The 47,379-nt window shown below is 40.1% G+C and carries 42 protein-coding genes and 1 pseudogene; 11 read left to right on the top strand and 32 right to left on the bottom strand.

Going from position 1 to position 47,379, the window contains the following annotated elements; translation table 11 throughout:
• Positions 1 to 83: 83 nt before the first annotated feature.
• The 17 genes from AM629_RS13470 to AM629_RS13390 form a co-directional block, all read right to left on the bottom strand.
• Positions 84 to 983, bottom strand: coding sequence for a cycle-inhibiting factor (locus tag AM629_RS13470; protein WP_054479774.1), 900 nt, complete (start codon positions 981 to 983; stop codon positions 84 to 86).
• A 99-nt stretch (positions 984 to 1,082) separates the two neighbouring features.
• Positions 1,083 to 1,994 (bottom strand): Pvc16 family protein, encoded by a 912-nt coding sequence (locus tag AM629_RS13465; protein ID WP_054479771.1) that lies wholly within the window; start codon positions 1,992 to 1,994, stop codon positions 1,083 to 1,085.
• 24 nt (positions 1,995 to 2,018) lie between these two features.
• On the bottom strand, positions 2,019 to 4,103 hold the full coding sequence (locus AM629_RS13460; protein WP_054479769.1) for an ATP-binding protein: 2,085 nt from the start codon (positions 4,101 to 4,103) through the stop codon (positions 2,019 to 2,021).
• Positions 4,104 to 4,112: 9 nt separating this feature from the next.
• On the bottom strand, positions 4,113 to 6,008 hold the full coding sequence (locus AM629_RS13455) for a contractile injection system tape measure protein (RefSeq protein WP_054479767.1): 1,896 nt from the start codon (positions 6,006 to 6,008) through the stop codon (positions 4,113 to 4,115).
• Positions 6,009 to 6,103: 95 nt separating this feature from the next.
• The gene (locus AM629_RS13450) at positions 6,104 to 6,946 is read right to left on the bottom strand and encodes a phage tail protein (protein WP_054479765.1); all 843 of its coding nucleotides are present in this window, start codon (positions 6,944 to 6,946) and stop codon (positions 6,104 to 6,106) included.
• A gap of 262 nt (positions 6,947 to 7,208) precedes the next feature.
• Positions 7,209 to 10,181 (bottom strand): baseplate wedge protein, encoded by a 2,973-nt coding sequence (locus tag AM629_RS13445; RefSeq protein ID WP_054479762.1) that lies wholly within the window; start codon positions 10,179 to 10,181, stop codon positions 7,209 to 7,211.
• The gene (locus tag AM629_RS13440) at positions 10,174 to 12,921 is read right to left on the bottom strand and encodes a baseplate J/gp47 family protein (RefSeq protein WP_054479760.1); all 2,748 of its coding nucleotides are present in this window, start codon (positions 12,919 to 12,921) and stop codon (positions 10,174 to 10,176) included. Before AM629_RS13440 ends, AM629_RS13445 begins: the two co-directional genes overlap by 8 nt.
• Positions 12,922 to 13,004: 83 nt before the next feature.
• The gene (locus AM629_RS13435) at positions 13,005 to 13,418 is read right to left on the bottom strand and encodes a contractile injection system spike tip protein (protein WP_054479758.1); all 414 of its coding nucleotides are present in this window, start codon (positions 13,416 to 13,418) and stop codon (positions 13,005 to 13,007) included.
• Positions 13,415 to 13,858 (bottom strand): GPW/gp25 family protein, encoded by a 444-nt coding sequence (locus AM629_RS13430; protein ID WP_054479756.1) that lies wholly within the window; start codon positions 13,856 to 13,858, stop codon positions 13,415 to 13,417. The genes AM629_RS13435 and AM629_RS13430 overlap by 4 nt, the downstream gene beginning before the upstream one ends.
• Before the next feature lie 12 nt (positions 13,859 to 13,870).
• Entirely contained in the window at positions 13,871 to 15,472 is a 1,602-nt protein-coding gene (locus AM629_RS13425) for a phage baseplate assembly protein V (RefSeq protein WP_054479753.1), read from the bottom strand.
• A complete protein-coding gene (locus tag AM629_RS13420; RefSeq protein WP_054479751.1) occupies positions 15,469 to 16,152 on the bottom strand; it encodes a CIS tube protein in 684 nt (227 codons plus the stop codon). Before AM629_RS13420 ends, AM629_RS13425 begins: the two co-directional genes overlap by 4 nt.
• Positions 16,139 to 16,318, bottom strand: coding sequence for a DUF5908 family protein (locus AM629_RS13415; RefSeq protein ID WP_054479748.1), 180 nt, complete (start codon positions 16,316 to 16,318; stop codon positions 16,139 to 16,141). Before AM629_RS13415 ends, AM629_RS13420 begins: the two co-directional genes overlap by 14 nt.
• Positions 16,315 to 16,773 carry a phage tail protein gene (locus AM629_RS13410; RefSeq protein ID WP_054479746.1) on the bottom strand — a complete coding sequence of 153 codons (459 nt, stop codon included), beginning with the start codon at positions 16,771 to 16,773 and terminating at the stop codon, positions 16,315 to 16,317. Before AM629_RS13410 ends, AM629_RS13415 begins: the two co-directional genes overlap by 4 nt.
• Before the next feature lie 13 nt (positions 16,774 to 16,786).
• Positions 16,787 to 17,986, bottom strand: coding sequence for a phage tail sheath family protein (locus AM629_RS13405; protein ID WP_054479744.1), 1,200 nt, complete (start codon positions 17,984 to 17,986; stop codon positions 16,787 to 16,789).
• Positions 17,987 to 18,039: 53 nt separating this feature from the next.
• Positions 18,040 to 19,530 carry a phage tail sheath family protein gene (locus tag AM629_RS13400; RefSeq protein WP_054479742.1) on the bottom strand — a complete coding sequence of 497 codons (1,491 nt, stop codon included), beginning with the start codon at positions 19,528 to 19,530 and terminating at the stop codon, positions 18,040 to 18,042.
• Positions 19,531 to 19,560: 30 nt separating this feature from the next.
• The gene (locus AM629_RS13395) at positions 19,561 to 20,658 is read right to left on the bottom strand and encodes a phage tail sheath family protein (protein ID WP_054479740.1); all 1,098 of its coding nucleotides are present in this window, start codon (positions 20,656 to 20,658) and stop codon (positions 19,561 to 19,563) included.
• Positions 20,659 to 20,721: 63 nt separating this feature from the next.
• Positions 20,722 to 21,171, bottom strand: a complete 450-nt coding sequence (locus AM629_RS13390; protein WP_015834130.1) for a phage tail protein — start codon at positions 21,169 to 21,171, stop codon at positions 20,722 to 20,724.
• 771 nt (positions 21,172 to 21,942) lie between these two features.
• Here AM629_RS13390 and AM629_RS13385 point away from each other — a divergent pair.
• Positions 21,943 to 22,353, top strand: coding sequence for a winged helix-turn-helix domain-containing protein (locus AM629_RS13385; protein WP_235525477.1), 411 nt, complete (start codon positions 21,943 to 21,945; stop codon positions 22,351 to 22,353).
• A gap of 215 nt (positions 22,354 to 22,568) precedes the next feature.
• On the opposite strand, the gene catA is transcribed toward AM629_RS13385, so the two are convergent.
• The 3 genes from catA to AM629_RS13375 form a co-directional block, all read right to left on the bottom strand.
• Positions 22,569 to 23,207: a type A chloramphenicol O-acetyltransferase gene (gene catA / locus AM629_RS13380; RefSeq protein WP_054479738.1), complete on the bottom strand. Its 639-nt coding sequence runs from the start codon at positions 23,205 to 23,207 to the stop codon at positions 22,569 to 22,571.
• 249 nt (positions 23,208 to 23,456) lie between these two features.
• Complete coding sequence (locus AM629_RS25135) at positions 23,457 to 23,567, bottom strand: lysis system i-spanin subunit Rz (RefSeq protein WP_338049390.1); 111 nt, start codon at positions 23,565 to 23,567, stop codon at positions 23,457 to 23,459.
• 194 nt (positions 23,568 to 23,761) lie between these two features.
• On the bottom strand, positions 23,762 to 23,950 hold the full coding sequence (locus tag AM629_RS13375) for a hypothetical protein (protein WP_054479736.1): 189 nt from the start codon (positions 23,948 to 23,950) through the stop codon (positions 23,762 to 23,764).
• A 464-nt stretch (positions 23,951 to 24,414) separates the two neighbouring features.
• On the opposite strand from AM629_RS13375, the pseudogene AM629_RS23475 reads away from it, so the two are divergent.
• Together AM629_RS23475 and AM629_RS22270 are read left to right on the top strand one after the other, a co-directional pair.
• Positions 24,415 to 24,588 (top strand): annotated as a pseudogene (locus AM629_RS23475) (IS30 family transposase); the annotation flags it as partial.
• Between the two features lie 26 nt (positions 24,589 to 24,614).
• Positions 24,615 to 25,067 (top strand): BAR domain-containing protein, encoded by a 453-nt coding sequence (locus AM629_RS22270; RefSeq protein WP_072161889.1) that lies wholly within the window; start codon positions 24,615 to 24,617, stop codon positions 25,065 to 25,067.
• A gap of 1,005 nt (positions 25,068 to 26,072) precedes the next feature.
• On the opposite strand, the gene AM629_RS13365 is transcribed toward AM629_RS22270, so the two are convergent.
• Positions 26,073 to 26,936, bottom strand: a complete 864-nt coding sequence (locus tag AM629_RS13365) for a helix-turn-helix domain-containing protein (protein WP_054479734.1) — start codon at positions 26,934 to 26,936, stop codon at positions 26,073 to 26,075.
• 502 nt (positions 26,937 to 27,438) lie between these two features.
• On the opposite strand from AM629_RS13365, the gene xthA reads away from it, so the two are divergent.
• Positions 27,439 to 28,245 carry an exodeoxyribonuclease III gene (gene xthA, locus AM629_RS13360; protein ID WP_054479732.1) on the top strand — a complete coding sequence of 269 codons (807 nt, stop codon included), beginning with the start codon at positions 27,439 to 27,441 and terminating at the stop codon, positions 28,243 to 28,245.
• A 58-nt stretch (positions 28,246 to 28,303) separates the two neighbouring features.
• Here the strand turns inward: xthA and AM629_RS13355 are convergent, their stop codons facing one another.
• From AM629_RS13355 to AM629_RS13345, 3 genes are read right to left on the bottom strand one after another with little or no spacing between them, the layout of a single operon-like run.
• Entirely contained in the window at positions 28,304 to 30,232 is a 1,929-nt protein-coding gene (locus tag AM629_RS13355) for a DNA topoisomerase III (protein ID WP_054479730.1), read from the bottom strand.
• A gap of 5 nt (positions 30,233 to 30,237) precedes the next feature.
• The gene (selD, locus tag AM629_RS13350) at positions 30,238 to 31,281 is read right to left on the bottom strand and encodes a selenide, water dikinase SelD (RefSeq protein ID WP_054479727.1); all 1,044 of its coding nucleotides are present in this window, start codon (positions 31,279 to 31,281) and stop codon (positions 30,238 to 30,240) included.
• A gap of 12 nt (positions 31,282 to 31,293) precedes the next feature.
• Positions 31,294 to 31,845 carry an NAD(P)H nitroreductase gene (locus tag AM629_RS13345; protein WP_054479725.1) on the bottom strand — a complete coding sequence of 184 codons (552 nt, stop codon included), beginning with the start codon at positions 31,843 to 31,845 and terminating at the stop codon, positions 31,294 to 31,296.
• Between the two features lie 170 nt (positions 31,846 to 32,015).
• Here AM629_RS13345 and sppA point away from each other — a divergent pair, with 170 nt between their 5' ends.
• From sppA to pncA, 3 genes are all read left to right on the top strand, one after another.
• Positions 32,016 to 33,872 (top strand): signal peptide peptidase SppA, encoded by a 1,857-nt coding sequence (gene sppA / locus AM629_RS13340; RefSeq protein WP_054479722.1) that lies wholly within the window; start codon positions 32,016 to 32,018, stop codon positions 33,870 to 33,872.
• A gap of 166 nt (positions 33,873 to 34,038) precedes the next feature.
• Entirely contained in the window at positions 34,039 to 35,058 is a 1,020-nt protein-coding gene (gene ansA / locus AM629_RS13335; protein ID WP_054479720.1) for an asparaginase, read from the top strand.
• A gap of 12 nt (positions 35,059 to 35,070) precedes the next feature.
• Positions 35,071 to 35,709, top strand: coding sequence for a bifunctional nicotinamidase/pyrazinamidase (gene pncA, locus AM629_RS13330; RefSeq protein WP_054479718.1), 639 nt, complete (start codon positions 35,071 to 35,073; stop codon positions 35,707 to 35,709).
• Between the two features lie 64 nt (positions 35,710 to 35,773).
• Here the strand turns inward: pncA and AM629_RS13325 are convergent, their stop codons facing one another.
• Both AM629_RS13325 and msrB read right to left on the bottom strand, forming a co-directional pair.
• Positions 35,774 to 36,043, bottom strand: coding sequence for a YeaC family protein (locus AM629_RS13325; RefSeq protein ID WP_054479715.1), 270 nt, complete (start codon positions 36,041 to 36,043; stop codon positions 35,774 to 35,776).
• A gap of 84 nt (positions 36,044 to 36,127) precedes the next feature.
• Positions 36,128 to 36,538 carry a peptide-methionine (R)-S-oxide reductase MsrB gene (gene msrB, locus AM629_RS13320; protein ID WP_054479713.1) on the bottom strand — a complete coding sequence of 137 codons (411 nt, stop codon included), beginning with the start codon at positions 36,536 to 36,538 and terminating at the stop codon, positions 36,128 to 36,130.
• Between the two features lie 346 nt (positions 36,539 to 36,884).
• On the opposite strand from msrB, the gene gapA reads away from it, so the two are divergent.
• Together gapA and AM629_RS13310 are read left to right on the top strand one after the other, a co-directional pair.
• Positions 36,885 to 37,880, top strand: a complete 996-nt coding sequence (gene gapA, locus AM629_RS13315; RefSeq protein ID WP_054479710.1) for a glyceraldehyde-3-phosphate dehydrogenase — start codon at positions 36,885 to 36,887, stop codon at positions 37,878 to 37,880.
• A 128-nt stretch (positions 37,881 to 38,008) separates the two neighbouring features.
• Positions 38,009 to 38,887, top strand: coding sequence for a D-hexose-6-phosphate mutarotase (locus AM629_RS13310; RefSeq protein ID WP_054479708.1), 879 nt, complete (start codon positions 38,009 to 38,011; stop codon positions 38,885 to 38,887).
• 76 nt (positions 38,888 to 38,963) lie between these two features.
• Here AM629_RS13310 and AM629_RS13305 read toward each other — a convergent pair whose 3' ends face one another.
• The 4 genes from AM629_RS13305 to fadR all read right to left on the bottom strand — a co-directional run bounded on the left by AM629_RS13305 (position 38,964) and on the right by fadR (position 43,737).
• On the bottom strand, positions 38,964 to 39,716 hold the full coding sequence (locus tag AM629_RS13305) for a MipA/OmpV family protein (RefSeq protein ID WP_054479706.1): 753 nt from the start codon (positions 39,714 to 39,716) through the stop codon (positions 38,964 to 38,966).
• A gap of 392 nt (positions 39,717 to 40,108) precedes the next feature.
• Positions 40,109 to 41,182 carry an alanine racemase gene (gene alr, locus AM629_RS13300; protein WP_054479705.1) on the bottom strand — a complete coding sequence of 358 codons (1,074 nt, stop codon included), beginning with the start codon at positions 41,180 to 41,182 and terminating at the stop codon, positions 40,109 to 40,111.
• A gap of 1 nt (position 41,183) precedes the next feature.
• Positions 41,184 to 42,494: a D-amino acid dehydrogenase gene (locus AM629_RS13295; protein ID WP_054479704.1), complete on the bottom strand. Its 1,311-nt coding sequence runs from the start codon at positions 42,492 to 42,494 to the stop codon at positions 41,184 to 41,186.
• Positions 42,495 to 43,017: 523 nt separating this feature from the next.
• Positions 43,018 to 43,737: a fatty acid metabolism transcriptional regulator FadR gene (fadR, locus tag AM629_RS13290; protein WP_054479702.1), complete on the bottom strand. Its 720-nt coding sequence runs from the start codon at positions 43,735 to 43,737 to the stop codon at positions 43,018 to 43,020.
• 222 nt (positions 43,738 to 43,959) lie between these two features.
• Between fadR and nhaB the strand changes: the two genes are divergently transcribed.
• Positions 43,960 to 45,501: a sodium/proton antiporter NhaB gene (nhaB, locus tag AM629_RS13285; protein WP_054479699.1), complete on the top strand. Its 1,542-nt coding sequence runs from the start codon at positions 43,960 to 43,962 to the stop codon at positions 45,499 to 45,501.
• A 159-nt stretch (positions 45,502 to 45,660) separates the two neighbouring features.
• Positions 45,661 to 46,170, top strand: coding sequence for a disulfide bond formation protein DsbB (dsbB, locus tag AM629_RS13280; protein ID WP_054479697.1), 510 nt, complete (start codon positions 45,661 to 45,663; stop codon positions 46,168 to 46,170).
• A gap of 145 nt (positions 46,171 to 46,315) precedes the next feature.
• Here dsbB and AM629_RS13275 read toward each other — a convergent pair whose 3' ends face one another.
• Together AM629_RS13275 and AM629_RS13270 are read right to left on the bottom strand one after the other, a co-directional pair.
• Positions 46,316 to 46,615: a putative hemolysin gene (locus AM629_RS13275; protein WP_054479694.1), complete on the bottom strand. Its 300-nt coding sequence runs from the start codon at positions 46,613 to 46,615 to the stop codon at positions 46,316 to 46,318.
• A 48-nt stretch (positions 46,616 to 46,663) separates the two neighbouring features.
• Positions 46,664 to 46,996 carry a DMT family transporter gene (locus AM629_RS13270; protein WP_054479692.1) on the bottom strand — a complete coding sequence of 111 codons (333 nt, stop codon included), beginning with the start codon at positions 46,994 to 46,996 and terminating at the stop codon, positions 46,664 to 46,666.
• Positions 46,997 to 47,379: the final 383 nt, after the last annotated feature.

The raw sequence follows: 47,379 nt of genomic DNA, 5'->3' as shown, positions 1-47,379 counted from the left end.
CTTTTAAATATCATAAAAAATTATATATTATTGTTAATATAGTAAATTTAAATATTTTCAAGCTTCCATAAATAACAGATAAATTAAGTTAGTTTAGTTTTTAATTTTTCAATATTGCTAATGAAATCATTGATATCATATTCTCTTAAATAAATATCCACCACTTTATCTTTTTTAACTTCACCTAACTTCACATTGGATATATCTTTATTTAGATCAAGAAGTTCAGCTATTAACTCTCTTTGTTCATTCTCAGGTAGCATAATGAATTCATTACTTAAAAATTTCTTTAATTTATTCAAGTCAATCGATTCTTTTCCTCTGGAATTTAACCAATCTGCTATTTTAAGGGCGGGTAATGCACCATCTCCCAAATCTGACTGATAGATATATCCTACTCTTTCCCGATTCATTGATGGAATATCAATTAAGAACATATGTCCAAGTCGGTGGTCATTAATTAATGCAATATAATTATTTGAGTCATTGAGCTGTTCCAGTTTTTCAGCAAATTCATTACCGTTTATTTTTCCTGTTTGCGCCATTTTTACCGGGTCAACAGCATGTTCTCCTTCAGTCATTAATTTAAATATATTTTGTGCAGAATAACCACAAACTGGCTCCGTAGGATCATAAGGATTTTCTCCAACTATATCTTTATAACTTTCAAGCCCACCAAAGGAAGAAACCATTTCGTCAATTGTTTTAAACATGTTTTCCAGATCCCTATCGATGATTTTATCTTGCCAATTATCATTCCAGAGTAATTTGTTTCCTTTGGGATCATTATGTATTTTTATAATATCATCTATTAACTTTTCGGAGTTTAATCTAGGATCTTTTTGCTCTGGCATACCATTTAGATTAACTAAACAAGTGAGATAATCTATGTCCAGATAGTTATCTTCCTTTGCATTTTCAGATTTTACTAAATTTGTTTTTTCTTTTACACAATCATCTTCGCTACTATATTCTCGCATCATATTACCACCTATTACATTTATTAAAAAATATATCAAAAAGGAACAATACATTAATTAATAAATTATTTACATTCCATTTTTAATTAATGGGTAATAAATTCAAAATTTATTATCTTGTATTTCAATTAATTCTTCAGAATATTCCTCAATAATAATACCGGTATCACTTACATTCACAATGGCACTATGACTATTTTTCCAAGTTGAAAGAATATATCTTATTTTTGATAAATAATTCGAATAGGTAATACCAGAAACATTAAGAATAACGTTTTTATTTTCCCGATTTTCATTATTCTTTACGGTGAATTCAGTTTTTAGATTCACTTTAGTAAGGGCAAAACGTGCATCTTCTGTGCCACCCAAATCTAAATACAATTTCTCTGCCAGAACCTGATTTATTTGTGAACTGTCCAGACCCGATTTTTGATTTACAGAAGAGAAAATTTGGCTAACGGGTTTTATAGCATCCATATTTAACAGTTTTACCGGGGCAGTGACTGAATACAACAAAGAAAGTCGAGGGCGATTGCTGAGAGCTTGCCAAAAATTACCCAGGCTATTTAGGTTTTCTTGCGGCGGGATCACTCTGGTATATGCCCCAGGAATTGTAGGTAATTGCCGGTTATTAACCAATGCGTTCAAAACACATGTCATGACTTTCGCAGCTTGATTATTAGGCTGGCTATCAGGATTGGCGCTATCTCCTGATGGCTTATTTGAATGCCAATAAGTAATTAAGTAGTTGTAATTAATATTTACCCATCCCGGCAATAATGTACTGGAGGCAGGACAATAACTCCTGGGTTCGGCAGAACGTAGTTGTAGGTCTTCATGTATATCATAAAGAAATACACTAACTGTAGGACATGATGGAATTGATTCCATTTCAGGTAGATCAAAACGGATATCAATTTTCTGACCATAAATATTTAAATACTGAGATAAGATTGCATTTAATGCATTATTAACCTCAACGATTGCATTATCAGGTTCAATTATATTTATCATATTAACTCCAATTCTATTAAATGTTTAAAAAATCAATCGACCCGTTTTATTTAATTCGAGCATCACGGCCCGTTCTATATATTTATTTTCAATTTTAACGCTATGATTTTCGGCTGCTAATATCGATGCTAATAAAGCAACGTTTCTAATATTGGCTCCGGTTAGATCTGCCCGTTTAGCCAAATGTTCAAAATTAATCTCATCCGATAATCTAACTTGTTCAGGCCAAATGGTCTGCCACATTTTTTTACGCAATATTTCATCAGGATAAGTGAAACGAGTAATAAAGGTAAAGCGGCGATTAAATGCACTGTCCAGATGGCTGCGGTTATTAGTGGCTAAAATGACTAATCCCGGATAATCCTCCAATCGTTGTAAAAGATAAGAAACTTCAATATTAGCGTGTCTATCATGAGCATCTTTAGTTTCACTGCGCTTGCCAAATAATGCATCGGCTTCGTCAAAAAACAGGACCCCGGAATCAGCTTCCGCCAGGTCAAAAATACGGGCAATATTCTTCTCAGTTTCACCGATATATTTATTCACAACAGTAGAAAGATCCACTTTAATCAGATCAACACCAAGATACCCAGCAATAACCTCTGCCGCCATGGTTTTTCCCGTCCCTGATTCACCATAGAATAAAGCACTAATACCGGTACCATAGCTTATTTTATCCTGAAAGCCAGAACTCAGAATCTGGTCACGATAATTAATTGCCGCGATAATTTCTTTTAATTGTTGGACCAATTCATCCGAAATCACTAAATCATTAAAGTGGCGTTTTGGGGTAACTCTCTGGGCTAATTTACCGAAATTCTGTTGAGCGCGGAAACTTAATGCCTTGTACAAATCTATTTCTTCTAATTGACCTTGTGGTTGCCGGAGTATTTGGTATTGGCAAGCCTCTTTAAGAATTAAGGGTAATGTTTCGGCTGTAAATGAAAAACGCTGACATAATTTAGCGATATTAATCTCATCTGAAGAATTACTCGGTAAACTTGTTTTTAACATGATTCCTTTTTCTGTCAATGTTGCCATAGGCATATTAATTTGCACCATGGACAGATGTTTAATCCACATTAATGATTCTCTTGATTCTACTAAACAAACTACGCGTAATTTTGGTTGGTTCAGCAAAATAGATAATTCACTATTTAATATTTTCTTTTCTGCGGTAAGCAAAGAAAAATTGCGGATTAATAAACAGGCATCGTGTAACCGGGCTTCCCGTACTGCGTTTTTTAACAAGTCAGATATTGTGGTTGAGTTTTCTTCATTTGGCAGGCGAGCTAAATCAAGGGTTAACGTATTAATGCCATGAGACACCATGATATTACTCACCGCTAATTCTCTGGCGCTGGCCTGTTTTCCTCTGAGTATTACCAGTGGATACACCTCGTCTGCTTCATTCAATAATATTTTTTCAAGTTGACGATAAAGCGTTGGCGGATACCAAATGTGTAATGCAGGAGTACACCAGTAAGCACAGGTTATTAAAGGAGGTAAAATAACTCGCTGATCAAATAAAAAATGCCAAATTGCACTGTGAGTTAAAAATTGCGTTTGTAACCAGATAGACTCCTCGTCATTATTGAGTAGTAATAAATGATGACTAATTAATGGCGTGGGTGGTAAGAAGCAGTTTTGCAGTAATTGTTGATCACTTTGACGTTCACTAAATAATTCAATCGCTAAAGCAAAACTGGGCCATTGTCTTTTGCTATTACCATGCAGAGCAGCAAACAGCGCATGATAGCGGCTGTCAAAATGTGGCAATAAACCTAACAGTAAAACATCACATTCAAATTCAGTGAGTTCAAAACGTTCGACCAATAGTAACAAAGCATTAGAGGCAAGGTGCTTTTCAGTTTCTGGGTAGCTAACAATATTACTTTCCTCAGATAACCAATGAGGAATGCCCTGCGGTTGTACCAAATATTGATCTACCTTATCTTCGTCAAGTAAAAAACTTTCTGGCAAAGAGTCGTATTTATCTCTCTTTTGATAATAGTAATGCTGCAATAATAGATCAATACGTTCCAAATGAGGATAAATCCAACGTAACTCAGCCATCATATAATGGTTATTTTTGAGTAAAGAATTCATATAAACCTTTTAAATATTTTGCCAGTCTATGGATAAAGGCTGATTCAGCCAGGGAAGTTTTGCGATATGTAACGGCCATGGCCAGTCATTTAATAGCAGATCAAATGTCTGACGTTGGATTATGATTTTGATTTCCTGTTCACCAATGAGCAACTTACCTGGCCGTTGTAAAAACAGTTGCCGGACGTCATTACGGCTTAAGTTTTTCCAGCCAAGAAGTTGGGCGATAACGGCATCCAGCCATTGCTCTGTTATCAACCGTTTTTCTGGCTCAAGAAAAATTGATTCATTATCTTCATTGACCATTAAGCCACACAATACGTTATTCAATGTCTTTCGTTCTATTTGCCCCTCTTCGTCTCCCCAAATCAGGTAGTCCAATAAATCAACTGCACTAAACTGAGCCTGATGATGAATAAATTGTTGTGTTTCAAGCAAACCAAAATGATTAAATAATGTAGCCAACATCGGCCATAGAATTAATATTCCAGCATTATTTACTTGATATAAAGGAGTTTGTTCAGTCAATAAATCCGGCCAAATGCGTGGTCTGTTAATAGTTTGCAATTGACTACAGTGATTATCTTTAATACATAGGTTATCTGGTGCTAATAATATTGAATGATCTTGAGAGATTAATTTTCGATCCGCATTATTTGATATAAAGCGTTGCGAAAGATGTTGATATTGTTCAGCAGAAAGATGTTTTTTGCCGAGCTGTGAAACAGGAGTCAATTGCCATAATGGCGCTAACCATGCTGTACCTGCTTTGTTATATAACGCCGGATGTTGCAATAGCTGGAGAATATTTTCTGTTTTGACCTCCCCTGTTTGAATCGCTGTAGCTATTAATGAAAGTTGATGCTGATTTAATGGTGGTAAATCTTGCTGAGGCTCCATTGCTAATATCTGTAATAACTGAGCCAATAGAAGATTAACTTCCGTTGTTTTACGGAAAGCATGTTCTCTGAAAGTTTGCTCTTGATCACTAAAACGATTAACTAAAGTTTCATATTGCTGAATAGAGAGGTGTTTTTTGCAAAGTTGCGGAATGAGATCTGTTTGCCAAAGTTGCACCAGCCACTCATGTAATAACGAATGATTAGTCACGATAACTTGACGAAATAACGTAAGAATAGGTACAACATTAAGCGTCCCTTGATTGAGGTCAACGATAATACGTGATATCACTTGCGTATCTGGCTTGATTATTTCTTGTATATTATGCCACTGCATATATCCCAGCGCATTCAATATCAGTTGACCAGCGGAAACTAATTCTTCCTGATGCTGTGATATATTTATATCCTCTAATAATTTGCAATTAATGGCAGTTAATAAAGCCGGTTGATTGATAGACAAAAGTCGTTGCAAACGATATTCAGATAAACAGCTTTTTGCTAATAATAATGTTAAATGACTTTCCATTCTCGTTAATTGATTAATTAACTGTTTGACATTGATATTATCTAGCATTACTTTTTTTGAATTTAATTTAAAATCTTTTTGAGATAAATAATGAATAAACTCCTCTATATTAATTAAACGATTATCCTTAAGTGAAGGAGGCTTATTGGTATTTTTTAATATAATTGGATCTTCCTGAAAGATTTTTTCTTCATTATTATCCTTATAACATTGGCTAAATACTCTATTTAGCGCAGCATTAAGCCTAATCGGAAACAATGAATTAAAATCATGCAAGCTTATTGTACCAAGATCCAATGATAATTTTTCCAAACAAATATCTTGATTGATAGTATATTCATTAAAATATAAGTTAAATAGCTGATATATATTGACTTTATTTAGTAGAGAACCATGCAATACTTTTTTAGCCTCCTGTTGATTATCAGCGTCAATATTAATGGTAATCTGATCCAGCTGATTTTTCTCAGAAATCATATAAATATTTCCTTTCTAATTAATAAGAATATACCCTTCATCTTTCAAGCTGCTGCTGGGTATAGATGACATGAATCTGCCAGTGTGGAATAAAATTAAAGTTTTATAATAAAGGCTAATAAATAGTAAGGCGGAACCACGTCAACTTTATGGCTATGTGGAGAAGACGATCCTGTTGCTGGGTGATTATGTCCTTTTCCCTCCCCAACTTCTGATGTATGTGGATGCAGATCATCATAATTACTATTTTTATCTTTGTGCCAAAGTGACGAATTAGGTGTATTATCTATTCGGTATGGTGTTTTCCCCCAATTAACATGGGAATATCCAAATCCTCCATCACTATGATAAGGAAGACATTGAATATGTTTATGCTTAGGTATTTGTGAGATATCCAGTATAGTATCTTCTACTTTAACGTTGACAGAAACTGTAATTGATTCTGTATCTTTGAAGGAGTTTTTCTTATCTCCACTACCACTGGCTTTACTACTTTCGCCTTTTTCAGAAAGGGTTTCACCGCACATAATAAAACGGTTTCTTAAATCTGGGGTTTTGTTATCACCATTACAAAAAGCCCAACCTGGTGGGATTTCATTCTCTGAACCTGAAAACATCACAATCATTCCTTTAGGGAATACTTGGTTTGGATTAATACTAATGCCATCTGAATCAACAGTGATACCATTCCCAGTCTTGATTTTAACCACTAATCTACCATGCTCATCCAGTTTCAGCGCTGAATTTGGATTATCGGCTTGTCCAGGCGCTTGCCCGGTTGCTTTGCGGCCAATATCAGCCATATCAATTAAATATTCATAATCAGTCTGTAATGGAATACTGCCGGCTTTAAAACGATCTTTTAAATATTTTACTGAGAGATTTTTTGATTCACTCTTAGTATCTTCCGCTTTTGGTAGATTATGTTCTTTTTCCATTTTTATTACCTCATATAGTATCGAATTATTTTAAATACCCATGTGGATATTACTACTCAATAATATACCCGTCATCTTTCAAGTTGCTTCTTTGTTGGCTGCACTCACTCACCCCGGTCACAGTGTTATCTATGCTCCCGGGGATTCGCTCCCTTGCCGCCGCGATGCATCTTGAAATCCATAGGGTATAAAAGATAATTAATTTAATAGTAAAATAAATGGTTCCTATTATGATGACACATTACCCCTTCTCATATGTAAATTAATCTTTGTTTTTATCATTTTCAGACTGAGATTGAGAATGTTCAGATAATGTATTTTTATCACTATCTTCATTAATCTCCGTATTTATCTGAACTCCTGGTACATATAACAGTTGGTCACTCTCAATCATCTTAGCACGCAATTCATCATTAGGTTCTTTGATGACTTCATTTTTCTGTTTTTCAGTCGCAATGCGCAAATTTCCCGTACCGGTTAATGCCGAAGGCAAACGACCCAAGGTTAACATTTCTAATATATGATAGGCTTCATCCCCTAAAGGAGCACCATTATTTTGCCAACGCTTATAAGTGCTGGCAAAATTTTTAAAACGTTCTGGTGACAACCAATGAATAATCATAGAAATATGCGCCGGGAATTCAGCTAAAATCTCAGTTTTTATCCAAGATTCCAGTTTGTGAGGATCAACATGACTATTATTCCCAATTAACTGGCGATTAATCACTACACTGACGACAAATGAAAAACGATCGGTATAAGCATATTTTTCACTGGAAAAATACCAACGATAACGCCACGCTTCTTCTTCTGGTGGAAAATTATGTTTCTGATTTGCCATTTTTTCGAGTTTTATCCAACCCTCAATACGATCAAAGTCCATTATCTTGGCTTTTAGCTCATAATCTGATGGAGAATCTGAACCCATCGACGTATTTCTTGGTGATACATGAGATGTAATGACATATTTCAGGGTGATTTCATCACCTTTATTGATCATTGCAGGGAAAGGGCTGTAGGCATTAGAGACAATCCATCGTTCATCTTTTCCACTACTTTCATGTAATTTATCGTCATAAACCAGTTGATAATCCATATCTTCTAACCACACCGGACTATCACACCAGAATAAATTATTATTATCAAATGCCTGCCGGACTTCTTTCAGTCTGTGTTCCAAAACCACACTGTTATGGGTATCAAGATAAAATGATTTTTCCGTAATTTTAGTAATTATTTGCCCCCGCAATGTGAATCCATTATCGCCTTTAATAATCAGGTCAATCATTTGCCCACGCAGTAACTGCCCTACCACTTCTTTTTTCTGGGTAATAATTAAATGATGGCTTTTAGAACTAGGGTTATCCTTAATATCCAGAGCATCAGGCTCTTGCTCCTTGTCGAATTTCGCATTAGATTTTACGGGTAAAAGCCGACGATGCTCAATCAAGTAAAAAGGAAGGTCTGCCAGATCTGGTGGTTCATTGAAACATTTTTTCCCCAAACCCAGCCGAGCTGCAATCCGTTTTTGCAGTGCCGACACCTTATCAATACGAATATTATTACGGTGATAGGCCAATTCTGGTTGTTGAGCTAAGTAACCGCGCTGGGTAGATAGAAAATCCTGTCGGCTAAGTATCAGAGGTCTGGCTGCACGATGAGCACCAAAATAGCCTAATAGGTAATCCAGAATTTCCAATTCCTTAGAATAACTTCCGTCATTACTGTCGATTTGCGCATCATCATTTAGCTTCTTAATTAAGTCAGGCATTATTTCCTGATGCACTTTTTGACTCATCGTATTCGTTTTAAAAGGCCATTGCACACCGTATACCGCATTTCCTCGCTGTTTAAAAGCCAATAGTTTTGGCAATAAAGCAAGTTCAGCGCAGCCATTAGCCAACATTTGTTCAAAAGGCAGCATAAATTGATGCAATTGTTTTTGTTGTTGAGTATTAGCGTCAGTCTGCAATCCATAACAGGCAGGTAATTTATTGCTCACCGGATAGTAATCCCGGACTTTACGATGTTTTCCCCAGTTTAATAATTCTGCCCGTGTATCAATCAGCGGTTCTGTAATGAGCTTTTTCTCTATATCTTCTTTAGAAACCGAAACTTTCACACCACCTTTAGCAATAATAGTCAGCGGGCCGTTTGGTGAGGTAATCAATGCTAAGGGATCTTGGCCCCATAGTCTGGGATAATAATGTTCTTTAACAATTTTCCAGGACCAATTATCGCCCGATAGCGGAGAAATAAGGTGAGTATCATATTCGCCTAATTCCAGCCGGGTGACACTTTGAACACCTTTAATCGTCAATAATCGGTTAACCAGAGGACTTAGCTTTAATACCATCGAGCCGTCGTAATTTTTAATCGGCGGTAATTGAGGTATCCAACCGTGATGTAAATAAGGCCCATCAAAAATTTCTTCATTACTGTAATCCTGTTCCTTCATTGCCTCAGTGGTATAGCGTAATGGCTTTTCAATCACTATTTCTTCCGCTGTCATATAAATTTTAGCCAATATGTCAGCGATATCTTTGACATCATCATTTAGCTGAATATCAATCTGTAATGGTAGATCGACGGGTTCCAGCCAAATAATTTTACTGACAAACTCTCCCAGGTTACGGTTGTTCCGCAAGAAGTCTTTCAGGATTTCCTCAGCCTGAGTTTTATTGGTTTCAGTTTCCCGGCTGGGGAGTAAATAAAGCCAGTAGTTTCCTCTTAGGGTTAATTGGCTATCTGTTCCAGAATTTTTAAATCTATATTCACGTTTCTCTTTGTTATACCAGTATTCATAGCGTTGGCCTTTAGGCTCACATACCAGCAGCACATCATTAAATAAAAAATAACCATTAACTGTGTCGTCACTATGTAAAGTGTCGCCACTGTGCAAATCCAACAAGGCCCGGCGATAATCCTCCGCCGTAATGGGGCCACAAGTCAGCATTTGTTGCGGACTAAATTCTTGTGGAAAAATACCATCACCGGATGTCCGTTCTTCTGGTTTAGGGGTAAGGAGATCCCGAAGTGGTAATGAATGGCGATAGGCTAAATCGGACGCACCATAACAACAGGCTTCTAATAGCGTAATACCGGGATCATTTTCCCCCATATCACTCCAGTATTGCCCGGATTGTTGCTTAATAATCGCTTTTGCTTGAGTGAGTAAGGTATCAAAGGCAATATCGTCTTTAACGATGGAAAACAATGCATCCTGATTATTCATTGTTAACTCCTTGATTTGATGAATTCTTTTCAGGCCAAACTAAAATCAGTACTTCATTATCGTCAGCTTCAATACTTTTACCTTTATCACCTACACTCTGGCTGCCTTTTTGCAAAGTTAAGCCAGTGACCCGCTCAACCAAAGGTGATCGCTGAATCGTGGCTAACAACTGGTAATAATCAATGTGACTCCCGATTGCGACACCGATAACAGGATTTTCCCCCCATGGCATATATTGCCGACTCAATTCTCGTTGTAGTTGATCATAGCCATAGTCGGAATTAATACCGTCAACAAATGCCAGGTGATAACGGATCAGGACGTCAACATAAGTAGGATTGCTAATTTCAATGTCTACCCAAGGGCTACTTAATCGACCTAACCACTCAATCATCTCTTTCAATCGAGCCGCGTTCAATTTCGGGCGTAGCGCATCATCGTTATCTTTGTAACGGTTGTCCGGGATCACGATCAATTGTTGCTTTTCTGGTGCCGGAATAGTGGTTAATTTACTGCCAGAATGGTGTCTGACATCAAATAAGCTAATAAAATGATCTTTTAGTAATGTCACCATATTCCCCCAACTCAACGCTCGGTTACGATGAGATAGCCGGGTAGGAATCCGTTTCAAAAAGGCTTGCTCAGTTTCTGGCGGGTGACCATTCCAGGATGCCCAAGGTTGGGTAATACCATTGATCGCAACGGATGCCGTGACCAGTTGTTTAATACTGTCGGCGGCCAATCCATTGATAAAATGATCCCGCTCAACCGTTTCTGGATTAATTAAGGTGGCGATTGTAGCGTTATACAGCAGGCCCTTAATACGTGGATAATCTTGAGGTTTAATCTGATTGGTTATCTCTGCTTTCAGCCAGTACCGGCCCGTCGGCATCAGAGCGACTTGATTTGCCGCGTCCTCTGGTAATAAGGCACGCCAGATACCCCGATCAAACAGATTACGCGTTTGATCGTGAACTCGTTTATCCAATGGACTCCAGATGTTGTGTTTGTTGAGATAAAACCAGGATAAATTAAGCGCTTTAAGACCTTCTAACTGCCAATATAAGGATAGCGTTTGCCCTGGCAGTACACCGGTAAATCCCAAATAAAATGCTTCATGGGTGAATGCTGACGTTTCCGCTGCTGCCTCGCCACGGCCAAAAGGTGCCAGAGGATAAACGGCAAATTGTTCAGGTTTGGCTTTAGCGCTGAATTGAACCTGTAACGCACTGATTTGTGGCGTATAGGGTAAATTCTTATCTTTGGGATTTTTCCAGTATTGGGGGTGCATAAAATCTTGCTTGGCCAGTTCTATCCGCACCGATGCAGGCCAATCATTAGGTTCTGGACTGTCTGCAAGAGGGTAATCCATTGCCGGTAAGGTAAACGTTAGACTTTGCCCTTGGGGTTCATTAGCTCCACCGAATAACGACTGGAGTCCATTAATCGACTTTTTTTCCTTATTAGGAGTAACTAAATAACCCTGAACCTCAAATGCCTTATTATCGGGTTTAGTATCATATGCTGCATACCATTGTGAAAAATTTTGTTGCGGCAAGCCAACCCATTGAGGCGTAATCGTCAATGTTGCGTTTTCAGAGCCATACCATTCCGGGGCAACCAAATTAAAACCGGAGCCTAACGACGGCAATTGACCAAAGGGAAAACTGGTTGTATCCGTTTGTTCAATACCGCCATCAGAGGCATAGTACACACTGCGGTTACCATTAACATTGACTTCGATCTCGGTAATTTTAGGTAGAGTAGAGCCTTGAGTGGTACCTAGCTTTAACACCGGTACATCAAACGTCATATTATCCAAACCATCAGGCGGAGTGATGGGATCATGGTTAGCTGACAAGTAAAATGTAAGGCAATGGACGTCAGTATTTTCTTTTACTTCGGTATTCTCTTTTACTTCTGTTGTTACAGAAGGTTTCGGCAGTGAAAGCCAATGATCTCCCGAACTGATCTGAGCAATGATGTGATCACGATTACCTTCCCACTTGTTCGCCAGTGTCACTTTAATACTGCGTTTTCCTGCTGACATGGTAAATAGAGGCGAAGTAATCAGATAGCCTGAAAGCACTGAAACATCATTAGATGTTGGGCTAAAAAGCCGGATATCGTTTTCTGGTAATTTAATGCTCTCTGCAAGATTCAATAGTATTGCCGATTGCCAGCCATCACCCTCTTTTCGATACCAACGCAAATCGGTTAATGCCCCCTGATTCGCTAATAAATCGGATTCGGTCACATACTGTAACGGATTTCCCGCCCTATCATGCCCGGCATCAAAAAGTGTTCCTTTTGGAATAAGATATTCGGCACAATCAGCATTCAGGGTAATACCTATTGCAACCTGATCCGCCCGCGCATTTCTGGGTTTCAAACCCAATAACTCCCGGTAATAAAGATTACGATGCCGTGCCGGGAAGGTATTGAATAATATTTTAGTTGTTTCTAATAGTTTTAAAAAAGCCAGTAAAAATGCCTGATGGGCGGGTAAAAGGCCATTTGCTTTATGCACATTTTGGTAAATATCCACTAATTGCTGAGGATGATTTTCCTGAATAAAGTAGAAACTATCCCAGAATTTCTTTTTCTCCTGATCAAAGGGAATTTTTTCCGCATATGTTTTAAGCCAATTTAAAATATCCAACATACTTCTTTCATCAAGTTTAAAATTGGTATCCGGTACGATAGCGGTAAGTTTATTATTTAATCCGGTCTGTTCCATATTTACGCCACCTGTTATTTGAATATAACCTTAATATGTTTTCAGGAGATCATGATTATTTGAAAATAAGATTAAACTGTTATCTACCCGGCACTAACGGCATATTGACTGGCAATAAAACGGCCTTTTCCCATACTGGGTGCTGTCACATCTGGGCCAGCCTGACTAGTTGCTGGTTGTGACGGCGTAAAACGGGCAGTAAATTGTTGCCCAACAATAATCACCGTGACAGGGCTGCGACAAAAGTTTACCTGCTGGCTGGCATCTAACTGAGCAATGGTGACCATGCCCATACCGGGTATCGGGTGGCTGGGGGTAATATATTGCGCTTGAAACTGTACTTTTTTTTCGTCCCCCACAATAACGATCTTTTTCCCCCGGATTTGCGCGTGCCCGCTGCCTCTGATGGTTGCCGGCCCCAAAATGATGACCTGCCGGTTACCAAACAACGGTTCGAATAGCAGGATGTCGCCATCAACAACCAGTTGTTTACTCATACGATCACCTGTATCGGCCCTTCGCCAATCTCAAGAATACCTTCAATTTGCTGGCTAATTTCGCTACCTCTCAGGGCATAAGTCACCTGAACATGTAAGGTATTAGGCAAATCGGTTCTCTGGCTCCCCTGAATTTCCGTCACTTCTGCACGGGGTTCATAACGTAATACTCGCTCTTCAATGCGCGTTTGAATTCGTGCTATTAGTTCATCACTGATATTTTCAAACATATAATCATTCAGGCCACAACCATAATCTTCACGCATAATCCGCTCGCCAGGTTCCGTTAAAAAAAGGATTTTCATACTCTGGCGAACATGCTCGGCTCCTTCCGCCATTTTTACGCCAGATTGTGTTTCAGGAATATTTTCATCAATAAAAAACTGTGGCGGAAATGCCCAGCCCCGACCATAAATATCAGCCAATATTTTGTTTGTCATTTTACTGTCCTATTATTGGGTTAAATTAATTTTCGCCCCTTTAATCTCTACCCCAGACTTTCCAGCGGCTGACAGGGATTTTTCAGCCTGAATATGAATTTCCTGTGCATGCGCTATTATATTTTTAGCAGAACTCATCGTGATATCTTTATCCTGTTGCAGAGATAACGTATTTTTGCCACTATTAAAAGCGAGCGTTTTATCTTCATTATCGAATAGCAATGCCTGCTGGTTATCCCCCTGTTTAATCACTAACGTTTTCACCAAATTTTTTTCACTGGGTTTTAACGGCGATTTATTTTTAGGGTTGTGCATGGAGCCTAATATCACCGGGAAACGGGGATCGCATTCAAAGAAACCGATAATCACCTCATCCCCCGGCTCTGGATAGAAGCAGAATCCACTTTCATGACTGGCATAAGGTTTACCCAGCCGGGCAAAAAGTACACCGTTGGTCAAGTTAAAAGCGGGGATTTTAACCGGGATACGCTCCAGTGACTGGCTGTCTTGTTGGTATTTCTCCACGATACCGATATGTAACTCTTTAACTTGCGGTACAGCCTGTTCTGCGTCTGATTGCATGCCTAAAGTTAACCGGGTACGCCAACCTTGTCGCTGAGTGATTGTCTGACTGACACCGGTGATTATCGCCTGACCATCCATCCCCTGACCAAAGCCGTTTAATGCCAGAATATGACCCGGTTGATAGCGATCATTACCTTCAACTTCAAAACTGCCGGATATGTTATGACTTCTCCGGTTGTCCATGATGCCTTGAGCAACACGTTGAGTTTGTTCATTATCCAACGGATAGCTGAAAATCCATTGCCATTCCTGGTCAGTCAATGATTTCAGATTGTCTATAGCAAGTTGGTTTTGACCCAGTCCACTATTTTTTACTTGAATGGCCTTCGATAGTTTTTGTTGGCTAATATCCCAAGATTGCACACTGACCATTTTAGGACTACGCTGATTATCCCATTGCAGATTAGCTTCAAATAACACAACGTCCTGATGACTACCACGCTGACGAAGAGTATGCACGGTTGAATGATTAAGTGACTCCGGTGTGACCAACGTAATAGCATCGTGACCGGGTAACAACCAAGTATGAGTGGCATTAAGCCGACTTTTTAAGAATGCCCAGTCATTACAGCGAAACTGAACCATTTGCTCATGAACCGTTTTCAGCTGAGGGGCCTGTTTTATTGTCACAGATAGGCCCGCTTGACTGAATAGCTTCCTGATAATCGCCTCATCACTCTGTTTACTAAATAGCTGCGAGTGGAAACTGTGCGTTAATTTTTGCAGCGGATGTTTTGCCGTCAGCATAATCATGCTGTCCTGACCTTTAAGCCCCAGTGCCTGCCGAACGATGACACCTTTAAATAACACTTTTTTTTGGACCTGCACGATAAGCTCATGATTCGGGCGGCAATTTGTCAATTCAGCCTGAGCCTTTGCCTCGAATATATGACTCACATCACCAACGATACCCAAAGTCATGTTAGCCGAAGGAATACCATTAATATGGTGGTTGATTGTCAGACTGATAACCGTAAATTGGCTGAGCGTTTTGCCATCTATCTTAATGGCTATCTCGGGTATATTCATGCCTTCCTCCGTGCTTGCAGCGTTTGTCCTGGCGTGAAATCATCCAGATTATCCAAACCGTTTTGCCAAGCCAGAGAGAGATAATCGATACCGCCTGCCAGAGAAGCGCCGGCACCCAGTGCGATCAAAGGTAGAGAGAGCATATCGGTTACACTGACCGCAGTAACCGGTGGCGATTTTAATTGTTGCTCGGTAGCTTGAATAACAAAACTTTCATCTGCCACCACAGATAAGGTGGCAGTTGCCCGCAACGGCGTAGCATCCCGGTCAAATAAGGTGTAATGAATATTGAGGCCGTTGGCCCGACAAGCAAAATAACCTTTATTTTCCCAGCGCATTTTGCCCCATTTGATTTTAAGGTAATGGGGGGCTTTAGTGCCAGCATCAACGGCACAGAGGGTTTTCAGGATCGCCAGCTGGGTTTCGATCGGCGTATTGTTGCCGGGCATAGAGGCATCAAACAACAGATTTAATGACAAGCCAGCAGGCTGAGACGATACATATTGGTTGCTTTGGTAGGTACCGGTAACGCTTTCTTCCTTTTTATAACTGGCCTGATAATTGAACTGGATTGCATCCGGGTTATACATGACCTGTAAACTGCCCACCAAGATTTTACCTTCCCGATCTTTAAAAGCAGTCAGCGTGAGTTTGGACAGACTACGTTCAATTAAGCTCATAATGACCTCCTGCTTCACGTAATGCCTCTAGCACCTCTCGCTTCACCCTTTCAATCAAGCGGGCATTATCTAACTCTTCCTGAACTAATGTTCGTGGAGATGATGAATCACTCATGGAATCAGTGACTTTGGCCCGAATAATCAGTTCTTTAATTTCTACCGTCATACTGTCACTCCTAACCAGAGCATATCCTGATAACGTAATTCCAAAGAGTTCACCAAAACAGCATTGCTTTTGGCATCAAAGTCACCGGTAGACCAACGAACCGGTAAGGCGTTACTCACTGTCCAGCTTGCCACGGGTAAATAATTTTCATTCAGCAACATAATGACCACATCCGCATAAATCGCTTTTTCCCCACGCAGGACATGATCAAATACCAGAGTGAGCGGCGTCACCGTCATCACACCACGCTCCAACACCAAACTGCCATGTTGGATCTTATCGGCCAGCCAAACATTTCTAGCATTTTCTCCACCCTGGCTGTGTTGGGTGGTTTGCAGTTCACGGCTCAGACCCGAGATCCGCTGAAAGGCAATATCAAGTGGACTGGGAATATTGTTAAACAAAAAACTGGCGATAAAACGGTGTGATACTGACGGGGTGTAGAAGTTTTGCATATTTTGCCCCTGTTTAACTTAACCTGGTTGTACCGGTACGCGTATCAAACGTCAGACTCAGCTCAATAAATTCTGACGGAATTAACAGCGCTAGCCTGATTTTCATGATCATTTTCCCGGCCCGCATATCCGCTTCACTCATTGACTCATCAACACCGAGTAAGATGTCAAATGCCCGTTCTTCCTCAGTCCCCCGCAGTCCACCTTTTAACCACAGCTGATGTAGCCAGTTATAAGTTTGGCCTTTAAGTTTCATCCAAGTAATCGGGTTATTTGGCTCGAAAACGAAAGCATGGCCGAGTCGGGTCATATGAGCTTCAATATAGGAAACCAGACGGCGAATTTGAATATAGCGCCAGGGAGAGTCGGGTGTGTTGTCCAGAGTGCGACATCCCCAGATTTTTATCCCTTTGCCGGGAAAACTGCGAATCAGATTCAACGGGGTGTCATCATCCCGATTAAAGAAGGCATTAGCTTCAATAAAAGAGCGTATCGGACTCACCACTTTGGCTAAAGCCACATTAGCGGGAGCAGTCCATATGCCTTTCCGTTTATCGTTACTCTGAATGACAGCAGCAACCGCAGCCGTAGGCGAAAGCACGATAGTATTTTGCCTTTCGTCCTGGTAAGCACTGTTCAGTGCTGGCCAATATACCGCGCCCCATTGCCGATCACTTGAGGAAAACTGCTCTAAACATTTAGCCGCCAGTGCTAGGTCATCAGGGGCATCCAACAATCCTATAATGCCACGCCGGCTCTTACAAAGATCGAGCACTGACTGCCAAAACTGCAACCAAAGATCTATTTTTGCGCTGGGATCACCCATCCGATTAAAGCGGGCAATATCAGGAATGACAATCAGTGTGATAGCACTCTCTGCGGAAATGACCTGTTTAATCCAATCCTGTTGTAACGCAGTGATCAATGATTGAAAATCTTTTAATTGCGCATTAAGACCCAGTGGCAATACATAGGCTTGCTGTCCCCCATTTTCAAAGAAATGGCGCACGGAATAGTACGTTAATCCTGACTGAGCAAATGTCAGAGTAAAATCGGTCAGACTAGTGAGTTTAACGGCTTTATCGCGACTGCTTTCGTTTACAAGACGTTGGATATCACCGATAAAAACAGGTACCCCGATGAATTCATTATCCTGTTTCTGCGATATTAGGTTTTCCGTTACGGTTACGCCTGGCTGTTTTATCATCTCCATGATCATCTCCTTAGCAGTAAACAGACGCAGCGCTAAACCGCGTCTTAATGCAGTTACTGTGCTACGTTTTGCGAAAATTGCAGGATAATAAATTCAGCCGGACGGACCGCCGCCATCCCAACCTTGACGATCATTTTTCCGTCCCTAATATCTGTCTCGGACATGGTGATACCTTGACCAATTTGCACAAAATAGGCTTCCTGAGGGTGACTACCGACCAGCGCCCCTTGCTGCCAAAGTTGGTGGAGATAATTGTCAATGGCTGACCGTACTCGCTCCCAGGTGGGTTGGCTATTGGGTTCAAAGACAGCAACTTGCATTGCCTGTTTGATATCCCGTTCTGTACTATTAAATAAGCGACGTACCGGAATATAGCACCAGTCATCACTTTCTTTCAGGGTACGTGCGCCCCAAATCAGGGTGCCTTTACCAGTAAAGTGACGGATAGCATTAATGCCCGCTTTATTCATAGCACCTTGCTTATCATCGGTGATCACCTTGTTTGGTTTAGCATTATTCAATGCTACGTTGGCGGGCGCTTTCCAAACACCACGACTAGCATCGGTTGCCGCATAAGCACCCGCAACGGCGGCGCTGGGTGGCAAGGTAATTGGTGTTGTGGGTACGTTAGCTGCCTGCCATTTGTCATAAGCTAATTTTTTAGCTTTTTCATACTCTTCTTTATACTCTTTTGGTGAATCCGTATTCAGATCAGCTAGCATATTCACCTCTTTATTCCCCTGATAACCCCTTAACACAATATCAGCATCCGTTGGCGGGTTATAAGTAAAAGAGGTCTCTAAATCAGGGTAATAGACAGCGGTTTTATCCGGTTGGGTCGTTGGCTTATTTGTTCCATCTTTACTGTCAGCAATCAGAAAATAACCCACTTTTTTTTGCAACAAGGAATTTATCGCATCGTAAACAGCCTGTTTTGTATGGGGTTTTAACGTTTCATCCGTTTCAGCACAGAGCAGTAAAGTGATCTCCTGCTGTTTTTCAATCAGGTCTGGCAGCGTTGCTAATTCTGTTGTCGCAGTACCTGCATCAGTTGCTACCAATGGCAACAAATAACAGATACCACCGCCATTATTAAAATAATGCTGCACAGCAAAGGCACTTAAAGAAATTTCTGTGATAGTGGCAACATAGGTATAGGTGTATTTAACCTCCTTTTCCTCTCCTTCCTTTTTCTCTTTTTCTTTCTCTAGCGAATCACTACCTTCAGTAACAGCAAGTCTCTGAATGTCTTTTGGTTCCGTAGTTTTAGGCTTAGGTTCAAGTTCAGGTTCAGGCTTAGGCTTAAGTTCAACCTTGGTAGCCTCAGCCTTTACTGACACTACAGGCGAAAACGAAAACTGTGAGGTAAAATCCAACCAACTGGTGATTTTAATACAACTACCCGGTTTTATCGGGGTTCCATCTTTTCTAAAAAACTTACCAATAAAAACCGGAATCGCTGTTGGGCTGGTGCTAATTGATAACGAGAGTGAAGCATCCTCTTCAATATAGACACCGGGTGTAGTATATGCGACAGAAGGCATTATAACGTCCTCATTCAATTTAGATGATTTTTACCGAGCTTGCCCAATTGACTGGCTAAACTGCAAAATAATAAATTCAGCCGGACGAACCGCCGCCATACCCACTTTGACGATCATTTTGCCCTGTTTAATATCATCATCAGTCATCGTGGTGCCTTTACCAACTTGAACGAAATAAGCCTGATCAGCTTTATTTCCCACTAATCCGCCTTGTTGCCAAAGGGAATAGAGATAATTATCAATAGCCCGGCGCACAACCTCCCAGGTGGGTTGGCTGTTGGGTTCAAATACCGCGAAACTCATGGCGTTTTTGATATCCCTTTCTGCACTGTTAAACAGGCGACGAACCGAGATATAACGCCAGTTATCACTACCTTCAAGTGTTCTGGCTCCCCAGACAAGCGTGCTGCCCTTAGGAAAGGTACGGATCATATTCAACGCCTTATCTGACTTTTCTTTACCTTTGTTATATTCCCCTTGTAAATCATCAGTCACCGGGTATTTAGGTTGTAATCCGCCTTGAATAGGGACGTTAGCCGGTGCTTGCCAAACCCCCCGGCTGTTATCGACATTGGCATAAATACCGGCCATCACGGCACTGGGTGGAATATCAACGGGAGCTTTTTTATCTCCCCATTCAGCTGTTAGCCAGGGATAGTAAACTGCCCCGTAAGGGGTCGCAGGGTAAGATTGAAGTATTTTTTCGGGTTCTTTTATTTCACTATCACTCTTTGGGCCATCAAAAATGGCGAATAATCCTTTACCCGGTTTACAAAGTGTACTTACAGCCTCTTTGATATCTTCTCCGGCAGCAACCAACAAGGTTACATCATCAAGTTCTGGAACCTGGCTGGCTAAATCTTTGGTTTTAACCAGATAACCATATCCACCGCCATGAATAAAATAAGCACGTAGTGAAATATCAAGCATGTCAGTGGGATTAAATTGCCCTCCTTTTCGTGTCAGATAGTCCAACCAGCTACTAATGCGAATATGGGTCGCTGACATTAATAAATTGTTATTTGCAACAGCAAAAACAGGCACTGCCGTTGCACTTGTACGGACAGAAAGTGCCAATGAAGCATCTTCTTCAATATAGACACCCGGATAAGATGTATCAATTGTCATAATATTAGCCTTTAAAAAGCACTGTATTAACGTGCCAGATTATTCCTGACACCAAACAGTGTATTAATGGAATTCAACAGTAACCCGATCTGCTTTCAAGCTTATCTCTTGCACCGCAACTTCATTACTGGTTGCATCAAAACTGGGCGCAGTTAGCTTTTCTGGGAAAGCATTAGCGATATTCCAGGTAATCAGCAGATTTGAACCTGTTTCATCGGTCAGACTAATAGAAATATCTTTCTTCTCTATCTGATTAAGAGAAATAGAATTAATCCAATCGTACAACTTAGATTGCCCTTTAAAGATACCTCGCTTCAAGGTAATAGTCGGTCTTTGACGCTGTCCAGGCATTTGTAGCCAGTTACCTACTCCATCACGATATTCAATTGTGTCATAGCTGATATCTAATCCTGATACACTTTGAAAACACATTTGCTCATCACCAATGGTAACGACAAAACGATAGGTTGGGATTGGGTATTGAACAGCAATTTGATCGGCAGTTGTAGACATCGTTATTTCCTTCCTAAAAAAATTTATATTGAGCTAAAACACTCATCATTTCAGGTACGCTACCGCCCTTAGGTATCATGCCTAATTCCTCTGGTGTATTAGCCCGGCTTTTATATCCAAATCCTCTAGAAGAAATGAGGCGACCTAACTAACACCTGAACCCACTAAATTAGTACGTGATTAGTACGTGATAAACATCACACTAGAGCCATTCGCTGATCAATAATCACTCACCCATACCTAAATAAAAGTTAAAAATAAAAACTAATTATTTTTATCGCTGCTTTTGCTCAATGATTCAATACAATTACCCAACAATCACCCAATATCTCCCAGTTAGCTGGGGCATCACTCATAGTCATCTATTCTCTAATCCGCATAAAAATGATTTATAAAAATCCAATAATACCTAAAAATTTTTTATCTATATTATAAAACGCCCCTTTATTTCATAAATAAAAATAACCGCCATCAAAAATATAAATAAAATTGATAAATAAATAATTATCATTAATTTTATTTCTCAATAAAAATCAGAAAGATAATATGCATTACAAAACAAAATAAAAATTTTAAATTATTTATTTTCTTGCATTATTAATGCAGAAATTATATAAATTTTAACAGGCATAAGCCTATTTGAGTCTCCTGGCTATAGCGGATAGGTAAACACTAAACACATTAAACAGAGGCAGAGAATGCGTTATGCTGAAAATAACTAGAGATGTTTATTTGGACTGTGACTCCAACAAAATAATCCATGGTAAGAATATGTTTATCATTACGGAGAAAGAGAAACGCCTGCTACTCGCACTGTGGGAACATGCATCACAAGGGAACACCTTAAACCGGGAACAGCTAATCCCGCTGGTTTGGCCTGAACGCCAAAACGGAGTAGCAGAAACCAATCTATTGCAATTGATCTGTAAGTTACGCCGGACACTACGCTATTGTGAGCTAGGCGAAGCAATACACACAGTATACCGACAGGGCTATCGTTTTATTTTGCCATTTCAAGATAAAGAACCAGAAGATAGTCAGTCCAAGAATACCGAATCATTCATCCCCACAAATACAATTCCCAAGCCATCTTATTGGCGTTTCACCAAGCTTATTATCATGTTCATCACGGCAAGCATCTGGTTATCTACTATCTTATATACTGCTCCTTTTTTTAACTGAGAAATAATGATGACTTATATTTTAATAATTGAAGAAAATATTAATAAAATATGAATTTTTATTTTCAACCCTATTAAACATTCACAAATGGAGATAAATTAAATAAGAAACAACAGAATTAATTCAACTATCGCCTGCGGCTCATTCCATAAATTCATGAGCCGCTTTAATCATTAATTATGATTCATCATTATGAAAATTCAGGTTGACTTTAACTAAATAAAATCGTCACATAGCTCTTGTAATTTATTAATAGCACGCCCAACATGGAAACCATCACAAGTAGCATGATGCACTTGAATTGCCAAAGGCAACTGCGTTTGATTTCCATTCTTGTAAAATTTTCCCATCGTAAATATGGGTGGAAAATAATCTGTAAAATTCGCAACGTTCAAGTTAAACCCATCAAAACTTACCCACGGCACTGACGATATATGAAAGTGGTTTTCAGGTAGTTCTGGTTTAGAAAAAAAACAAAGATCATCTTTATAGGTTTCATAATCAGCAGAATAGTTTTTCATAAACTCTGGCAGATCACAATTGAACTCAGTCCAAATCGCTGAGAATGTTTCTGTTTCATTGTGAAAGATTGTATACGCAGGATTTACACTATCCCATACAACTAATTCTTCATCTTTTATAGCCACTCTGAACTCAGAGTAAGAGTTCACAACTTTTGATATTAAATAAATCATGGTCGGGTAGAATTTATATTGTTTTTCTACCAACGAAGATAACAAATGGGTAATATCAATTTTTGTTGTCAGACTAAATCCACATTGCACGACATTACGGAAATGCAAGAAATGCGCTTTCCTATTCCAGAGATCTATATCAACCTTTGAGTAACTCATATTTTTCCCTTCTAATGTAAAATTTAACAAATTGATTAAATTAGAAGGGCTGCTCTTTCTGTTTGTATTGGGATCATAATCACTCCGGTATGAAATTGGATTAAATACCCAGTTTCTGATGAAGAAAAATTATATATTAGCTAAAAATAAATAACCACCAATACAGAGTTATCTTTATAAATCAGATAGTAAGAGACTCCACACCATGAAAACTTACACAACACATTGTAAAATTGGTATTAATGTTCACTAGCGCTGAGTTTTGATGTCACCCCGCAAATATTGAGTTTGCTGCTCGTTCTCAGCAATCATTCTTCGTAGATCAAAATAATCTTGTTCAGTTGCCTGAAAAACGTCAATTTCAGATTTAGTATTAGCAAGTTACTCTATATGTTTATCATCCAAATCAGACAAGCGTTTTATCCGCTCCTGCTGACTGACAATTTTATCCTGTTGCTCCAACAGCCGACAATGAAAAAGCCCCGCAACCAAGCGAGGCCATAATTGAATTCATATTTTTAGGGTTTTAACGACTGGTTTGCGTTTCATACACCTCAACGCACATGTTGCAAACAATCTTCATCTGGCTCATACCCCATAACTATCTGGGGAGCATTACGCTCTAAGCGTTCAGCCTGCTTCCAATTAATACCAAATTGTTCCATTGGAGTTCTACCATCTGCGAAAAGTCCAGAAATGATCTCTTCAGCCATTTCCTCTATTCGCTGCATTGAGTATGACATGATATCCCCTCGGATACGGCTCTTTCTTAAGAAAAGAAACGCCCTTAATATGTCAGTATTTGAAATTTACTCTACTTGACAAAAAACCACCCTATCTTTGAGTGGTGTCACATGTTCTTACGTCTGTTCAATATGCAATATAACCTAAGCTATTTCAACTTATTTTGTTCATTAATTCATGTATTAGAAGACAAGTTATCCACAATGAATACATTAATAATGGGATAAATATGTTAGTCATCACTTTTATCAGCTACAAGATTTTCAAACCGATGGGGAATTCCGACGTTTTGACTATCGCAAGAGAAAAGTTTTGGAAAAGCCAATAGATTATGTATTTGTATTACTGGGATTTTCTTTATCGATTCTATCAATGATAATATTCACTCGTTGTTGGTATACTCTAAGAAATATCTTCCCCCATCTCAGGCAATAACCTTTTAAAACCTGCTGCAATCGGGGAATTTTCCCACCCTTACGTGTCTTGGGAAAGAGAGATCAATAAGAATATCAATGGGTTAATTAGACAATACTTTCCAAATGGAACCGATTTTAATGAAGTCTCTGCTAAGAAAATAAATTTTGTGGTAAACCGATTACATCATCATTCCCGAAAAACATGGGGTGGTAAAACATAAAATGAATTATTTAAGGGAATACGAACATGCTTACTTCCAGATTAACGATGTTGCATTTATTATGTGAATCAACCAACGCTCAAAGAGAAGTTGTAATTATCAACCTAATATCATCGATTAATGAATGGAATAATCCAGCTTCCACATTAGCAGAAAAACCGCAAAACTTTCTTTATACTTTATCTGATAACCTCCATCAGTTACGCCCTCTGCAAGAACGACAGGATATTGATGGTATGCAAATTATTTATAACTGGAAGCAATTGGAAAGTGCATCAAGGAAATATGATTTCTCCGCGATCGAAAAAGATCTGATGCCACTTAGCAAGATCAAAAAGAAGCGGGTTGTCCAAATCCAAGAGCGCTTTCTTGAGAAAAAGGAAGGCAAAGCACAAGGCTATGGATTGCTATTCAGTGGAATTCATAGAGTTGCGCAAACGCTACCAGAATTTGCTTTCTGCGCTAGCAAAAGAGTTTGATGGTCGTCTTACCGGTATTAACTTGCCAGAAACCGACATTAATATTGACATGAAGTGACAAAACCGGATTTTGCTGCCGAACTTGGCAATGTTAAATTTACCCGTCAAGTATTCAAAAAACCCTATGCGGTGCAATATGTTAATTTCTGACCATACGAATGGAATAACGCTCATCAGTATATACCCGTCGTCTTTCAAGTTGCCTCTTTGTTAGCTGCTCTCACTCACCCCGGTCACATAGTTCTCTATGACATAGTTATCTATGCTCCCGGGGATTCGCTCCCTTGCCGTCGTGCCGCATCTTGAAATCCATTAGGTATATATCTTGCCTGTTTTATTTCGTGTTGAAAAATAAGATAGGTCTTGGTGGTCCAGATATCGTGCCATATAAACCCACTCAGATGAAAAACGCCTATCCATTTTTCAATCGTTACAAAGGTAAACTGGATTTGGTCGCGATAGCAGTCTAGGAGACTGCCCTGATCTGTACCAACCCGAAAATCATTTATCCAAGAGAAATTCACTGATTTTGCCGAAAACTATCTGGAGGCTAACATCATTTTTTAGCGCGCCACTGCGCCGTGGCTAAAACAATAAACCAAAATCCATGCTAGTTGATATAGTATGTGTGATGCCAAGATGAACTGTGACTGACAGTTAAACAAGAAAAGGCCATAAACAATGGCCTTGAATAATTTGATACCGGGAAAATACCGGCCCGGAAATAATATGTCATTAACCATAAGAAATGAATGGTATTTATTCAAAGTTCTTTTACATATCGAACAAGGTTTGGTTGAGCCGAATAAAACAACAAGGCAGTAATTGGCCCAACGGCAAGGAACAAGTCACCTTTCCCCTCCACCATAAAACATTATCTTAGATATTCAAACAAAACCAAAATAAATATAGATTTCTTATTTAACTACAGTGAAAACTTTCTATAACTATCTTATAGAATAACAACGCGGAGCTTACAATAAGCTACTCCGCGTAAAATAAACTCTAGCTCATATCATTAACTGAATCGATAAAACGATTGAGTACACTTGAATGCGACTTAGATTTATAAATATAACATTGGTTTGCTACGCCAGGTTTTACAATAGGAACAAAACTCAAAGCATCTCCTCCTTCCAATTCGTCAGGATGAGAGTCTGTAATAAAAATATAGTCTCTTGAATAAATAAAATTCAGACAGCATCCCATATTATCCATTTGGCGCATATTCACTTTACTACCACTTTGAATAACTTCTTCTTCCAAGTTTTTAATGAAACTGCTTTTATAAAGTACAGGGTCGCATAACCAAGTATTATTTTTTAGCAATTGCATTACATCTCCACCAGCAATATCCAATAATTCTTTTCGGCAGCAAATCCCCAATTCAGGCCCCTTTATTTTACGAATAAGACTGAAACGGTCGCTTAGTATCTTTTCTGAGCTTAGAATCAGCGTGTTGCCGTCATAATCCACTATTTCTTCAATGTTATCATAACTAAACCGGAATATATTTACCTGGGAGCTATTTCTATCAGCTGCCTTATATAAATAAATTAGATGCTTGTTTTTCCCCCAATCGTAATAAATATTAACTATGTTACATATACTACCACTGATATGTTTTTTAGTTATTTCTTTTTCTTGTAAATAAAGATCTTTAAGATCGTTATATAATTCTAAACCATCTTTAGTCAGACTCATCCCAAATTTCTCCCTTTTGAAAAGGCGCTTCCCTAATGTTGCCTCGAAGTCTTTGATTGATTTAGCTACTGGAGGAGTTGTTCGGTTCATCACTCTTGCCGCTTTACTTAAAGAACCATTTTCCACCACTGCCATGAATGCTTCTAATTTACGAGAAAAAAACATAATTCACCGTTCCTATATAACCTGTGGCTAAAATAATTTCTTTGAAATAGCCTTCACCAAATGACAGTTAAATCAAGTTTGATACGCGAAGGCATAAATTTTGTACAAAAAAAACAAATACTTCTCAAACATATACCACATAAAAAAAGCTTATGTTCAATACATAGGTGGCTCAATAAACGCTATTATTCATGTTTATCATGGTTCAAAAATTAATCTCAACCAATCAACCATTAGAAAATATAAACATTACTAACGAGCTCAATTTTCTATCAAAGATTAGGATAGGGTTCTACATTTTTCAGTAATCAATTTTTGTAACACTAGAGATAAAAACGGTCTATCGGAGGTGGTTTCTCACTATAAATTATTATATTTTTCACAATGAATTATAATATTGAAAGGTCCGTTACTATTTCGCTCTGACCATTGTCAATAGTTACTTTTTAAAATCCATCTGTTATTATTGTTCTTGTGTCTTTTTACTGGATGGCTGTAAAAGATGAAATTTATCTCTTTTAATATTAATGGATTACGTGCCCGCCCCCATCAGTTAGCTGCGATCGTAGAGCAGCATCAACCCGATGTTATTGGTTTACAGGAAACAAAAGTTCATGATGAGTTGTTTCCTTTAGAAGAAGTCAGCAAGCTTGGCTATCATGTATTTTATTATGGTCAGAAAGCCCATTACGGCGTTGCGCTGCTAACGCGTCAGGCTCCTGTTGCTGTACGCCGTGGGTTTCCAGGAGATGATGAAGATTCCCAACGCCGTATTATCATGGCAGACATAAAAACCCCTCACGGGCTATTAACAGTCATTAATGGCTATTTTCCACAAGGGGAAAGCCGTGACCATCCAGTGAAATTTCCCGCAAAAGAGAAGTTTTATCAGGATCTGCAAAGCTATTTGGAGCAAAATTTATCTCCCCAATCACAAGTGCTTGTCATGGGTGATATGAATATCAGCCCAACAGATCTGGATATCGGGATTGGTGATAACAATCAAAAACGGTGGTTAAAAACAGGTAAATGTTCTTTTCTGCCAGAGGAACGAGATTGGATGGATCGTCTGAAAAATTGGGGATTGGTTGATACATTCAGGAACCTGAATCCAGAATGTAACGACCAATTTTCCTGGTTTGATTATCGTTCAAAAGGGTTTGATGATAATCGCGGGTTGCGTATTGATTTGCTGCTCGCAAGTAAACCATTAGCGGAGCGCTGTATCGCTACAGGTATTGATTACAAAATCCGTGAAATGGAAAAACCTTCAGATCATGCACCTGTTTGGGCAGAATTTGAAATTTGATATTCTAATTAACCCTGAATATCAATGACTTTTTGCAGAATAATGCAACAATTGCGCCTTAAGGCGCAGTTGCTTTAGTTTTCTTCCCAGATTTTACTTTTTTCCCGTTTTTACCTTTAACCGGGACGGGAGGTAAATCACGGAAAGCTTGCAAGTTGCGGTTCTGCTTAGCCTGCCAGATTAACTGCTGCAATGTCTCCTCAAGCGGCCCCATGAAATCCTGATAGCGGAACTGTTTTTCACTGATTTGCGTTAACCGTGATTCCCAGTGTGCTGTCATATCCGGTAAAGCTGCTATATCCGGCAATACATGAATCAACGCCCTGCCCGCTGGCGTTGCATGAATATGACGTCCTTTTTTATAAAGAAATTCTCGTTTAAACAACAATTCGATAATGCCAGCCCGCGTTGCTTCAGTCCCTAATCCATCTGTGGCCCGCAGAACTTTTTTTAATTCCTTATCCTGTACAAAACGGGCGATTCCCGTCATAGCAGAAAGGAGGGTCGCATCAGAAAATGGCTTTGGTGGTTGAGTCTGACGGTCTATCACCTCTCCTCTTTCACACAATAACTCATCACCTTTCGCAACCACGGGTAATGGCGTTCCATCATTTTCTTCATCACGCTCTTTATTACCAAGCAACGTTCTCCAACCTGCCTCAGCAAGAAAACGAGCTTTCGCAATAAATTTTCCACCAGCAATTTCCAATTCAATAACACATTTTCGAAATATCGCATCAGGGAAAAATTGCATCAAATATTGTCTGGCAATCAAACCATAAATATTAGTTTCGTTGTCTGTCAAATTGGTATGGCTATTTCGGGCGGTTGGAATAATTGCATGATGAGCATCAACCTTCTTATCATCCCAACAGCGATTCTTTCTATCTACTTCCAATAAATCTTGGGGTAATAGATTTGTTGTATGAACAGATATCGCATTAAGCACTGCATGACGCCCGGCAAAATGCTCTTCAGGTAAATAACGGCAATCAGAACGGGGATAAGTAATCAATTTATGCGTTTCATATAACCGCTGACAAATATCCAGCACTTGTTGCGCATTCAAGCCAAAACGTTTAGCGGCTTCAATCTGCAATGAGGATAACGAAAACGGCAAGGGAGCAACTTCAGATTCCCGTTTATCTTGATACGATATTACATAGGCTGGCTGACCGGTTATTCTGGCAACAACATGTTCAGCCAGAGGCCGGTGTATCAATCGACCTTCTTCATCCTGAAAATCGATACAAGATTCACTCGGCTGCCAAATTGCGATAAAACGTTCATCTTTCGGCGTAACAATATGAGCTTTTACTTCAAAGAAGTCTTTTGGTACGAAATGCTCAATTTCTTCATCCCGACGAACGACTAATCCCAAAATAGGTGTCTGAACCCGTCCAACAGATAATACACCCTGATACCCCGCATTGCGTCCAAGCAAAGTGTAAGCCCGGGTCATGTTGATACCATACAACCAATCAGCCCTGGCTCTGGCGAGAGCTGAAACGCATAGCGGAATAAAATCCCGGTTATCTCTCAAACGGTCAACCGCTTTAGCAACTGCTTGTGGATTTAGATCATTTACCAGACAACGGCGAACATTTTTTCGTTTTTCACTATCCAAATTCAAAAAATCCAACACTTCATCTACCAGCAGTTGCCCTTCGCGATCCGGGTCCCCCGCATGTATCACTTCATCTGCTTTTTTTAGCAATTCCTGAATGATATTAAGTTGTTTCGCAACAGAGGGACGAGGTTTTAACTGCCATTTTTCAGGAACGATAGGAAGGTCGACCAATGACCAGCGAGCAAAACGACTGTCATAGGCATCAGGTTCCGCCTGTTCCAGCAAATGTCCAATACACCAGGTAACAAGCTGGTTATCTCCACAAGCAATAAAGCCATCACCACGGCGATGCGGTTTAGGTAGAACATCCGCAATCGCTCTGGCTAAGCTTGGTTTTTCTGCAATAAAAAGCCGCATGGATATTATTCATTCACCTCAATTAGCACTCTGCCTAACCGTTGCTCAGACAATTCACCAATTGCTGTCAGTTCAATGCCATGACATCGTGCAATAGCTTTCACTTCATCCACAGCCTCTGGCAGAACGGCCAACAGCAAGCCACCGGATGTCTGCGGATCACATAACAGTTTGCGCTGAAGTTCTGTCATTTCGCCAATAAGATGACCATAACTGTCAAAGTTACGCCCGGTTCCCCCCGGAACACAACCTTTTTCAATATATGATTCTACTTCCGGCAATTTGGGAATTTTTGAAAAATAGAGCGTTGCCTGAACACCTGAACCTTCACAAACTTCACTCAAATGCCCTAAAAGACCAAACCCAGTCACATCAGTCATTGCCGTAACACCAGCAACTTCGGCAAAATCAATCCCCATTTTATTCAATCGGCACATTGTTTCTGTCGCTATCCCCTGATGCTCAGGCAACAACAAGCTTTTTTTCTCAGCCGTGGTTAATACGCCAATGCCAAGCGGCTTTGTCAGAAATAGCTGACTACCTGCTTTCGCTGCACTGTTTTGTTTCACCCGGGCAATGTTAACGATACCGGTTACAGCCAAACCGAAAATAGGCTCAGGTGCATCAATAGAATGCCCTCCCGCCAGTACAATCCCCGCCTCTTTACAGACAGCCCGGCCACCTTCAATCACCTTACGAGCAATCTCTGGTGCCAGTTTCTCAATCGGCCATCCCAAAATAGCTATCGCCATAATGGGCTTACCGCCCATTGCATAAATATCGCTGATAGCGTTTGTTGCAGCAATACGCCCGAAATCAAACGGATCATCGACAATCGGCATAAAAAAATCTGTCGTGCTGATGATACCCGTGCCATTCCCTATATCATAAACCGCCGCGTCATCTCGTGTTTCATTACCAACCAGCAAATGAGGGTCAAGAAACTTTTCCTGTTCACTGTGCAGAATGGTTTCCAGAACCTTTGGTGAAATTTTACAGCCGCACCCAGCGCCGTGGCTGTATTGGGTAAGGCGAACTTCTGTTGACATAGCAGACTCCGGTTAGAAGTAGCTGACAAAATTAGTCATATCTGGCATGGCAACCTTGCCTGGTGCTTTCAAAGCAGGTGTTCCCAAGTAGAGAAAACCCACTATTTTATCATGTTCATTACAACTCAGACCGGCACGCACTGTATTATCATCAGTCCATGCGCCGGAACGCCAAATACCACCAAACCCTTGTGCTACCGCAGCCATTTGCATCGCATGTACAGCACAACCAGCAGCAACGACTTGTTCCCATTCCGGTATTTTGGAATTCTCTGTCACTCTTGCAATAACAGAGATGATTAATGGCGCACGATAAGGCGCATTTTTCGCTTTTTCTTCTGCCTCAACACCCAAATTACTGTTAACGGCAGCCTGATGGAGTAATTGACTGAATCGCTCAATACCTTCATTCTGCATGACAATAAAGCGCCACGGGCGTAATGCACCATGATCAGGCGCCCTCATACCTGCAGCCAGAATATTCTGTAATGCTTCACCTTGAGGCGCAGGTGTCGTTAAACGTGATGCTGAACGTCGATTCAATAAGAGTTGCAATGCGTCCATATTTTTCTCCTAGATTAAGATGTTTTATTATAAGCTAATATTTTCTGTTTGTTTGTTAATGAATAAAAGCCCAAAAGCGTTTTTTTCGGGCAATATGCCATTATTTGAAGCTGACATTGACATGTCTGGTCATTAGGATAGCCTCATTTGATCCTATCTTTGGAGATGATATGCGTATTTTATGGAAGTTGATCGCAAGATTATTTAAATGGAGTTGGCAACTACTGAATTTTGTTAGGGAAGTCGTTTCGAACCTGATTTTTATCATACTCATTCTGGCTGTTGTTGGCGGATTTCTGATTTATCAACAACCAAACAAAACGGTAGATAGTTATCAGGGAGCCTTGTATGTCAATCTCACTGGCGTTGTTGTAGATCAAGTTTCCAATCGTAACCCGTTGAATCAGTTGGGACGAGAACTGTTTGGTGCCTCCAGCAATAAATTACAGGAAAACTCCCTGTTTGATATTGTTGATAATATTCGCCAGGCAAAAACTGACGACAAAATCACAGGTCTGGTACTGAAACTTGATGATTTCATGGGCGCTGACCAATCATCTATGCAGTATATCGGTAAGGCAATTAATGAGTTTAAAACTTCCGGCAAACCCGTTTACTCTATCAGTGACAGTTACAATCAGTCACAATACTATCTCGCTACCTATGCCGATAAAATTTATCTGTCACCACAAGGGACCGTTGGTCTTTACGGCTATTCAACCAATAATCTCTATTACAAATCCTTGCTGGATTCACTGAAAGTTACTACCCATATCTTCCGTGTCGGGACGTATAAATCAGCTGTTGAACCCGTTATGCGTGATGATATGTCTCCAGCCGCCCGCGAAGCTGACAGCCGTTGGGTCAACGGTCTTTGGCATAACTACCTCAATACTATCGCCACTAACCGTAAGCTTTCTGTTCATCAAGTATTTCCAGGTGCTGATGAGATGATTGCTAATCTGCGTGCGGCTGGGGGTGATAACGCCCAATATGCACTTAAACACAAGCTGGTCGATTATGTTGTTCCACGTAATATTATTGAAAGCGAAATGACCAAAGCCTTTGGTTGGGATGAGAAAAATCAGCATTTCAATGCCATCAGTATTTATGATTATGCACCACAGAATAGATCATCATCCAAGGGCAATATCGCCGTTATCGTAGCACAAGGTGCGATCATTGATGGACAGCAAGCTCCGGGGATGGTTGGCGGTGATACAACCGCTGCTCAGATCCGCCAGGCTCGTCTGGACGATAATATCAAAGCAGTTGTTCTGCGAGTAAACAGCCCTGGTGGCAGCGTCAGCGCTTCTGATGTTATCCGTACCGAACTGGCTGCCCTACGTGCAGCAAATAAACCCGTTGTCGTTTCTATGGGTGGGCTGGCTGCATCCGGCGGTTACTGGATCTCCACACCGGCCAATTACATTATCGCAAACCAAAGTACGCTGACCGGTTCTATCGGTATCTTCGGTGTTATCACAACTTATGAAAACAGTTTGGATCATATTGGTATCCACACTGATGGGATCGCTACAACGCCATTAGCTGATATATCCTTCACTAAAGGGCTGAGTAAAGAGTTCTCAGAACTCATGCAGCTTAATATTGAGAATGGCTACAAGAACTTCATTGGCTTGGTTGCGGATGCTCGCAATAAGACACCAGAAGAAGTTGATAAGATTGCTCAGGGGCATGTGTGGATTGGTAATGACGCGAAAGCCAATGGATTGGTCGACCAATTAGGTGATTTCGATGATGCCGTTGCAAAAGCCGCTGAATTGGCAAAATTGGATAAGCCAGAACTTGACTGGATGCAACCCGAAATGTCATTTAGCGAATTGCTGATAAGCCAATTAACGACAACCGCTCAAGCCATAATGCCGGAAGCTATTCAGGCATGGCTGCCTGCTCCACTGGTTCAAGTGGCCCAGCAAGCGAAACAACAGGTAGAGTTCTATCGCCATTTGAATGATCCACAAAATCGCTATGCATTTTGTTTAAATTGCGAGGATATTCGCTAAAATGCCGTAACCATGCCATTAGCAAGAATATGTCATGATAATTCATGACATAGCTCTGGCAATATTTGAATGCATTAAATCATTAGCCTGATAGATACCCTGTCAGGCTTTTTTTATTTGGTAATATCCCTATAATCCAGTTGATCTTTTTACGAGGTACACAGTCATGCAGAAGAAATCTATTTATGTCGTCTATACCGGCGGAACAATTGGGATGCAACATTCATCTCAGGGATACATTCCCGTTTCCGGGCACTTACAGCACCAATTAATCAAAATGCCTGAATTCCACCGCGCTGAAATGCCGATATTTACTATCCGTGAGCATCAGCCACTGATTGATTCTTCTGATATGACCCCCGAAGACTGGCAATGTATCGCTGACGATATCCAGCAGAATTACGATGATTATGATGGTTTCGTGATTTTGCATGGCACAGATACGATGGCGTTTACCGCATCAGCGCTCTCTTTTATGTTTGAGAATCTTGGTAAGCCAATTATTGTTACAGGGTCACAAATTCCATTAGAAGCACTGCGTTCCGACGGGCAAACAAACTTGCTAAATGCGCTTTATCTTGCCGCTAATTATCCAGTTAATGAAGTCAGCCTGTTTTTCAATAATAAACTGTTCCGTGGAAACCGGACAGTTAAAGCCCATGCAGATGGTTTCGATGCCTTTGCTTCACCAAACTGTTCTCCATTAATGGAAGCGGGTATTAATATCAAAGCTTTCAATACATGCCCGGCGCCTGCCAGCCAAGGTGAATTTATCACCCATCGGATTACCCCCCAGCCAATTGGCGTAGTAACCATTTACCCCGGTCTTTCCAGTCAGGTTGTGAATAATATTTTAATGCAGCCAGTTAAGGCATTAATCCTACGCTCATATGGCGTTGGAAACGCGCCACAGCACCCTGAATTACTAAAAGAGCTAAAACAGGCTACAGAAAGAGGAATTGTCGTTGTCAATCTGACTCAATGCATTTCTGGTAGGGTAAACATGGAAGGATACGCAACAGGCCATGCTCTGGCTGAGGCTGGCGTGATAAGCGGTTATGATATGACTTTTGAAGCAACTTTAACCAAATTACACTATTTACTCAGTCAATCGTACAACCACGAAGAGATTAGATATCTAATGCAACAAAATTTACGTGGTGAATTGAGTTATGCTGACAAATAATCCAGGAAAAAGATGAAAACAGCACTATTACTTATCGATATACAGAACGATTTCTGTACTGGCGGAGCCTTGGCCGTAAAAGAGAGTGAACAAGTCATTGATGTTGCAAATCAGGCTATTGATATTTGCCTAAAGCACAATATCAGTATTATTGCCAGCCAAGATTGGCATCCTGCTGAACATATGAGTTTCGCAGTGAATTCCGGTCAGAAGATCGGTGATATTGGTGTACTGAATGGTATTCCACAAATATGGTGGCCGGAACATTGTGTTCAAGGACAACATGGCGCTGATTTTCATCCACAACTAAACAAACAGGCCATTATCGAGATTTTCTATAAAGGCGAAAATCCACAAATCGATAGCTACAGCGCTTTTTTTGACAATGGTCATCAGAGTAAAACCCAGCTTGATGACTGGTTGCAAACACAGCAAATTGAACGTCTGTTCATTATTGGTATCGCCACCGACTATTGTGTGAAGTTTACCGCACTGGACGCATTGGCATTAGGTTATGAAACCTGGGTCATTACCGATGGCTGCCGAGGGGTTAACCTCAATCCAGACGACAGTAAAGTGGCGTTCAAAGAGATAAAAGAACAAGGCGCTATGCTAATAAGAATTGATCAACTAGAAGATACTCTTGTCTGATACCAACAAGGGCCAGGCTGAGTTCAACAAACTCAGCCTTTCCGCTAACCTAACCTTCTGAAGATTATGGTTTCAATGTTGCCACCATTTCAGACTGAAAGGCTGCTTTCAGCTCTTGCTTACTCTTCATTACCAACCGACCATCGGTACCGATTGTCATATGCTCCGGATCATGGTTATGCTTTGCTTGCCATAACATAACCATTTGCAGGCTATATTCCTTCTGCTCCACCGTCAGAGGTACACCATCCTGCCATTTGCCCAGTTCCACTGCCTGAACCAAGTTTTGATATATTTCTGGTGTCATTACAGATAAAAGATCATCCAGTTCCATTGATATTTCCTCATTACTTTCCAGAATTAGCTGAAACGATTTAATTTCTTAAATTAATGGTTGTACCGACAATGATAAAAATAACTAACCTGCTGTTTTTTCGCCTGTATTTTCATCAGTAAAACTTAACGCAGCCGAGTTGATACAAAAACGTTCGCCTGTCGGTTGCGGACCATCAGAGAACACATGTCCCAAATGAGCATCGCAATGACTACAGCGAACCTCAATACGATGCATATTATGACTATTATCATCAATATACAGTACTGCATCATTACTGACAGGCTGATAAAAACTCGGCCAGCCACAGCCAGAATCAAATTTAGTATCAGACATAAACAACGGCCGTCCACAACACAGACAATGATACACGCCACTTTTTTTATTATGGAGTAATTTCCCTGAGAATGGAGACTCCGTCCCGGCATACTGGGTAACATGACGCTGAATATCAGTAAGCTCTGTATAAAGGGAAACATCAGAATTCTTAGCCATCACGACCACCTTAATAAAAATAAGACTAATGTTCTTACAAAATTAATTAATAATAACAAAAAATTAACATCACATCAGTGGAATTTATTTTAAGTGGTTAACTGGATATGTTTATCCTATTATTTGTGATGTGACTCGCATATCTAACCGATTAACTTTAAATATCTATCTGTGCCCCGATAATGATGAGCGGATCGATTGCCAGTATCCTAAGAGCAAACGTCTAAATGGTGGACTCGAAGTCGAAGTTTTTCGATTATTGACACGATTCCGCTTGACGGCTGGCAAGGTTTTGGTAACTTTAGTAACAACTTTTAATTCACTAAAAAATAGCTGGTGGAATACTATGACTATCAAAGTAGGTATCAACGGTTTTGGTCGTATCGGCCGTATTGTTTTCCGTGCTGCACAAGAACGTTCAGACATCGAAATCGTCGCAATCAACGACTTGCTAGATGCCGAATATATGGCTTACATGCTGAAATACGATTCAACTCATGGTCGCTTCAATGGCACTGTTGAAGTAAAAGACGGCCACCTGATTGTTAACGGTAAAACTATCCGTGTTACAGCAGAAAGGGACCCAGCTAACCTGAAATGGAATGAAGTAGGCGTTGATGTTGTTGCCGAAGCAACGGGTATTTTCCTGACCGACGAAACAGCACGTAAACACATTACCGCTGGTGCGAAAAAAGTTGTTCTGACCGGTCCGTCCAAAGATGACACACCAATGTTCGTTATGGGTGTTAACCATAAATCTTATGCAGGTCAGGACATCGTTTCTAATGCTTCCTGTACCACTAACTGCCTGGCGCCACTGGCTAAAGTTATCAATGATACATTCGGTATTGTGGAAGGTCTGATGACCACCGTTCACGCAACCACCGCAACTCAGAAAACTGTTGACGGCCCTTCTGCAAAAGATTGGCGCGGTGGTCGTGGTGCTGCTCAAAATATCATCCCATCTTCTACTGGCGCGGCTAAAGCTGTCGGTAAAGTGATCCCTGAATTGAACGGTAAACTGACTGGTATGGCTTTCCGTGTTCCAACCCCTAACGTATCTGTTGTTGATCTGACTGTACGTTTGGAAAAACCAGCCACTTACCAGCAAATTTGTGATGCCATCAAAGATGCGGCTGAAGGCGAACTGAAAGGTGTTCTGGGCTACACCGAAGATGACGTAGTATCTAACGATTTCAATGGTGAAAAACTGACTTCTGTGTTTGATGCAAAAGCAGGTATCGCCCTGAATGACAACTTTGTGAAACTGGTTTCTTGGTATGACAATGAAACAGGTTACTCCAATAAAGTTCTGGATCTGATCACTCATATCTCTAAATAACTGAGTAATCACCTTACCTGAAAAGAGCTGCCGGGAAAGGCAGCTCTTTTGTTTTTTTAATCTGTGTACAACATGCATTATTCTTGGATAATGCAATACCCCTGTTTTAGTTTTACAAGGTTATACGGATGAACGATAAAATTTTTGCATTACCGGTTGCAAAACAGATATCCCCCTCTATCAGTCAACGAAACATGGATGAACTTCCATTAATCGTCATCTCTCATCCAAAAGTGCGTGGTGCAATCAGTCTGCAAGGAGCGCACCTCATCTCCTGGCACCCCAAAGATCAAGAACCGGGATTATGGCTAAGCAAGAAAACCTCATTTAAAGCAGGCACAGCTATCCGCGGTGGGGTCCCTATTTGTTGGCCTTGGTTTGGCTCGGCTGGAACACCAATTCATGGTTTTGCCAGAATTCTTCCCTGGGAATTTAGCGCACACAATGAACATGAAAATGGCGTCATATTAACTTTCACCCTGAGAGACAATGAATATACCCATAAATTGTGGCCTTATGATTTTACATTAATTGCTCGTTTCAAACTGAGTGATACCTGTGAGGTAGAACTGGAAACTTATGGTAATTATCAAGCAACCTGTGCCCTGCATACTTATCTGAATGTAAGCGATATTAACCAGATTTCAATCAGTGGTCTGGGTAAACATTACATTGATACTATTACTGGCAAAGAGCAATACACAGCAGAAGAATATCTTATTTTCAATGATCGTATTGACCGCATTTACACAGAGCCAGAAGATTTTAGCCTGATAAGGGATAAATCACTGAGACGAACGATTGAAATTCACCATTACCATCACAGTGATATTGTATGCTGGAACCCAGGTGCTGAACTGTCGGGTAATATGAAAGATATAGGTAATGAAGATTATAAAAATATGGTTTGTGTAGAAACAGCCCGTATAAATAAACCGTTAATCACCAAAGATGATAGTCCAGCCCACATTTCGGTTATAATCCGTAGCCGAAAAGACAACCCGTAAATATCTTATGCTACTCCACACCAGAAAATCTGAATCCAATTCTATGGATTCAGATTTCATCCAGAATTAGCGCTAATTAGAAGCTATATGTAACGCCAGTCCAGACGATACCTACATATGACTTATTAACCATCGGGCTATCTTTAATTTCATCAGGTAACCGTTCAACACGTCCCATCATAAACGCAGACCATTCCTGATTAAATTTATAATTGGCAGATAATTCCAGATAAGGCGTCCAACTATCGCCTGGCGTATATTTTTCCAGTCCACTACGATGTGACTCACTACCTTTAACTCCATATTCGTAGCGGTTTTGTTTTTTGCTACTCCAAACCACCCCAAGTCCCGGTTGTAATGACCAATCATCATTTTCAAAATTATACAGATAAGCAAGGTCAACCGTCATACCTTTGCTTTTACCCAAAGTATCAGCAGCAAAAGAGCTACGTAACGTCCCCCAGTCTTCAATATGACGATAACTGAAACCACCCATAATGGTATCATGACGACGATCCAATTTTTTCATCTGTTCATCTTTATTATCTTTTGGGCGGAAATTTTGAGGATAATAATACACGTCTAAAGATAGCTGATCTTTCGGTTGATTCCACAAATAATACCCAGCGGCCAAAGTATGAAAATAGAAATTTTCACTTTCATAATTAACCATTGGAACAGGTAGTATTTTATCTTTATTCTTTACCCCCTTATAAGGTGATGCCTCAGCCAGAACAGATGCACCAATTGACCATTGCCCTGCATAGGCTACAGATGAAGAAAGACAAAAAGTTACAACTAAGGTTAAAATTTTAGCTTTATTAGTCATTACTTACGATTTCCTATAAACAATTATGCAATTATCCGGTTTCAAGTGTAAAAGTCATTTCCCTTATTTCCAAGTAATAAAGTTCTACTTTTGCTCAAAGCGCATCATATGCTTAAGCTCTGATTAATCTTACTAGCAAAAATAACAGATTATACCCTTCATCCTTCAAATTGCTGCTTTGTTGGCTACTTTCACTTACCCCAGCCACATCGTTATCTATGCTCCTAGGGATGCGTTCACTTGCCGCCGCGCTGCAAATTAAAATCTATTGGGTATATATGAAACAACGATATATTAATTTAGTGAAAACAATAACTCATTTCCTTCAATAACATCAGCAATAAACCGTTATTTATCATTTCATCTTGCAGGGAAAACTACCTGTCTAATATCTAACGACACACAGATACCGGAACCCGATTTGCTAATGCACATAACAACTCATACCCAATAGTTCCAGAAACGCCAGCCACATCATCCACCGGCAAATTTTGTCCCCATAATTCGACAGGGCTGCCAATTTGTGCCTGTGGGCAAGGCGTTAAATCCACTGTCATCATATCCATTGATATTGCACCTAACATTTGAGTTCTGACGCCATTTACAATAACCGGCGTTCCAGTCATTGCGCTGTGAGGATAACCATCAGCATAACCACAAGCAACAGTGCCGACTCGGATAGGGCCGGATGCTGTATATTTGCTGCCATAACCAATCATTTCCCCTTGTTTGAGATTCTGAATTGCAATAATCTCACTTTGTAAACTCATTACCGCTTTCAACCCAACATCTGCAATATCTTCCCACTTTCCACTGGGTGAAGCACCATAAAGGGCAATACCAATACGTACCCAATCTCTATGAGTTTGCGGATACCACAGAGAAGCGCCTGAATTGGCCAAACATTGAAAAATATCCAAACCCTGACTAACTGAATTGATAACGTTAAGTTGTTCAGTGACACCTATCTTTTTATCTGCATTAGCAAAATGCGACATCAACGTTATTTGCCCTATTTTCCTACTCTTCCTTGCTAAGGATAAAACCTCTCGATATTGATCAGCAGGAAATCCCAACCGATTCATACCACTATTGAGTTTGAGATAAATATTGATTGGCCTACTCAAATTAGCCATTTCTATTGCTTTAAGCTGCCAATGGTTATGTATTACTGTCGTCAATTGATATTCATCAATTATTCGCAAATCTTCCGGTTGGAAAAAACCTTCCAGCAGTAATATTGGCCCCTGCCAACCCTGTTCTCGCAATAAAATTGCCTCACTAAAATCAAGTAAGGCAAATCCATCCGCCTGATCAAGATGCGGCCATATACAACGTAAACCATGACCATAAGCATTGGCTTTAACTACAGCCCAAATTTTGCTATTACCGACCTTATTACGAATAACAGCTAGGTTATTTTCCAATGCATCAAGATGGATAGTTGCCGAAATCGGACGTGGCATATTAGTTTCTCAGTTCAGTGTGTAATTGGTAACTCAATGGCCCCAGTTGTGTATTGAAACCATTAATATAACGAAATACTGACAAATCATCAGAGGCAATGGCCGTTTTTTTACCTGAAATAAGATCGGCCAGTAGCTGACTGGAACCACACGCCATTGTCCATCCCAGCGTACCATGCCCTGTATTTAAATAGAGATTGTTATATTCGGTAGGCCCAACAATTGGGGTACCATCCGGTGTCATTGGACGTAAGCCCGTCCAAAAATTAGCTTGAGTAATATCCCCTCCTCCTGGAAAGAGATCCTGTACCACCATTTTCAGTGTTTCACAACGAGCTTTAAGAATATTTAAATTGAAACCCACAACCTCCGCCATCCCACCAACACGAATGCGGTTATCAAACCGGGTCATAGCAATTTTATATGTTTCATCCAACGCAGTAGATACCGGAACCCGTTCTGCATCTACGATAGGCATAGTTAATGAATAACCTTTCAATGGGTATACCGGGATTTTGACAAGATCTTTCAACAGCTCGGTGGAATATGACCCCATCGCAACAACATAACTGTCTGCCGTCATGACACCATCTTCGCACTGTACGCCGGTGATACGGCGCCCTTCTACCAACAACTGCTTGACTTGTTTATTAAACAGGAACGTCACGCCAGCAGCTTCTGCCATTTTTACCAACTCTTTGGTAAAAAGCTGACAATCACCCGTTTCATCGTTAGGCAATTGTAAACCACCTGTCAGTTTGTGAGCGACATGCGCCAATGCTGGCTCTACCGTCGCCAAGTTATCCGCAGTTAACAAATTATAAGGAACACCTTCTTGTTCAAGAACCTCGATATCATTCACCGCATTATCAAACTGTTTATTCGTACGGAATAATTGAAGAGTCCCCCCCTGACGGCCTTCGTATTGAATGCCGGTATCTGCTCTCAGTTGTTTGAGACAGTCACGGCTGTATTCTGCCAATCGTATCATCCGGCTTTTATTTATCGCATAGTGATTCGCATCACAATTGCGCAACATCTGCCACATCCAGCGCAACTGAAACAGTGATCCATCAGGGCGAATAGCCAACGGAGAATGGCGTTGAAACATCCATTTAATTGCTTTCAGTGGAATACCCGGCGCTCCCCATGGCGTCGCATATCCAGGAGAAATCTGGCCAGCGTTAGCGGCACTAGTCTCCTCAGCGGCACTTCCTTGACGATCAATAACGGTTACTTCATGACCTTGCTGCACTAAATACCAGGCACTGGTTACACCTATAACACCACTACCTAAAACAAGAATTCTCATCATAGCCCCCTGATGATAAAAAATTTAGGCAAGCATAATATGCTGTTTATAAAAAACCAATATAGAACAATCATCGGTAACGTCAATAATCTACATTTATGATTTAGGTCACAATTAAATTACAATTATGCAACAACATCATTTATTATTTATGCACAAACGATTTATAAAAAAACACATTAAAATCATAAAATTAAAATAAAAATTGTGGTGTAGATCGCATGCTAATTATTTCATACCCAGTAATTATTCTTAATTTTTTGACTAAAATAGCGAGTCAATTAAACAACCACAAGATACCAATAACCATCAATTAATCGAAATAAAAACTCAGACAAAAACCAAAATTTCGGAATAATATTCCGAAACAGGTACATTGATAATTGGCGTAAGACTAATAGGAAAGAAAAAAACAAAATTCCCGAGGCAGAGAACTCTGCCTCGGGCCAACTCAAAATAATTTTGATTTGAAATTAATGAAGCAAGATCAGGCTTGAAGTTAAACAAAAATACAAATGAGATATCAACGGCAAACTTCAGCCAAATCACTAGGCATCGTACTTTGCATGCTGTGCCAAATTACACCACTCTCTTTACCATAGCTACGCACACATTCCATGACCTTATCGTAGGATTTATCACAGCATAACGTCACCAATTGCTGATAAAAATTCATCGCTAACTTGCGTGCTTCAGGATTAGAGAAATAATAACGACCTACACGGGTATACAGCCCTTTCAACCCATTGATAATAAGCCCATAAATTGGGTTTCCTGAAGCAAAAGCCAACCCACGGAAAATGTCATAATCCAAAGAGCTAAATGACTCTGAACTATCTTCCACATTCTCCCTTTCTGCCAACACTTCCAATGACTGCTCAGGGTTATGCCTGAAAGCAGTGCGAATAAATATTGCTGCAATATTCGTTCTTACTGCCAATAGGTTATCAATCAATTCAGGAACACGATCGTGATCAAGACGGGCCAGCGTTTCTAAAATATTAAGACCCGATGTTTCCCAAAAATTATTCACCTTTGTTGGTTTGCCATGCTGAATAGTTAACCACCCATCACGTGCCAAACGCTGCAATACCTCACGTAAGGTAGTCCTCGTTACACCAATCAACTCAGATAATTCACGCTCTGCTGGCAGAATGGAGCCAGGAGGAAAACGGCCGTTCCATATACTCTCAATAATATATTCTTCCGCAAAACCTGCGGGACTTTGAGCCTTAATGACCATATTTTTGTTATTCCAACGCGATTATTTCAACTAATAATAGATGAAATTATATCAGAATCCGCCCCTCCAATATAGCGATCTAGTCTAGAAACCAGAAAAATGACCATAAAAAAGACACGCTAACAACTTAATTATCCCCAATCTCTCTTAAAATATTTTGTATTAAAGCGTACTATTGTTTAATGAATATAACCTTACATACTTGGATGAATTTTAATCACAATGAAAACCAGTATCCGACAAGCAGTGACAAAAAACTTTCTCGGTAACTCGCCAGATTGGTATAAGCTAGCTATCATCAGCTTTCTTATCATCAACCCACTTGTATTCTTCTTCATCAACCCATTTGTTGCCGGATGGTTGCTTGTTGCCGAATTTATCTTTACTTTGGCAATGGCACTTAAATGTTATCCATTACAACCGGGTGGCTTGTTAGCAATTGAAGCCGTTATCATCGGCATGACATCGCCTCAACAAATTAGTCATGAAATTGCTAATAATCTGGAAGTTATTCTGTTGCTGATATTTATGGTTGCAGGGATTTACTTCATGAAGCAGTTATTGTTGTTCGCTTTCACTAAACTACTTCTTTCCATAAGATCCAAACGAATGCTTGCCTTAGCATTCTGCCTAGCCAGCGCATTCCTCTCTGCATTTCTTGATGCCTTGACGGTTATTGCGGTGGTTATCAGTGTTTCCCTTGGCTTCTATTCTATCTATAACAATTTTATATCTAATCAACATGACGTAATTAATGATAATAGTCACATTAATACTGTAGAAAAGAAGCAAACTCTCGAACAGTTTCGTGCTTTTCTGCGTAGCTTGATGATGCATGCAGGTTTAGGTACTGCACTCGGTGGTGTGATGACGATGGTAGGTGAACCACAAAATCTGATTATCGCCAAACACGTTGACTGGGATTTTGTCACTTTCTTTATTCGCATGGCTCCGGTCACTTTACCCGTTTTTATCTGTGGGCTGTTAGTGTGTTTCCTGGTCGAACGTTTTAAACTCTTCGGTTATGGTGCAGAATTACCGGAGCGTGTCCGAAAGGTACTGGAAGATTATGATGAAAAAACCAGTGCAAAACGAACCCGGCAGGAAAAAACACAGCTTATCGCTCAGGCACTGATAGGTATATGGTTAGTTATTGCGCTAGCATTTCATCTAGCAGAAGTTGGCCTGATCGGCCTTTCAGTCATTATTCTTACCACTTCATTCTGTGGCATTACAGAAGAACATGCATTGGGTAAAGCGTTTGAAGAGGCGTTGCCATTCACTGCATTACTAACGGTATTCTTTTCCATTGTTGCAGTGATAGTTGATCAACAACTGTTTACACCATTTATTCAGTTCGTTTTACAATCTTCAGAAACCTCACAACTTTCTCTGTTTTATCTATTTAACGGCCTGCTCTCCGCAGTATCAGATAACGTATTTGTTGGTACGGTTTATATCAATGAAGCTATGGCTGCTATGCGAGATGGTCTTATCTCACATAAACAATATGAATATCTGGCGGTTGCTATTAATACCGGCACTAATCTGCCTTCCGTTGCAACACCTAACGGGCAAGCAGCATTCTTGTTCCTGTTAACCTCAGCATTATCACCATTAATCCGCCTGTCTTATGGTCGAATGGTCATAATGGCACTCCCCTATACCATTGTGATGACACTGGTCGGTTTACTGTGTGTGGAATTTTTACTCATTCCGGTAACGGATATGATGGTCCAGTGGGGATTAATCACTTTGCCATAACCGGTAAGAAACTTATGCCGTGTGGAGCACAAATTAGCTCAATACGGCTTTATTTTTTTACCTGAAAATCAGATTTACCTTAATTGACTTTTTTTATTCTAGGTAAATCGGCAAAATAAGCATTCAATTGCTCATCTTAATTTGCACGGAAAAAAGGAAATGATGCGATTTTTAAACTACTGTTCTCAAGGACGGGGGGCATGGCTGTTAATGACGTTTACGGCCCTGATACTGGAAGGCTCAGCATTATATTTTCAACATGTGATGAAATTACAGCCCTGTGTGATGTGTATTTATGAGCGGGTGGCTCTGTTTGGTGTGTTAGGTGCCGGATTACTCGGCGCGATCGCCCCCAAAACGCCGTTACGTTGGCTGGCTATTATTCTGTGGATTTATAGTGCCTGGAGTGGTCTGCAACTGTCATGGGAACATACTATGATCCAGTTGTATCCTTCTCCGTTTAATACCTGTGATTTTTTCGTAAACTTTCCTTCATGGCTGGCATTAAATCAGTGGGTTCCTTCTGTATTTGAAGCCTTTGGTGACTGTTCTGTAAGACAATGGCAATTCCTGACACTAGAGATGCCACAATGGTTAGTCGGTATTTTTGCAGTTTATTTGGTTATGGCTGTCTTAGTACTAATCAGCCAATTCTTTAGTCATAAATAATTTCCAACTCAGACGGCTGAAAATAGGTTGTCTGATGAATCAAAGATACTCGCAGAATCATGCCAAGGGACAATCCATCACCAAGTCCCAGCGGCATGTTCCTGCTCATAACAGGTATTTTAGTTGCTTGATTGCTATATTAAATTTACGCACAAAAACCCTGCAACAACGCCCTTTCATCACAACGTTTACCATTCGCTAATTGACAAACAGGTACTTTCGCACCGTTTAATTGTATTGCTAATGCAGGCGTACCACCTGCATAAACACACGTCGCTTTGGCATCATCTCCAAGACTAATTTCTGGCCGAGAATATTGTATTGCCTGATATTGGACAAATGTTTTCCCTGCCTGACTACTACAGCCAAACAATAAAGCACAATTAAAGAATACTCCCCCTAATAAGGCTACTTTGAATCCTTTCTTATCGCCGAAATTTAGCATATCTCTTCTCCAAAAAACGATTCAGGGAAAACCAAGTAACATAGTTAATTAATGTGCACTGCTGTTAGAAAGCAAATTTATTACCATCACACCAGCAATGATGAGCACCATACCTAAAATAGCCGCCCAATCCAACTTCTGCTGATATAAAAATATCGCCGCAATAGAAACCAACACAATACCAAGGCCAGACCATATCGCATAAGCAATTCCTAATGGAACAACTTTGACTACCTGAGATAATCCCCAGAAAGCGATACCGTACCCAACGATGACCAGTATAGAAGGAAACAGTTTACTGAACCCATCGGAGGCTTTTAATGAAGCTGTTGCTACGACTTCAGCCACTATTGCCATTACTAAATATACAAATCCATTCATCTCTTTACTCTCTATAACAGAAAAAAAACCAATTGTTCAACATTAATAGATAAAAACGAGCTGAATCTATCACAAACTCTTTAAGGTGTAACGTAACAAAAATGATATATTTCGCTTTCTAAACCCCATTTACCGTGAGTTTACGGGAGGATTTCCGATGGATAAAAAATATTAAAGAAATTCTACCAGAAATGGAAGAAAGAGTTAATGACAGGTTACAACTTTAAGATTCAGGCCAGAATCATTTGACAATTATCTAATAAAAATATAGAATTACAAATCAGAATATTTATATGTTAAAGATAATCCTATTATACCAGTAAGCAATAAACTGAAACCATAAAGAATTTATGCTACCTAAACAAAATAGTCATTTTAAAATA

The organism is Photorhabdus heterorhabditis, assembly GCF_001280945.1.
Lineage (GTDB): Bacteria > Pseudomonadota > Gammaproteobacteria > Enterobacterales > Enterobacteriaceae > Photorhabdus > Photorhabdus heterorhabditis.
The sequence above is the reverse complement of the archived record's forward strand: the minus strand, read 5'-3'. Positions and strand labels throughout refer to the sequence as shown.

Coding starts and splice junctions, on each gene's coding strand:
- AM629_RS13470 (WP_054479774.1), bottom strand. CDS start 983: ATGATGCGAGAATATAGTAGCGAAGATGATTGTGTAAAAGAAAAAACA.
- AM629_RS13465 (WP_054479771.1), bottom strand. CDS start 1,994: ATGATAAATATAATTGAACCTGATAATGCAATCGTTGAGGTTAATAAT.
- AM629_RS13460 (WP_054479769.1), bottom strand. CDS start 4,103: ATGAATTCTTTACTCAAAAATAACCATTATATGATGGCTGAGTTACGT.
- AM629_RS13455 (WP_054479767.1), bottom strand. CDS start 6,008: ATGATTTCTGAGAAAAATCAGCTGGATCAGATTACCATTAATATTGAC.
- AM629_RS13450 (WP_054479765.1), bottom strand. CDS start 6,946: ATGGAAAAAGAACATAATCTACCAAAAGCGGAAGATACTAAGAGTGAA.
- AM629_RS13445 (WP_054479762.1), bottom strand. CDS start 10,181: ATGAATAATCAGGATGCATTGTTTTCCATCGTTAAAGACGATATTGCC.
- AM629_RS13440 (WP_054479760.1), bottom strand. CDS start 12,921: ATGGAACAGACCGGATTAAATAATAAACTTACCGCTATCGTACCGGAT.
- AM629_RS13435 (WP_054479758.1), bottom strand. CDS start 13,418: ATGAGTAAACAACTGGTTGTTGATGGCGACATCCTGCTATTCGAACCG.
- AM629_RS13430 (WP_054479756.1), bottom strand. CDS start 13,858: ATGACAAACAAAATATTGGCTGATATTTATGGTCGGGGCTGGGCATTT.
- AM629_RS13425 (WP_054479753.1), bottom strand. CDS start 15,472: ATGAATATACCCGAGATAGCCATTAAGATAGATGGCAAAACGCTCAGC.
- AM629_RS13420 (WP_054479751.1), bottom strand. CDS start 16,152: ATGAGCTTAATTGAACGTAGTCTGTCCAAACTCACGCTGACTGCTTTT.
- AM629_RS13415 (WP_054479748.1), bottom strand. CDS start 16,318: ATGACGGTAGAAATTAAAGAACTGATTATTCGGGCCAAAGTCACTGAT.
- AM629_RS13410 (WP_054479746.1), bottom strand. CDS start 16,773: ATGCAAAACTTCTACACCCCGTCAGTATCACACCGTTTTATCGCCAGT.
- AM629_RS13405 (WP_054479744.1), bottom strand. CDS start 17,986: ATGGAGATGATAAAACAGCCAGGCGTAACCGTAACGGAAAACCTAATA.
- AM629_RS13400 (WP_054479742.1), bottom strand. CDS start 19,530: ATGCCTTCTGTCGCATATACTACACCCGGTGTCTATATTGAAGAGGAT.
- AM629_RS13395 (WP_054479740.1), bottom strand. CDS start 20,658: ATGACAATTGATACATCTTATCCGGGTGTCTATATTGAAGAAGATGCT.
- AM629_RS13390 (WP_015834130.1), bottom strand. CDS start 21,171: ATGTCTACAACTGCCGATCAAATTGCTGTTCAATACCCAATCCCAACC.
- AM629_RS13385 (WP_235525477.1), top strand. CDS start 21,943: ATGTTTATCATTACGGAGAAAGAGAAACGCCTGCTACTCGCACTGTGG.
- catA (WP_054479738.1), bottom strand. CDS start 23,207: ATGAGTTACTCAAAGGTTGATATAGATCTCTGGAATAGGAAAGCGCAT.
- AM629_RS13375 (WP_054479736.1), bottom strand. CDS start 23,950: ATGTCATACTCAATGCAGCGAATAGAGGAAATGGCTGAAGAGATCATT.
- AM629_RS22270 (WP_072161889.1), top strand. CDS start 24,615: ATGCTTACTTCCAGATTAACGATGTTGCATTTATTATGTGAATCAACC.
- AM629_RS13365 (WP_054479734.1), bottom strand. CDS start 26,936: ATGTTTTTTTCTCGTAAATTAGAAGCATTCATGGCAGTGGTGGAAAAT.
- xthA (WP_054479732.1), top strand. CDS start 27,439: ATGAAATTTATCTCTTTTAATATTAATGGATTACGTGCCCGCCCCCAT.
- AM629_RS13355 (WP_054479730.1), bottom strand. CDS start 30,232: ATGCGGCTTTTTATTGCAGAAAAACCAAGCTTAGCCAGAGCGATTGCG.
- selD (WP_054479727.1), bottom strand. CDS start 31,281: ATGTCAACAGAAGTTCGCCTTACCCAATACAGCCACGGCGCTGGGTGC.
- AM629_RS13345 (WP_054479725.1), bottom strand. CDS start 31,845: ATGGACGCATTGCAACTCTTATTGAATCGACGTTCAGCATCACGTTTA.
- sppA (WP_054479722.1), top strand. CDS start 32,016: ATGCGTATTTTATGGAAGTTGATCGCAAGATTATTTAAATGGAGTTGG.
- ansA (WP_054479720.1), top strand. CDS start 34,039: ATGCAGAAGAAATCTATTTATGTCGTCTATACCGGCGGAACAATTGGG.
- pncA (WP_054479718.1), top strand. CDS start 35,071: ATGAAAACAGCACTATTACTTATCGATATACAGAACGATTTCTGTACT.
- AM629_RS13325 (WP_054479715.1), bottom strand. CDS start 36,043: ATGGAACTGGATGATCTTTTATCTGTAATGACACCAGAAATATATCAA.
- msrB (WP_054479713.1), bottom strand. CDS start 36,538: ATGGCTAAGAATTCTGATGTTTCCCTTTATACAGAGCTTACTGATATT.
- gapA (WP_054479710.1), top strand. CDS start 36,885: ATGACTATCAAAGTAGGTATCAACGGTTTTGGTCGTATCGGCCGTATT.
- AM629_RS13310 (WP_054479708.1), top strand. CDS start 38,009: ATGAACGATAAAATTTTTGCATTACCGGTTGCAAAACAGATATCCCCC.
- AM629_RS13305 (WP_054479706.1), bottom strand. CDS start 39,716: ATGACTAATAAAGCTAAAATTTTAACCTTAGTTGTAACTTTTTGTCTT.
- alr (WP_054479705.1), bottom strand. CDS start 41,182: ATGCCACGTCCGATTTCGGCAACTATCCATCTTGATGCATTGGAAAAT.
- AM629_RS13295 (WP_054479704.1), bottom strand. CDS start 42,494: ATGAGAATTCTTGTTTTAGGTAGTGGTGTTATAGGTGTAACCAGTGCC.
- fadR (WP_054479702.1), bottom strand. CDS start 43,737: ATGGTCATTAAGGCTCAAAGTCCCGCAGGTTTTGCGGAAGAATATATT.
- nhaB (WP_054479699.1), top strand. CDS start 43,960: ATGAAAACCAGTATCCGACAAGCAGTGACAAAAAACTTTCTCGGTAAC.
- dsbB (WP_054479697.1), top strand. CDS start 45,661: ATGATGCGATTTTTAAACTACTGTTCTCAAGGACGGGGGGCATGGCTG.
- AM629_RS13275 (WP_054479694.1), bottom strand. CDS start 46,615: ATGCTAAATTTCGGCGATAAGAAAGGATTCAAAGTAGCCTTATTAGGG.
- AM629_RS13270 (WP_054479692.1), bottom strand. CDS start 46,996: ATGAATGGATTTGTATATTTAGTAATGGCAATAGTGGCTGAAGTCGTA.